This is a genomic window from Streptomyces sp. UF-297 (assembly GCF_058245575.1).
In genome coordinates, this window is record NZ_JBSIBZ010000069.1 from 1 (window position 1) to 53,614 (window position 53,614).

At 68.4% G+C, this 53,614-nt stretch carries 62 protein-coding genes and 2 pseudogenes (1 of these 64 cut by a window edge); 27 read left to right on the top strand and 37 right to left on the bottom strand.

All coding sequences use genetic code 11. From position 1 onward, the window contains the following. Positions 1-69: 69 nt before the first annotated feature. The 6 genes from AC4IJH_RS30775 to AC4IJH_RS30800 all read right to left on the bottom strand — a co-directional run bounded on the left by AC4IJH_RS30775 (position 70) and on the right by AC4IJH_RS30800 (position 4,315). Positions 70-585 carry a GNAT family N-acetyltransferase gene (locus AC4IJH_RS30775; RefSeq protein WP_490855198.1) on the bottom strand — a complete coding sequence of 172 codons (516 nt, stop codon included), beginning with the start codon at positions 583-585 and terminating at the stop codon, positions 70-72. A gap of 289 nt (positions 586-874) precedes the next feature. Further along, positions 875-1,060, bottom strand: a complete 186-nt coding sequence (locus AC4IJH_RS30780) for a CsbD family protein (RefSeq protein ID WP_490855199.1) — start codon at positions 1,058-1,060, stop codon at positions 875-877. A 77-nt stretch (positions 1,061-1,137) separates the two neighbouring features. Further along, positions 1,138-2,559, bottom strand: coding sequence for a PP2C family protein-serine/threonine phosphatase (locus AC4IJH_RS30785; protein WP_490855200.1), 1,422 nt, complete (start codon positions 2,557-2,559; stop codon positions 1,138-1,140). Between the two features lie 127 nt (positions 2,560-2,686). After that, positions 2,687-3,073: an STAS domain-containing protein gene (locus tag AC4IJH_RS30790; protein WP_490855201.1), complete on the bottom strand. Its 387-nt coding sequence runs from the start codon at positions 3,071-3,073 to the stop codon at positions 2,687-2,689. A gap of 344 nt (positions 3,074-3,417) precedes the next feature. Beyond that, complete coding sequence (locus AC4IJH_RS30795; protein WP_490855202.1) at positions 3,418-3,711, bottom strand: hypothetical protein; 294 nt, start codon at positions 3,709-3,711, stop codon at positions 3,418-3,420. Position 3,712: 1 nt separating this feature from the next. After that, positions 3,713-4,315, bottom strand: coding sequence for a DUF5994 family protein (locus tag AC4IJH_RS30800; protein ID WP_490855203.1), 603 nt, complete (start codon positions 4,313-4,315; stop codon positions 3,713-3,715). Between the two features lie 289 nt (positions 4,316-4,604). Here AC4IJH_RS30800 and AC4IJH_RS30805 point away from each other — a divergent pair, with 289 nt between their 5' ends. Beyond that, a complete protein-coding gene (locus AC4IJH_RS30805; protein WP_490855204.1) occupies positions 4,605-5,060 on the top strand; it encodes a DUF5994 family protein in 456 nt (151 codons plus the stop codon). Between the two features lie 108 nt (positions 5,061-5,168). Here the strand turns inward: AC4IJH_RS30805 and AC4IJH_RS30810 are convergent, their stop codons facing one another. Both AC4IJH_RS30810 and AC4IJH_RS30815 read right to left on the bottom strand, forming a co-directional pair. Beyond that, positions 5,169-5,381, bottom strand: a complete 213-nt coding sequence (locus tag AC4IJH_RS30810; RefSeq protein WP_490855205.1) for a DUF4287 domain-containing protein — start codon at positions 5,379-5,381, stop codon at positions 5,169-5,171. Between the two features lie 68 nt (positions 5,382-5,449). Further along, a complete protein-coding gene (locus AC4IJH_RS30815; protein WP_490855206.1) occupies positions 5,450-6,019 on the bottom strand; it encodes a dihydrofolate reductase family protein in 570 nt (189 codons plus the stop codon). Between the two features lie 144 nt (positions 6,020-6,163). Between AC4IJH_RS30815 and AC4IJH_RS30820 the strand changes: the two genes are divergently transcribed. From AC4IJH_RS30820 to AC4IJH_RS30830, 3 genes are all read left to right on the top strand, one after another. Continuing rightward, a complete protein-coding gene (locus AC4IJH_RS30820; RefSeq protein WP_490855207.1) occupies positions 6,164-6,805 on the top strand; it encodes a TetR/AcrR family transcriptional regulator in 642 nt (213 codons plus the stop codon). Positions 6,806-7,205: 400 nt separating this feature from the next. Further along, entirely contained in the window at positions 7,206-7,553 is a 348-nt protein-coding gene (locus AC4IJH_RS30825; protein ID WP_490855208.1) for an STAS domain-containing protein, read from the top strand. Beyond that, complete coding sequence (locus AC4IJH_RS30830; RefSeq protein ID WP_490855209.1) at positions 7,546-8,517, top strand: anti-sigma factor RsbA family regulatory protein; 972 nt, start codon at positions 7,546-7,548, stop codon at positions 8,515-8,517. Before AC4IJH_RS30825 ends, AC4IJH_RS30830 begins: the two co-directional genes overlap by 8 nt. Positions 8,518-8,606: 89 nt before the next feature. Here AC4IJH_RS30830 and AC4IJH_RS30835 read toward each other — a convergent pair whose 3' ends face one another. The 4 genes from AC4IJH_RS30835 to AC4IJH_RS30850 all read right to left on the bottom strand — a co-directional run bounded on the left by AC4IJH_RS30835 (position 8,607) and on the right by AC4IJH_RS30850 (position 11,022). Beyond that, positions 8,607-8,837: a hypothetical protein gene (locus tag AC4IJH_RS30835; protein ID WP_490855210.1), complete on the bottom strand. Its 231-nt coding sequence runs from the start codon at positions 8,835-8,837 to the stop codon at positions 8,607-8,609. Between the two features lie 198 nt (positions 8,838-9,035). Then, positions 9,036-9,938: an AraC family transcriptional regulator gene (locus tag AC4IJH_RS30840; protein WP_490855211.1), complete on the bottom strand. Its 903-nt coding sequence runs from the start codon at positions 9,936-9,938 to the stop codon at positions 9,036-9,038. 220 nt (positions 9,939-10,158) lie between these two features. Continuing rightward, a complete protein-coding gene (locus AC4IJH_RS30845; RefSeq protein WP_490855212.1) occupies positions 10,159-10,578 on the bottom strand; it encodes a hypothetical protein in 420 nt (139 codons plus the stop codon). Positions 10,579-10,614: 36 nt separating this feature from the next. After that, positions 10,615-11,022 carry an STAS domain-containing protein gene (locus AC4IJH_RS30850; RefSeq protein ID WP_490855213.1) on the bottom strand — a complete coding sequence of 136 codons (408 nt, stop codon included), beginning with the start codon at positions 11,020-11,022 and terminating at the stop codon, positions 10,615-10,617. 184 nt (positions 11,023-11,206) lie between these two features. Here AC4IJH_RS30850 and AC4IJH_RS30855 point away from each other — a divergent pair. Both AC4IJH_RS30855 and AC4IJH_RS30860 read left to right on the top strand, forming a co-directional pair. Beyond that, positions 11,207-11,323: pseudogene (locus tag AC4IJH_RS30855) on the top strand (TetR/AcrR family transcriptional regulator); the annotation flags it as partial. Positions 11,324-11,450: 127 nt separating this feature from the next. Beyond that, positions 11,451-11,918 carry a Pycsar system effector family protein gene (locus AC4IJH_RS30860; protein WP_490855214.1) on the top strand — a complete coding sequence of 156 codons (468 nt, stop codon included), beginning with the start codon at positions 11,451-11,453 and terminating at the stop codon, positions 11,916-11,918. 97 nt (positions 11,919-12,015) lie between these two features. Here the strand turns inward: AC4IJH_RS30860 and AC4IJH_RS30865 are convergent, their stop codons facing one another. Beyond that, the gene (locus tag AC4IJH_RS30865; protein ID WP_490855215.1) at positions 12,016-12,597 is read right to left on the bottom strand and encodes a hypothetical protein; all 582 of its coding nucleotides are present in this window, start codon (positions 12,595-12,597) and stop codon (positions 12,016-12,018) included. 142 nt (positions 12,598-12,739) lie between these two features. Here AC4IJH_RS30865 and AC4IJH_RS30870 point away from each other — a divergent pair, with 142 nt between their 5' ends. Further along, positions 12,740-14,164, top strand: a complete 1,425-nt coding sequence (locus AC4IJH_RS30870; protein ID WP_490855216.1) for an MFS transporter — start codon at positions 12,740-12,742, stop codon at positions 14,162-14,164. Between the two features lie 39 nt (positions 14,165-14,203). Here the strand turns inward: AC4IJH_RS30870 and AC4IJH_RS30875 are convergent, their stop codons facing one another. Continuing rightward, positions 14,204-15,370, bottom strand: a complete 1,167-nt coding sequence (locus AC4IJH_RS30875) for a cytochrome P450 family protein (RefSeq protein WP_490855217.1) — start codon at positions 15,368-15,370, stop codon at positions 14,204-14,206. A gap of 174 nt (positions 15,371-15,544) precedes the next feature. Between AC4IJH_RS30875 and AC4IJH_RS30880 the strand changes: the two genes are divergently transcribed. Further along, on the top strand, positions 15,545-16,033 hold the full coding sequence (locus AC4IJH_RS30880; protein ID WP_490855254.1) for a MarR family winged helix-turn-helix transcriptional regulator: 489 nt from the start codon (positions 15,545-15,547) through the stop codon (positions 16,031-16,033). A gap of 102 nt (positions 16,034-16,135) precedes the next feature. Here AC4IJH_RS30880 and AC4IJH_RS30885 read toward each other — a convergent pair whose 3' ends face one another. Then, a complete protein-coding gene (locus AC4IJH_RS30885; protein WP_490855218.1) occupies positions 16,136-16,597 on the bottom strand; it encodes a DUF6196 family protein in 462 nt (153 codons plus the stop codon). Positions 16,598-16,689: 92 nt separating this feature from the next. Beyond that, a complete protein-coding gene (locus AC4IJH_RS30890) occupies positions 16,690-17,238 on the bottom strand; it encodes a hypothetical protein (RefSeq protein WP_490855219.1) in 549 nt (182 codons plus the stop codon). A gap of 278 nt (positions 17,239-17,516) precedes the next feature. Here AC4IJH_RS30890 and AC4IJH_RS30895 point away from each other — a divergent pair, with 278 nt between their 5' ends. The 3 genes from AC4IJH_RS30895 (at position 17,517) to AC4IJH_RS30905 (ending at position 19,843) form a co-directional block, all read left to right on the top strand. After that, on the top strand, positions 17,517-17,705 hold the full coding sequence (locus AC4IJH_RS30895; protein ID WP_490855220.1) for a hypothetical protein: 189 nt from the start codon (positions 17,517-17,519) through the stop codon (positions 17,703-17,705). A 123-nt stretch (positions 17,706-17,828) separates the two neighbouring features. Then, positions 17,829-18,197 (top strand): VOC family protein, encoded by a 369-nt coding sequence (locus AC4IJH_RS30900; RefSeq protein WP_490855221.1) that lies wholly within the window; start codon positions 17,829-17,831, stop codon positions 18,195-18,197. 338 nt (positions 18,198-18,535) lie between these two features. Beyond that, entirely contained in the window at positions 18,536-19,843 is a 1,308-nt protein-coding gene (locus AC4IJH_RS30905; protein ID WP_490855222.1) for an erythromycin esterase family protein, read from the top strand. Positions 19,844-19,896: 53 nt separating this feature from the next. On the opposite strand, the gene AC4IJH_RS30910 is transcribed toward AC4IJH_RS30905, so the two are convergent. Both AC4IJH_RS30910 and AC4IJH_RS30915 read right to left on the bottom strand, forming a co-directional pair. Beyond that, positions 19,897-20,964 carry an alkene reductase gene (locus AC4IJH_RS30910; protein WP_490855223.1) on the bottom strand — a complete coding sequence of 356 codons (1,068 nt, stop codon included), beginning with the start codon at positions 20,962-20,964 and terminating at the stop codon, positions 19,897-19,899. Between the two features lie 117 nt (positions 20,965-21,081). Further along, positions 21,082-21,516: a MarR family winged helix-turn-helix transcriptional regulator gene (locus tag AC4IJH_RS30915; protein WP_490855224.1), complete on the bottom strand. Its 435-nt coding sequence runs from the start codon at positions 21,514-21,516 to the stop codon at positions 21,082-21,084. Between the two features lie 849 nt (positions 21,517-22,365). Between AC4IJH_RS30915 and AC4IJH_RS30920 the strand changes: the two genes are divergently transcribed. Next, positions 22,366-22,794: an acyl-CoA dehydrogenase family protein gene (locus tag AC4IJH_RS30920; protein WP_490855255.1), complete on the top strand. Its 429-nt coding sequence runs from the start codon at positions 22,366-22,368 to the stop codon at positions 22,792-22,794. A gap of 32 nt (positions 22,795-22,826) precedes the next feature. After that, a complete protein-coding gene (locus AC4IJH_RS30925) occupies positions 22,827-23,582 on the top strand; it encodes a class I SAM-dependent methyltransferase (RefSeq protein ID WP_490855225.1) in 756 nt (251 codons plus the stop codon). A gap of 760 nt (positions 23,583-24,342) precedes the next feature. Here the strand turns inward: AC4IJH_RS30925 and AC4IJH_RS30930 are convergent. Together AC4IJH_RS30930 and AC4IJH_RS30935 are read right to left on the bottom strand one after the other, a co-directional pair. Next, positions 24,343-25,329, bottom strand: a complete 987-nt coding sequence (locus AC4IJH_RS30930) for an alpha/beta fold hydrolase (RefSeq protein WP_490855226.1) — start codon at positions 25,327-25,329, stop codon at positions 24,343-24,345. 300 nt (positions 25,330-25,629) lie between these two features. Beyond that, positions 25,630-26,553 (bottom strand): alpha/beta fold hydrolase, encoded by a 924-nt coding sequence (locus tag AC4IJH_RS30935; RefSeq protein WP_490855227.1) that lies wholly within the window; start codon positions 26,551-26,553, stop codon positions 25,630-25,632. 103 nt (positions 26,554-26,656) lie between these two features. Between AC4IJH_RS30935 and AC4IJH_RS30940 the strand changes: the two genes are divergently transcribed. After that, entirely contained in the window at positions 26,657-27,202 is a 546-nt protein-coding gene (locus AC4IJH_RS30940; protein WP_490855228.1) for a helix-turn-helix domain-containing protein, read from the top strand. An 85-nt stretch (positions 27,203-27,287) separates the two neighbouring features. On the opposite strand, the gene AC4IJH_RS30945 is transcribed toward AC4IJH_RS30940, so the two are convergent. From AC4IJH_RS30945 to AC4IJH_RS30955, 3 genes are all read right to left on the bottom strand, one after another. Further along, positions 27,288-28,580, bottom strand: coding sequence for an LAETG motif-containing sortase-dependent surface protein (locus AC4IJH_RS30945; protein WP_490855229.1), 1,293 nt, complete (start codon positions 28,578-28,580; stop codon positions 27,288-27,290). A gap of 601 nt (positions 28,581-29,181) precedes the next feature. Beyond that, positions 29,182-29,745 (bottom strand): hypothetical protein, encoded by a 564-nt coding sequence (locus AC4IJH_RS30950; protein ID WP_490855230.1) that lies wholly within the window; start codon positions 29,743-29,745, stop codon positions 29,182-29,184. Positions 29,746-30,053: 308 nt separating this feature from the next. Further along, complete coding sequence (locus AC4IJH_RS30955; RefSeq protein WP_490855231.1) at positions 30,054-30,434, bottom strand: HGxxPAAW family protein; 381 nt, start codon at positions 30,432-30,434, stop codon at positions 30,054-30,056. A 119-nt stretch (positions 30,435-30,553) separates the two neighbouring features. Between AC4IJH_RS30955 and AC4IJH_RS30960 the strand changes: the two genes are divergently transcribed. Beyond that, entirely contained in the window at positions 30,554-31,027 is a 474-nt protein-coding gene (locus tag AC4IJH_RS30960) for a MarR family winged helix-turn-helix transcriptional regulator (RefSeq protein WP_490855232.1), read from the top strand. 197 nt (positions 31,028-31,224) lie between these two features. Here AC4IJH_RS30960 and AC4IJH_RS30965 read toward each other — a convergent pair whose 3' ends face one another. Together AC4IJH_RS30965 and AC4IJH_RS30970 are read right to left on the bottom strand one after the other, a co-directional pair. After that, the gene (locus tag AC4IJH_RS30965; RefSeq protein WP_490855233.1) at positions 31,225-31,659 is read right to left on the bottom strand and encodes a hypothetical protein; all 435 of its coding nucleotides are present in this window, start codon (positions 31,657-31,659) and stop codon (positions 31,225-31,227) included. Between the two features lie 488 nt (positions 31,660-32,147). Further along, on the bottom strand, positions 32,148-32,978 hold the full coding sequence (locus AC4IJH_RS30970; protein WP_490855234.1) for a class I SAM-dependent methyltransferase: 831 nt from the start codon (positions 32,976-32,978) through the stop codon (positions 32,148-32,150). Positions 32,979-33,048: 70 nt separating this feature from the next. Here AC4IJH_RS30970 and AC4IJH_RS30975 point away from each other — a divergent pair, with 70 nt between their 5' ends. Beyond that, the gene (locus AC4IJH_RS30975; RefSeq protein ID WP_490855235.1) at positions 33,049-33,651 is read left to right on the top strand and encodes a TetR/AcrR family transcriptional regulator; all 603 of its coding nucleotides are present in this window, start codon (positions 33,049-33,051) and stop codon (positions 33,649-33,651) included. A 397-nt stretch (positions 33,652-34,048) separates the two neighbouring features. Here the strand turns inward: AC4IJH_RS30975 and AC4IJH_RS30980 are convergent, their stop codons facing one another. Continuing rightward, positions 34,049-35,494, bottom strand: a complete 1,446-nt coding sequence (locus tag AC4IJH_RS30980; protein ID WP_490855236.1) for a glyceraldehyde-3-phosphate dehydrogenase — start codon at positions 35,492-35,494, stop codon at positions 34,049-34,051. Between the two features lie 413 nt (positions 35,495-35,907). Between AC4IJH_RS30980 and AC4IJH_RS30985 the strand changes: the two genes are divergently transcribed. Further along, positions 35,908-36,180 (top strand): DUF6355 family natural product biosynthesis protein, encoded by a 273-nt coding sequence (locus tag AC4IJH_RS30985; RefSeq protein ID WP_490855256.1) that lies wholly within the window; start codon positions 35,908-35,910, stop codon positions 36,178-36,180. A 232-nt stretch (positions 36,181-36,412) separates the two neighbouring features. Next, positions 36,413-36,961, top strand: a complete 549-nt coding sequence (locus AC4IJH_RS30990; protein ID WP_490855237.1) for an EF-Tu/IF-2/RF-3 family GTPase — start codon at positions 36,413-36,415, stop codon at positions 36,959-36,961. Between the two features lie 481 nt (positions 36,962-37,442). Here the strand turns inward: AC4IJH_RS30990 and AC4IJH_RS30995 are convergent, their stop codons facing one another. Further along, entirely contained in the window at positions 37,443-37,991 is a 549-nt protein-coding gene (locus AC4IJH_RS30995; protein ID WP_490855238.1) for a CchlQ, read from the bottom strand. A 142-nt stretch (positions 37,992-38,133) separates the two neighbouring features. Here AC4IJH_RS30995 and AC4IJH_RS31000 point away from each other — a divergent pair, with 142 nt between their 5' ends. After that, entirely contained in the window at positions 38,134-39,033 is a 900-nt protein-coding gene (locus AC4IJH_RS31000; protein WP_490855239.1) for an aminoglycoside phosphotransferase family protein, read from the top strand. 120 nt (positions 39,034-39,153) lie between these two features. On the opposite strand, the gene AC4IJH_RS31005 is transcribed toward AC4IJH_RS31000, so the two are convergent. Then, positions 39,154-39,594, bottom strand: a complete 441-nt coding sequence (locus AC4IJH_RS31005; RefSeq protein WP_490855257.1) for an SRPBCC family protein — start codon at positions 39,592-39,594, stop codon at positions 39,154-39,156. A gap of 670 nt (positions 39,595-40,264) precedes the next feature. On the opposite strand from AC4IJH_RS31005, the gene AC4IJH_RS31010 reads away from it, so the two are divergent. Then, entirely contained in the window at positions 40,265-40,720 is a 456-nt protein-coding gene (locus tag AC4IJH_RS31010; protein WP_490855258.1) for a GNAT family N-acetyltransferase, read from the top strand. Between the two features lie 35 nt (positions 40,721-40,755). On the opposite strand, the gene AC4IJH_RS31015 is transcribed toward AC4IJH_RS31010, so the two are convergent. Further along, positions 40,756-41,034: a hypothetical protein gene (locus tag AC4IJH_RS31015; RefSeq protein ID WP_490855240.1), complete on the bottom strand. Its 279-nt coding sequence runs from the start codon at positions 41,032-41,034 to the stop codon at positions 40,756-40,758. Between the two features lie 185 nt (positions 41,035-41,219). Then, positions 41,220-41,375: a DUF4253 domain-containing protein gene (locus AC4IJH_RS31020; RefSeq protein WP_490855259.1), complete on the bottom strand. Its 156-nt coding sequence runs from the start codon at positions 41,373-41,375 to the stop codon at positions 41,220-41,222. Between the two features lie 517 nt (positions 41,376-41,892). Here AC4IJH_RS31020 and AC4IJH_RS31025 point away from each other — a divergent pair. Both AC4IJH_RS31025 and AC4IJH_RS31030 read left to right on the top strand, forming a co-directional pair. Then, positions 41,893-42,660, top strand: a complete 768-nt coding sequence (locus AC4IJH_RS31025) for a hypothetical protein (protein ID WP_490855241.1) — start codon at positions 41,893-41,895, stop codon at positions 42,658-42,660. A 151-nt stretch (positions 42,661-42,811) separates the two neighbouring features. Next, positions 42,812-43,414 carry a hypothetical protein gene (locus AC4IJH_RS31030; RefSeq protein WP_490855242.1) on the top strand — a complete coding sequence of 201 codons (603 nt, stop codon included), beginning with the start codon at positions 42,812-42,814 and terminating at the stop codon, positions 43,412-43,414. A gap of 67 nt (positions 43,415-43,481) precedes the next feature. Here AC4IJH_RS31030 and AC4IJH_RS31035 read toward each other — a convergent pair. Beyond that, positions 43,482-43,746, bottom strand: a pseudogene (locus tag AC4IJH_RS31035) (IS1380 family transposase); the annotation flags it as partial. 109 nt (positions 43,747-43,855) lie between these two features. Here AC4IJH_RS31035 and AC4IJH_RS31040 point away from each other — a divergent pair. Next, on the top strand, positions 43,856-44,635 hold the full coding sequence (locus AC4IJH_RS31040; RefSeq protein ID WP_490855243.1) for a class I SAM-dependent methyltransferase: 780 nt from the start codon (positions 43,856-43,858) through the stop codon (positions 44,633-44,635). Positions 44,636-45,222: 587 nt separating this feature from the next. Here AC4IJH_RS31040 and AC4IJH_RS31045 read toward each other — a convergent pair. Further along, positions 45,223-45,519 (bottom strand): hypothetical protein, encoded by a 297-nt coding sequence (locus tag AC4IJH_RS31045; protein WP_490855244.1) that lies wholly within the window; start codon positions 45,517-45,519, stop codon positions 45,223-45,225. Positions 45,520-45,969: 450 nt separating this feature from the next. Next, on the bottom strand, positions 45,970-46,578 hold the full coding sequence (locus AC4IJH_RS31050) for a TetR family transcriptional regulator (RefSeq protein WP_490855245.1): 609 nt from the start codon (positions 46,576-46,578) through the stop codon (positions 45,970-45,972). Between the two features lie 709 nt (positions 46,579-47,287). Between AC4IJH_RS31050 and AC4IJH_RS31055 the strand changes: the two genes are divergently transcribed. Further along, the gene (locus AC4IJH_RS31055; protein WP_490855246.1) at positions 47,288-47,671 is read left to right on the top strand and encodes a hypothetical protein; all 384 of its coding nucleotides are present in this window, start codon (positions 47,288-47,290) and stop codon (positions 47,669-47,671) included. 342 nt (positions 47,672-48,013) lie between these two features. On the opposite strand, the gene AC4IJH_RS31060 is transcribed toward AC4IJH_RS31055, so the two are convergent. Further along, positions 48,014-48,463, bottom strand: coding sequence for a pentapeptide repeat-containing protein (locus tag AC4IJH_RS31060; RefSeq protein WP_490855247.1), 450 nt, complete (start codon positions 48,461-48,463; stop codon positions 48,014-48,016). Positions 48,464-49,092: 629 nt separating this feature from the next. On the opposite strand from AC4IJH_RS31060, the gene AC4IJH_RS31065 reads away from it, so the two are divergent. Then, positions 49,093-49,620, top strand: a complete 528-nt coding sequence (locus tag AC4IJH_RS31065; RefSeq protein ID WP_490855248.1) for a GNAT family N-acetyltransferase — start codon at positions 49,093-49,095, stop codon at positions 49,618-49,620. A 524-nt stretch (positions 49,621-50,144) separates the two neighbouring features. Here AC4IJH_RS31065 and AC4IJH_RS31070 read toward each other — a convergent pair. Further along, entirely contained in the window at positions 50,145-50,951 is an 807-nt protein-coding gene (locus tag AC4IJH_RS31070; protein ID WP_490855249.1) for a potassium channel family protein, read from the bottom strand. A 194-nt stretch (positions 50,952-51,145) separates the two neighbouring features. Between AC4IJH_RS31070 and AC4IJH_RS31075 the strand changes: the two genes are divergently transcribed. Beyond that, on the top strand, positions 51,146-52,246 hold the full coding sequence (locus tag AC4IJH_RS31075; RefSeq protein WP_490855260.1) for a M20 family metallopeptidase: 1,101 nt from the start codon (positions 51,146-51,148) through the stop codon (positions 52,244-52,246). A gap of 65 nt (positions 52,247-52,311) precedes the next feature. Next, positions 52,312-52,677 carry an iron chaperone gene (locus AC4IJH_RS31080; protein WP_490855250.1) on the top strand — a complete coding sequence of 122 codons (366 nt, stop codon included), beginning with the start codon at positions 52,312-52,314 and terminating at the stop codon, positions 52,675-52,677. Positions 52,678-52,810: 133 nt separating this feature from the next. Here AC4IJH_RS31080 and AC4IJH_RS31085 read toward each other — a convergent pair whose 3' ends face one another. Together AC4IJH_RS31085 and AC4IJH_RS31090 are read right to left on the bottom strand one after the other, a co-directional pair. Next, a complete protein-coding gene (locus AC4IJH_RS31085) occupies positions 52,811-52,963 on the bottom strand; it encodes a hypothetical protein (protein ID WP_490855251.1) in 153 nt (50 codons plus the stop codon). A gap of 395 nt (positions 52,964-53,358) precedes the next feature. Continuing rightward, positions 53,359-53,614, bottom strand: partial view of a M12 family metallopeptidase gene (locus tag AC4IJH_RS31090; protein ID WP_490855252.1) — the 3' portion only. 614 nt of this gene lie beyond the right edge of the window; only the last 256 of its 870 coding nucleotides appear in the window; its start codon lies beyond the right edge, outside the window; the stop codon is at positions 53,359-53,361.

A 53,614-nucleotide genomic window follows, 5' to 3' on the forward strand; every position in this document is an offset into this window, starting at 1 on the left:
CCCCCCCCCCCCCCCCCCCCCCCCCCCCCCCCCACAGCCGATCAGACGGTGAGATCTGGAGAGCTACACCTAGATCCCGAAAGGAGCCGCGTAGCGAACGGTGCCGCTCGGCAGCGGGTGGTTCTCGTCCAGGGCCATGGCCATCATGGCCTCGTCCGGGACGTCGAAGGTCAGGCCGATGCCGTGCGTGGAAGCACGGGTGAAGCCGAACCGCGGGTAGTACGCCGGGTGTCCGAGCACGGTGACGTACCGCTCGCCCATGTCCGTGGCCGCCTCCAGGGCAGCGCGGATAGCGGCGGAACCGGCGCCGGTCTTCTGAAACTCGGGCCGGACGGCGACGGGAGCCAGACACAGGGCCGGGGTGTCACCGATGTGGCAGCGGGTCAGCAGCGCGTGGCCGATGACCTCACCGCCCTCGTCGGTGCTGACGATGGACAGACCCTCGATCCAGGAGGAGTCGGCGCGCAGCGCGTCGACGAGATCGGCCTCCAGCGGCGTCTCGAAGGCCGCCAGGGTGATCTCACGGATGGCGGGGATGTCGGCGCCGGTCTCGGCGCGCGTGATCCAGTTGCTGTGTGTACGCATGACGGGAAGAAATTCCGTTTCATGGTGGGATTCGTGCGGGGAAGACCTCGCGAGCTCACGCTCCCAGCGAGGCAGGGACGACTGAGTCAGACCGTCGCCCGGGACGTGAGGGCGATCCGGGCGCTGCGCACAGCAGTGGCCTTGAGCGCGGTCATCAACCCCACCTCCCTCTCATCCTCAATCCCAACCAAAACGAACCCCAAAAACGTACCACACCAGCCCCGATGCCTCGAACACACAGCCGCCCCAGGCCGAGCCACGGGCTCCTTCTGGGGCGGTGCTGTATCCGTCAGCGCCTGAAGGCATTCCTGGCCTTGGAGGCGGCCTGTTTCAGGTTTCCCCGTGTGCGGTCCGTCCTGCCTTCGCGTTCCAACTGCCGGTCGCGGGAGGCTCGTCCGACGGTCTCCTTGAGCCTGCCCTTGGCTGTCTGTGCTTTGTTCCTGAGGGACTGTGCCATGTTCATCGCGGTCCTCATCTCGTGTCGTGGGGCTGTTGCACGGGGATCGTGGGTGTGCGGGTGTCCGCAAGGCGGTGTTCCACTCCCTGTCGGGGTCAGGTCGCGCCGCCGCGGATGCGGAAGGGGACGCTGGTGTGGGTGGTGCCTGATGTGCCGGTGGGTGTTCCGTCGGGTTTCAAGGGCGTGGCGCTGAGGGCGAGGAGGGCCACGTCGTCCGCCGGGCCGTCAGGGAAGGTGGCCAGCAGGACGGTGAGGTCGTCGATGATCGCGGCCGCACCGGGCGCCGCGCTGGTGGCCGCGTGGTGGGTGAGGTGTGCGGCCAGGCTCTGCTCGTCGAACCGGGCGCCGTGGGACGTACGGGAGGCGATGAGGCCGTCGCTGTAGAGCAGGAGCGCCTCACCGGGCGCGAGGCGCAGCGTCCGGGAGACGAACGGCGCCTCGGCGAGTGCGCCCAGGATCATGCCGCCGGTCAGCTCCATCGCTTCAGCACGCGGGTGCCGTCCGCGGCGGGCCGGGCGCAGGCGGTACGCGGGCGGGTGGCCGCCCCCGGTCAGGGTGATGGTGAACCCGCCCGCGGGATCGGGATCCAAAGTGCCGAAGACCAGCGTGCACAGGCGGACGTCGTCGGCCGGGTCCGACAGCAGGGCCGTGTTCAGCGTCACCAGTACGGTGCGCGGGTCGGGCTCCAGCGGTGCCGTGGAGCGCAGGGTGTGGCGGATCAGCGAGGTGAGCGCGGCCGCCGCCGTACCTCTGCCGCTCACATCCCCGAGGCAGAACGCCCACCGGTCGCCGCCCAGGGGGAAGACGTCGTAGAAGTCGCCGCCGACGTCATGGACGGAGGCGGTGGTGTAGTGGCAGGCCGCCTGCAGGCCCGGCACCTGTGGCAGAGCCGGCGGCAGCAGGGTGCTCTGCAGGGCCGCGGCGAACGCCGCGATCCGGGCCCGGTCCTGCTCGGCCCGGTCGCGCGCCGCGTGCTCGGCCTCCAGCAGTTCGCGTTCCCTGCGCAGCATGCGCAGCGCGGACAGCCGTAGCTCCAGTTGGTCCATGACCAGAGCGGCCAGGTCGGTCAGCGCGGCGGTCCGCTCGGGCGTGATCCGTCGCGGCCGGGTGTCCAGGACGTCGACGGCGCCGAGCCGGTGGCCGTCGGGGGTGGTGATCGGGGCGGCGGCGTAGAAACGGACGCCGGTCGGACCGGCCACCATCGGATGCGTGCGGGCGAGGGGGTCGTGGAGCGTGTCAGGGATGACCACCGGGGCGTCGGAGAGAATCACCGAGGTGCTCAGACACGCGTCCCGGCCGGTCTGGGTGACCCCTTCCAGCCCGTACGCGGCCTTGAACCAGACCCGGTCGGTGTCGACGATCGTCACCGTCGCCATCGGGGCGCCGAAAAGGCGCGCGGCCAGCGCGGCGATCCGGTCGAACGCCCCGTCCGGCGGCATGCCGAGGATGTCGTAGCGGCGTACCGCCTCGATGCGCCGCGCTTCGCGTACCTGATTCCGTTCGGGGGGCGACTCCATGCTTCCCGTCCTGCTCGTCGTCCGACATGCTCCCCGTCTGGTCGTGGCTACTCGGGCCGCTGTGTACGGGGGTTGTGCGCGAGGCCGGGCCGCCAGGTCCCGTCGCGCGGTGCGGGGGCGGCGGCCGTCATCGTGCGCCCGCCTGCAGAGGCGTCGGCCGTGGGGCCGGCGCGCCCACGGTGGGGCCCGTAGGGAGGCCGCTCGGCAGGAGGTCGCAGTCGGTGAGGGAGAGCATGCGCCGTGGCGCGGGCGGTGGGTGTGGGTGGTGCGGTCGCAGGGCTCTACCGGTCTTCGCGGCCTGCTCGGAAGAGCGCAGGAAGGAGTTGAGCCCGCTCGTGCCGCAGGAGGTGACGGCGGCCGGGCCGGCATCGATCGTGCGCACACCGCCGTACAGGCACTCCGGCAGGGACGCGCTGGCCAACGGCACCGTCGGCAGGTCGATCTCACCGGCCAGGGTGATCAGTGCCTGGCTTCGCTCGTCGTGCCGGTAGACGTTCAGACGGAGCAGGGACATGGCGCCTCCGGTTCCGGGCGGCCGGCCGGGGCGGGAGCCGGCGGTGCAGGCTGAGGTCCCGGCAGAAAAGTGTGCTCAGCAGCAACGCGCCGTCGGGGTCTGGAACGTCGACGTCCTGATGTGAGGGTAGTCCTGGATTCGGCGGGCCGGGAGACGGGGGAGACCTCAAAGCCCGTACCCGCGACAGGAGTTCAGGTGTGCCGAGCTCGGGTGAGGGCCTCGGCGTGGCCGTCGGCTCGCGGGCGAGCGCCATCACCCGGCTCGGTGACCGATGCCGATCGTGCAGGGCTCATCGCCGCTCCTGTGAGGAGGGGACGGCGGGCCCGGTCGGGCCCGCCGCCGCGTCACACCCTTCGGCTCTTCGCGGCTCCGGTGGTCCTGCGCCGCGGGCGGAGCCGTCCGCGACCTCCGTCCCTGTGGTCGCGACGGTCGCGGACCGCGGACGGAGCGGCGGTGACCGGATGCGGCCGTGCGGGGCTGCCCGGGCTGTGAGCGCCGCGGCTGCCGGGAACGCGGCGGCTGTAGTGACGCAACGCGATCCGGTCGGCGTGCTGGCCGTTGAGGAGATGGATCACGAAGGCTCCCAGGGCGATCATCGCGAGTATGACGGCGAGGGTGATGCCGGTATCCATGGCCATGTCACTTCCTGCCGGCTGTGGGAGCCGATGCGGTCATGGCGCCGCCCTCTGCCTCCCATGCTTCTGCCTGTGTACGGCCCGGCGGGTCTGCTTCTGCCGGGGCGGAGAGGTGGCGTTCCGCCTCTGCCGGGGCGGAGAGGTGGCGTCCCGCCTCGGCCGCCATGAGCGCGCTGCTCGTACGGACGGTCTGCGGGTCGCAGGCAGCGGCCATGAGCCGTCCGGCGGCGGCCTCATCGGTCTCCGGAGGGACGATCAGCAGGTCCCAGCGTCCTACGCGGTAGGACAGCAGCAGGAGTTGGTGCGGATCCTGCTCTTCTTTGAACCAGCCCACCTTGACCACATGGCCGTCGACGGCGATCTTTCGTGGCACGACCGGCCAGTACGTCGGGTTCACCGTGATGCGCGTGATGCGACCCCACAGCGGGTCCAACAGGGCGGTCAGTGCGGGCAGTTCCTGCGTGAGGTCCCGGGAACGCGGCCACCAGGCGCCGTCGAGCAGCCCGGACTGCGGGCCCGGGGGCTTGAGGGAGAGTCGGACCGGCGGGTCGCCGGAGGGCTTGGTGGTGAGTGTGGTTGGCGGGGCTCGTTCGGTGATCACCGTCATGGTGTCGACCTGTCCCCGGACCTGGTGTGCCCGGCCCGGTGCTATCTGCCCGAGAGAGATACCGACATGGAAGCCGGTCAAGAAATGCTCTCGGTACTTCCAGCGTACTCCTGCGGAAGCTCCGACCACGACTGCCTGAGCAAGTCCTGACGGGCAGGCCGTTCCTGATCGGAAGGGCAGCGGCCGGGCGTAGGCTGGGATCACCGAGAGCTCTTCGTACGCCGGCCCCGATGCCCGTGTCGTTCTCGGCGAGTCACCACACCGGGCCTGCCCGGGGCGAGGTCAGATCATGAGCACGATAATGCTGCTGGCGGACACCCGTACTCAACAGGTGGTCCCCGGCGCGGCCGTACTGCGGATGGAGACGACGCCCCGCCGTGACGGGACCTTCGACGGCGCGTGGTGGCCGCGGTCCCGGGACCTCGAAACCCAGTTGCCCGGCTTGGTACGCGCGCTGACCGCGCGGCTGGGGCCTCTCGCGCGGGTCGGCCTCGACGCGAGCGCCTGGGACGTGCACACGCACCACATGGTCGTCGACGGCCACATGATCCGCATCGACTGGTCCGCCGTCGACGACAGCACGATGCTCATCACCCGTGGACGGCAGGACATCTTCTCCTTCCTGATGCTCCCGCCGCAGACCGACGCATCCGCCGCGCGTGCCGCCATGGCCATGGCCGTACAGGACGGCAATAGCGCATCGGCCGCGGAGATTCTCGCTGCCACCGGAATCACTTCCGCTTGAGGGACGTTCGGGAGGGGCCCGGAGCCTCTGTAAACGGCCCCGTGCGGGAGCTGGGGTTTCACTACCCTTCACGCCCGCCACTGCAACTTCAGTGACGGGCGCGGCAATTCACTGCCCCGAGTCCTCGGCAAGGGTGTGGGCGACGAGCGCGTTGGCGTGGCCGTGGCCCAGGCCGTGCTCGGTCTTGAGCCAGGCGACGAGTTCCATGTGCTTGGTCAGGGGAGAGGAGCGGATGAGGTCCTTCCATTCCGCTGTCGGGCGGCCGTACTTCTTCTCGATGGAGGGGAAGTAGCTGGCGGGGCCTTTCACCGGGGCGGTCATGTCGAAGAGCTCCATTCTGGTGCGGGTTTTCGGGGGAGAGGCTGCGGTTGGTGTACGGACCGGTGGATTCAAAAGGTCCGGTCGGGCAGTTGGTGGCGGAGCAGGACGACCCGGGAGTCGAAGGTGCGGGATTCGGTGAGGGTGAGGTTGAGCTGTTGCCGGGGAGAGCGGAAGACGGGCTTGCCTCCGCCGAGCACGACGGGGTGGACGAAGATCTGGTACTCGTCGATGAGGTGGTGCTCGGTGAGGAAGGCGGCGAGCGTGGAGCCGCCGAACAGGAGCAGATGGGTGCCGCTCTCCTTCAGAGCGGTGAGCTCTTGGACGACATCGGTCTTGATGACGCGGGTGTTCCAGTCGGCCTTGTCCAGCGTCGAGGAGACGACGACCTTGGGCGTCCTGCGCCATACGGGGGCGAAGGCGAGGTCGTGTTCGTGGGTGGAGTGTTCCTCGGCGCGCGGCCAGTAGCCGGACATCATGTCCCACACCGCGCGCCCGTAGAGGAAGGTGTCGGCGCTGTCGGTGAGGGCCTGGGAGTAGGCGGAGAGTTCGCTGTCCATGACGGGCCAGTCGAATTCGCCGTTCGGGCCCTCGATGAAGCCGTCCAGCGACTGGTGCACACAGTGGGTGATCTTCCCCATGAGATGGCTCCCCCTTGACGGCGGGCACGGAAATGCCCTTGTGTACGATGTCCACATTCGAGGGGTGCGGCGATCCATGCCCCCCGACCGATCGTGCGGAAGCCTAGACGGGCTAAGTGGATGCTGTCCACATTGGAGCGGGTGATGACACCGGACGCCGGCAAGCCGAAGCGGAGCACCTACCGCCACGGCGACCTCCGCAATGCGCTGATCAAGGCCGGAGTCGAACTGGCCCGCGAGGGCGGCCCGGAGGCCGTGGTACTGCGGGCCGCCACCCGCCACGCGGGCGTCGTACCCAACGCCGCCTACCGCCACTTCGCCGACCGCGGCGCCCTCCTGCACGCCGTCTCCCAGGCCGCCATGGCCCAGGTCGCCCGCACCATGGAAGCCGAACTGGCGGCGCTGCCGCCGGCCACGGACGAACAGGCCGCGGCCCGCGCCCGTTTCCGCGCGGTCGGCACCGGCTACCTCCGCTTCGCCGAGAAGGAGCCCGGCCTGTTCCGTATCGCCTTCCACGTCCCCGGCGACATGACGCACGCCGCCGCCGACGACGCTGCGGGAGCCGGTGGCAAGACCCCCTTCGAAATCCTCGGAGCCGCCCTCGACGACCTCGTGGAGACCGGCATCCTGCCCGAAGACCGGCGCCCCGGCGCCGAGTTCCTCGCCTGGTCGGCCGTCCACGGCCTTGCCGTCCTCCTCATCGACGGCCCGCTGCGCGGCCTGCACCCCACCCAGGCCCACGAGGCGGGCCGGCACCTCATCGACATGATCGAGCGCGGCATCTGACTGTGAATCACTTCCGGCGAGGCCCGGCGGCACCCTCGATCCGCCGGCCAGGCCGTGCGGTGGCGGGGCTCGGCTGTGCGTCCTGAGCGCCGTGGTGTTCGCGGATGCTTGACGAGGAGAGATCCGTACGGCCCGAGTCCGCTATGTGCCGACACACCGGCGTAGGCTCAAAGGGAATCCGTGGATGCCTCCACCGGTGCGAACGCTGTTCTGATGCGGGTATTCGGCGGCTCCGTCGAGGGGAGGCGCCATGCCGCCAGCGGACACTCTCCCGATCCCGAGCGGTCGGTCAAGAGCCACACCCCGCACCGGCCTTGGACGCCGGAGGGTCACGGGCGGCCGATGCCCGCTGCGGCGCGTCCCGGAGCTCGACGTGGTGTGCGCAGGGAAGAGGTCCAGCGTGCGTCCCCCTGTCTACGCCGACGCCCTGTTACGGGTCTGGCATACCGCCGACCCGCCGGGCCTGCGGCTTGCCGGTCAGGTCGACCTGACCAACCAGACCGCGCTGATGTGCCACCTCCTGTCCGTGGACGGAGCGCCGGCCGACATCACCGTGGATCTTCGCGAGGTGACGTTCCTGAACTTCCCCTCCCTGCACGCGCTGGTCTCCTTCGCCCAACTGCTGGAGCCCGGACGGCACCTGATCCTGCACACCCGGACGCCGGTGATCGCCGCCATGCTGCTGGCCTGCGGCTGGGACCGGCCCGAGCTGCCGCTGACCCTCGTGGAGGAGATCCCCGATGAGTGACCCGCGCGTGTCGTCCCGGCCGGGGGCGACACCCCACGCGCACCATCTGCTGCTGTACGGCGGTGACGAGCAGTTCCTGGCTGCCGCCCTGCCTTTCGCCCGCGATGGGCTGGCGGCCGGGGAGCCGGTCTTCATCGCCACCAGCCGCCACAACACCGCCTTGCTGCGACGCCATCTGGGAGCACGGGCCGACGAGATCGTCTTCGCCCCCGCGCACTGGTACCGCACCCCTGCCCAGGTTCTGCTGGCCTACCACGACAAGGCCCACACCACCGCGGGCCCCTCCCGGGTCCTGGGTGAGGCTCCCTGGGCGGGGCTCACCCCCGACCAGGCCCGCGAGTGGACCCGGTACGAGTCCCTGCTCACCCTCGCTCTGGCCTCGACCGGCGCCTGGCACCTGTGTCCGTACGACACCCGCATCCTGCCCGCCGGCGTCTTGCGCACCGCCCAGCTCACCCACCCGGCACTGACCACCGGCGCGACCCACCGGTCCAACCCCGCCCACGTAGACCCGGCGGAGTTCAGTGCGGCCTGCGACACCGCACCGCTGCCCGAACCATCCGAGAAGTGCGAGGAGTTCCGCTTCGAAAGCTCCCGGCAGATCGTCGAACTCCGCGAGTTCACCGCCCGCCTCGCCCGCCGCGCACAGCTGCCTCCCGACCGGGTCGACAGCCTGCTGGTCTGCGTGGACGAGGCCGCTGCCAACGCCGTACGGCACGGCGGGGGAAGCGGCCGCTGCCGGATCTGGACCACGGCCAGCGAAGTGTTCTGCGAGATCATCGACCCGAAGGGCACCCTGGACGCCGCACTGGCCGGCTACCTGCCGCCCAGCACCTCGCACCTCGACGGCCGCGGACTGTGGATCATCCGCCGCCTCAGCGACGCCGCCGACATACGCAGCACCCACCACGGCACGACCATCCGCATCCGCATGAGCCGCCGCCGCTCGGCAACGCCCTCGTAGCCGGGCGGGCAGGAGGCCGCCCGCCTTTCGGGTGCTGACGCGGTGCGGGGGCGCCAGGACATCCTGGAGCCCCCGCAGGTGCGCTGTCGTCACCACTCCTCGATGGCCTCGGCTACTTTCCCGGCCAGGATGGTTCCGATGATGTATCCCGCAATGCCACCGGCGAAGGTGCCGAGAGGGCCCGCGACTGTGGTGCCTACCGCCGCTCCGTGAGCGGCGGCCTGATGCGCGGTAATGGCCTGAGTCACTGCCATACCGGCTACCGCTCCGGCGCCGGCACCGGCGGTTTTGACGACGTGTGAACTCGCTGAATCACTCATGTGCGCTCCTTGGTGCGAACACGCGTGGATCGGAGAAGAGGGAAGCTGCCGACGTCTGTCGCGGTGAAACACAGCGGATCCGGTATTCCACTCCGAATTGCCATACGGCCGGCGCGCTTTAAGCGTCTCGCGGCCCGCCCGGCGCGACTATCCGCTCACGCTCCGGCTCGCTGCCTTTTCTGGACAGTCCGGGAGCCGCTATCCCCTGGAGCGCAGCGTCTCGGACGGCTTCTCGCCGTACTCCTGGCGGTAGATGCGGGCGAAGCGGCCGAGGTGGGTGAAGCTCCACCGCAGGGCCACGTCCGTGACCGTCCCCGTGCCGCGGCCGTCGGCGATCGCCAGCAGCTCGCGGTGGACCAGGTCGAGCCGGACCCGGCGCAGGTACGCGAGCGGGGTCGTCTCCAGATGCGTACGGAACCCGGCTCGCAGGCTGCGGATGCTCACCCGCGCCGCCCGTGCCATGTCGGCGACGGTGATCGGCCTGTGGGCGTGCTCGGCGCAGAACTCCGTCGCCCGCCGCACGGCGCTGGGAAGGACCGCGGGGCCGCGGCCGGTCACCGCCTCGCTCAGCCGGTGCGGCTGGGCGTCCAGCAGCCCGTGCACCAGTACCTGCTCCCAGTGCGCCGTTCCCAGCGGGCTGCGGGCCGCCAGCTCCGAGGACGCGAACGACGCGAACTCCCGCTCCAGCCGCAGCCAGATCGCGACCGGCCCGGCGCGCGGGTCGAGGACCGAGGTGAACGACAGCGGTGCCGAAGGGGCGTCCCCGAGCCGTGCCGCCAGCGCCTGGTCGACGCTCGCCCTCGGGATGTTCAGGACGTGGTTCAGGCACTGCCCGTTCCACCGCATGGCCACCCGCTGTCCGGGGCCGACCAGGCACAGCGCGGACGGCTGCGTCACGCCGTCCGTGGTGATGGCCCCGTCACCGGACAGCGGGATGTGGATGTTGTAGAAGTCGGGCAGCTCGCCGGGGACGACGTCCACCTCTGCGCCGTAGCCCAGTTCGTACAGCCCCAGCTCTGCCGCGTGCAGGCACCGGAACCGCCCGTCCATGGGATGCCCGCCGCGCACCGACATCCGGTGCGGCGCGAAGCGCCGGCTCACCAGATCGTGCAGTTCCTCGACATCACTGCCCCGGAAGAGCAGCCCCCGCGGTGTGCCGTCCCGACCTCGTGCTCTCGCATCCCCGTGCATGACACCCCCCGGTGCGCGCCCGTGTGCTCTTCCTCCTCCCGGATTGTCGGGGCGCGCGCCCGCCCGCGGAGCAGGATCCCGGCCATCGTGACGGGACCGTGCCCGGCACGTCGCTGGCTCTGATTCCTTACTACGAAGGCCCGCTGTCTGCCTCGTCCGTGATCCAGGTGGCCATGCGCAGACAGATGGTGGGAAGTTCCGGGGCGTTGCGGATCCAGTCCTCGGTGTCGATGCCCGTCACCACGCCCGCTGTCCACAGGGTCGCCAGCAGGCGGGCGGCGAGGTCGCGCTGCAGGCGCGTGGCCGCGGGGGCCTGGCGCCGGACGAAGACCGTGGCTCGCTCGATCAGGGACGGTTCCAGCAACCAGCGGATGCCGGCCCCGGCCTCCACCAGGAAGCCGGAGTAGACGGCCAAGAAGACGCGCGCCGAGTCGGACCCCCTCACCAGGCCGGCCTGGGCCTGCTCGGTGAACTGGGCAATCAGCCCCAGGTGTTCGTCCAGATGGCCCGACGGGGTTCCGTGGCTCGGCCGCTGCTCACCGTTGGCCATGTCCGCCCCTCCCTCAAGTCCCTTCGATCCTCGTCTTCAGGGTGTTCTGCCGATCTCGGGACGACCCCGGCCCTCGCCCCGCGCTTCGCCCCCGGCCAGGGCCTGGTCCACGGTGTCATGAATCGGCATCGCGACGTTGAGGCCCACGATGCGCAGGACTGCGCGGGGCAACCTGCCGCAGGCCACCAGCCGCACCGGAACGCCGAGCTCGTCTGCCATCCTCCGGAAGTCATCCAGCACCGCGACCCCGGCCATGGTCAGAAACCGCGCGGCTGCCCAGTCCACGATCACTGCGGGTGTCCTGCCACGGGAAGCAGGGCCGAGCCGGGTGCGGCACAACTCACGCAACTCTCGCCGCAGTGGTTCAGCATTGCTCATATCCACTTCTGGGGGCATCTCTACGATGAGACAGCCCTGCCTGACGGATGTGTGAAGTAGCATCATCCGGACCGCCTCCCTGTACGGCCAACGCGACTTCAGATGAGGCCTCTTCAAGGCACGGCAGCAGTATGCCCCTGACCCGCCCCGAGTTCAGCAGGTACTTGACGCGGCGGCATGAACGCTCCCTCGCTTCCGGAACCGCGCGATGAGCCGTCCGTGACAGCGCAGCGGTACCTGACGGCGGTACCTGCGTGGAAGGACCGCGCTGCTGAAGGCGGACGAGAAGACCATCCGTATCGCGGAGGCTGACCGCCTGGCGGGCAAGGACGCGCTGGTCGCCTTCGCGAACGCCTGGCGGGAGTACTGACTACGGCATGCCGCGCGGCCTCCTGCCGGACATCCACTGAACCGGTTGCGGCCGGCGTTTCGGGGCTGTTGAGTCGGCCCCGAGCGCCGTGAATTCGATCGGCGGAGCGGAAGAGGGCACATCGATGGCAACCACTACACCTGAGCCTCGGCAGGACGAGTCGCAAGCGCGTATCGCCGCGACGGTCGTTTCGCTGCAGAGCGACTTGGCCCGTTCCGAAGGCAAGGCGAGTTTGCTGTTGGCTCTGACCGGGGCCGCACTGGTGGCGCTGGTCTCGATAGCCGCAGGTCTGCACCCGACCCCTTCCGCTGCGGTGTCCGGGGCCCTCGGTGCCGCTGCGCTGCTGGCCGCGACGGTGGTTCTGCTGCTCGCGGTACGTCCGGACCTCGGCGGCGCAGGCTGGACGAGCTGGACCCGCTTGAGCACCGAGGAACTGCGCGAACACCTGTCATCCGGCTACCAGGTGGAGCACGTGAGATTCATGGCCGAACTCGCCACCCGGAAATTTCGGCTCATCCGGGCAGCAGTCGACTGCATACTCGTCGGGCTCGGACTGCTGGCCGTCGCGGCCGTTCTCCTCGCGACGGCTTGAGCGAACCCGTCCGCTGAGGGGGGCGAACTCACTCTCTATCAGGTCGAGTTCGAGCATCGCACGGTGAGCTGAAGGCAGACCCGCGTGCGCATACAGGTCACGAACTCATCGAAGGGAAGGTGAAGCCCAGACGTTCATGGAGTGCATGCGCCTGCTCGGGCGTGGCGAGAACCATGATGCTGTCGTACCCGGCGTACTGCTCGCGTTCGAAGTCGAGCAGGAGCCAGGAGCGGGGGTCGGCCTCATCGGCGGTCACGCTGATGGCTTCGCAGGCCGCCTCGTGGTCGTAGTAGTCGTCCGCGAAATGCTCGGCGTGGAGGGATACGGGCTTACCGTTCCGCTTGAACTCCAGGCGGTCGAATCGACCGCCCTCCAATTCGCCCTCTCCCTCGACGATCCGGACGTCGGTGATGGAGACTTTGCCCCCGGCGACCTCGACCGCCAATTCCAGCAGGCTCGCGTAGTCGTAGTAGATGGAGTCGATGTCGTCCGCGTGGACCGAGACCGCCACGCCGAACTCCTCAAGGGCGCAGGCCGCCTCGTAGTGGTGGCCCACCGGGCTGTTCGCATAGTCGGCGGCGTCTTCGAGGACGCTGCGCATCTTCTCCTCGGACACCATGCCGAGCTCGTGAAGGGTCGCGCCTATCCGCGTGTACGTAATCGATGAAACGTTCGACATGGTGAGGATCTTGCCATACGGGCGGCCTCCGCGTTTCCCGATCGGCAAGGAAGCGCCGAACACTTCAACAGACTGTCCTCGATGGGGTGTTGTGGGTGTTTGGCTCCCTGGGTGAGGTGTCGTTGTACCTGCGGAACCAGCCATGGCGGTCTCCCGGGACAGCGAGCGGACGGCTCCGGCGGGTCGCCCGCCGCGCCCGCCGGAGCAGTCCGAAATCTCCGAGGCATTGTTCTCCGGACCGCACGCTGCCGCCACCGCCTGTTTTGCCGCGGTGATGTTCCTGACCGGGCTCGCCGCACTGGCCGTGGTCCCCACACTGCCGACGGCCGCACGGGACCTGGACGGGCTGTCGCTCTACCCTCTGGTCGCCGGATGCTTCGTGGCCGCGAGCCTGCTCGGCGGGGTACTGGGCGGACAGTGGGCGGACCGCTCCGGGGCACAGCGTCCGCTGGCGGCGGGTATGGCGCTCGCCGTGGCCACCCTGCTGGTCTCCGGCGCCAGCACCTCGATCTGGCAACTGGCGGCCGGGCGCTTTCTGGACGGGCTGGCGGGCGGAATGGTCGCGGTGTCCATCAACGCCGCCATCGGCCGGGCCTACCCCGACCGTCTGCGGCCGCGCGTACTGGCGTTGATGAGCACGTGCTGGATCATCCCGTCGCTCATCGGCCCTCCACTGGCGGGGCTCGTGGCCGAGTGGTGGTCCTGGCGCGCGGTGTTCTTCGGGCTGGCCGCACTCACGGTGCTGCCCGCGCTCGTGGTGGTGGCCGTACTGCGCGGCCCTTCATGGGCTGCCGCCCCCGCGCCGTCGACAGGCAAGCTGCCGCGTCCCGCGCTGATGGCGGCGTCAGCGGTAAGCCTCGGCGCGGCGTTGGGGCAGTACGGCGTCTCGGGCTGGGATGTGCGCCATCTGCTGTTCGCGGCGGGTGGGTTCGCCCTGCTGGCCGCGTTCGCGGCACGGCTGTTGCCGTCGGGCACCTGGCGCGCCGCGCGAGGCCTGTCGGCCACAGTGTTGCTGTGCGGCCTGGGCTCAGGGGTGTTCTTCACCCTGGAGGCCTATGTGCCCCTGCTGCTGGTCACCGAACGCGGCGCGCCCCCTTGGGTGATCGGCCTGGCCTTCACGGGCACTGCTGTGGCCTGGGCCGGCTCCTCCTGGGTGCAGGGCCGTCTGCTGGAAGGCCGCCCCCGCCACCGCCTGGTCGTGGCCGGAGCACTGGTACAGGCGGCAGCGGTCGCGCTCGCGATCGTCGGTACGTTCCCCACGGTGCCCTCGTACACCGCCGCGTCGGCCACGGTCGTCGCCGCGGTCGGCATGGGTATGTACGCCCCTTCCCTCACCGCGCTGTCGCTCACCCACAGCCCGCCCGGCCGACAGGGCTACGCCAGCAGCGCGATGCAGACCACCCAAAACCTTGGCCAGACAGCGGTGTTGGGGATCTCCTCCGCCTTGTTCAACGCCTGCCTGGGCCTCGGCGCGACCGACGCCGTCGGCTACGGCGCTGCTTTCGCGCTGCTTCTCGCGCCCTGCATCCTGGCCGCCCTGCTCGCCACCCGCGCGCGCAGCGCGTAGCCGTAGACATGTGAGGGTCAATCAGCGCTGAGGTCGCTCTCAGCCGTGCAGTGATACGGGAAGCGTGACCAGCCGGCTCCCCTGTATACCGCCCATGCCGGCCAGCCGGAGTTCGCGGAAGGGGACGGTGAGGCGGGCCCCGGGAAAGTCGGTGCGCAATACCCTTGCCACCGCCCGGAGTTCGAGTTGCGCGAGTTGCGCGCCGATGCAGAAGTGCGGACCGGCGCCGAAGGCGAGGTCCGGTCCGGGGGTGCGGGCGGGGTCGGTGTTGATTCCCTGGATGTCGATGAGTATCGGTGCCCGGGCGGGCAGTTTCGTTCCGGCGAGTTCGAGCTCTGCGGTGGTGAAGCGCCAGAGGGTGAAGGGAGCCGGCGGGTGCTGCCTCAGCGTCTCGCGTACGAGTGCATCGGCCTGCTCTTCGTCCAACGGGGTCTGACAAGGGCGGTCCGCGAGGACGTACGCGATCAGGGAGCCGAGGGCGGCGTCGGTGGTGAGCTGTCCGGCGAATATCAATCCGAAGAGGTGGTACTGGAGTTGGCCGCGAGTGGTGTGGGCTGGGACCCGGTCCCGTAGTTCCGCGGCGAGTCCTTTGCAGCCTTCGTCCAGCCCTGCGGAGGCGAGCTGGGCGAGCGCGCCGATCGCCCTGCCCTGCGCGCCGGGCTCGTCGCTGGACATCTGCCTGCAGGCGTCGGCGGCCTCGTCGACGTGGTTGAGCGGTATTCCGAGCAGGTCGAGCAGCACGGTGAGCGGAAAGCGCGTGGTGAAGCCGTCCATCAGGTCGACCGCTGTCCGCTCGGCGGCCAGGTCGGTGAGCAGCTTGCGGGCGATGGCTTGGACCCGGCCGGACTGCTCGCGGATGCGTGCGGCGTTGAGGAGCGGGGCGTGGGCGCGCCGCAGGTCGGCGTGTTCGGGGCCGTCGAGGGTGGTGAGGGAGGGCTGCTCGGCGGCGGTCTGCTCTAGGCCGGCGGTGAGCCGGTCCCAGCCGGGAGGCGCGTACGCGGGGTCCTTGGCGATCCGGGGATCGGTGAGCACCGCGCGCGCCAGGGCATCGTCGGTCACGATCCAGGCCCGCCCGTCGGCCGGGGCGTCCACCTGGACGATGGGTCCGGCGCTACGCAGGACCGCGCGCATGGGATCGGGCTCAGCGAAGCTGCGGACGGTCGCCGCGAACGGGTCGATGCCGTCGAGGTAGGGGGCGTGGCGCATCGGGACTCCAGGAGATGGGAGGGAGGAGCGGTGATCCAGCACACCTTCACCACAAAGAAACTTCATGATGAAGTGATTTCATGGGGAAGGTAAGCTGGCCGACGGCAGCGCGTCAACGCGCCCTGCCGACGTGAACCATCGGCAGGGCGGCGGAAGTTGGAGGGCTCAGTGGCAGTGGAAGAGGCGGCGCCCGGCGTCGTAGCAGCGCAGCGCGAGCGGCTGGCGGAGGGGCTCAGGGCGTACGGCGCGACCTTCACCGAACTGGGCCGTCGCTTCGCCGCCCGGATCGGAGTGCACTCCACCGACGCTTTCGCCCTGCTGGAAATCGCCTCCGCGGAAGAGCGGGGCACTCCGCTGTCCCCGGCCCTGCTCAGCAGGCGCATCCAGCTGTCCTCGGGAGCCATGACGGCCCTGCTGAACCGCCTGGAAGAGGCCGGGTACGTCACCCGCACCCGCGAGCACACGGACCGGCGGATCGTCACGCTGCACAGCGCCCCGCAGGTCAAGCAGCTCGCCGAGGAGTTCTTCGGCTCCGTCAACGAACGCCAGGACGCCGTACTGTCCCAGTACCCGCCCGAACTGCTCCAGCAGTTCGAGACCGTCCTGGCTCAACTGCGCTCCGCTATGGATGCCCAGCCCTCAGCACCGGGCGAGGGCGGATAGCGGGCCGCAGACCGTTGTGGCACGTCGCCGTGGTGCGGGCGCCGCGGCGGGGGCAACAAAGGAGGCAGTGAAGAGAGCGGCGTAGGGGGCAGATGTACGCGATCACGTCGTCGAGCGCAGGTCGCCGACGGCGGCGACGGCATCGGACAGCAGATCGTACGGACAGCCCCAGTAGTCGTAGATCCCCCCACGGCTGCGATTGCTGCCGCAGACCACGAACACACCGGTGCCCAGCGAGCGCTTGAGGTGGGTGGCCAGCCAGCCCACGAAACCGCTGTTGTCCGCTCCGTCGGGAAAGTGGAAAGAGAAGAGACCGAAGCACTCGATATCTCGGGTCTCTTCGTCTGAAGTCTCTTCTGTCGCTTCGATGACGGGGACGAGCGCGCTCCAGGATTCGGTGTCGCGTACCACCGCCAACGTGTCAGCGGTCAGTGGCGGGGGAGCGGACAGCGGCGTTTCCCGGAAGTGCCACACACCCTCGTGCACCACCATCTGGGCCTTCGCCAGCACACGCCGTAGGCGCTCCTCGGTCTGCTCCGGGGTCTCCCGGCTCACATCCACCATGAGCGCACTCTAGATCCACTCGAACATCGACCGCCTCCGGATTTCCAGCAGGCACTTGGCCGAGCGCACGGGCCCGGGGATGCGCTGCGCGGTCAGGCAGCCGCTTGTCGCGGCACGACCTTGAATACGTCCCCGCTCGCGGCGTACACCACGTGTACGTCCTCACCCGAGGCCCGTAGCGCCTCGACCACCGCATCCAGCACCGGTAACGACCGGGGGCTGCCGGCAGGCAGCTGGCGGGGCAGGGCCATGGGTGAAACGCGGAGCGGCTCGTGAACTGTGGTCATTTCAGGTTCCCATCTCAGGGTTGAGTTCTCCCGGCCAGCGGGAGAACGCCCCGCTGCTTTCCTGTCCGGCCGCAGTTGTTCTCGACCGCTTCGTCGGCCTCGGATCACCGCGACGACGGCAGAGCCAGCATGCCCCGCGGCGATGAACGGCAACTCAACGGCCTGCTCAATGCCCCTGCGGGGCGAGGTCTTCGGTACGCCGATCAGGGCGCGGGCGACGTCCTCGCCCAGCTGCTCATCGTGCCGGGCCTGCCAGTGCGCGGCCCAGGTGGCGTACAGCGAGGCGCAGGCCAGCCCGAGGATGCGCGTCAGGGTGTCGGCGCCGGTGAGCCGGAGCCACCCGGTGGTCGGCACCCCGCGCCCCCTCTCCTTCTGCTCCCCAGGTACAACAGCCCGCCTACACCTATCAGCCACGTACGACGCCATCGGCGACTGTACGTATCGGAACGGAACTGACCGCTTCGGTAGCTCACACCGACCGACAAGGGCGCCAAGTCGCCCACTCCAGGCCTCTGTTGACACTCGGACCGGCTCCGGCCAGGGGAAACGTTCTTACAGCAGAGTTACGGACAAAGCGTGAAGACCCCCGGCAACTCCGGCCATGACCTACGGATCCCGGCTACGTTCGGCGCGTGCCTTTGAGCCGCACCGTTTCTGCAGACGTCACCCGCATCTTGATCGCCCGCATCGTCGCCTGCGTACGCCAGGGGGACGACGCCGCCGTCAACACACTGGTCGGAGCCTTCGCCCGGCACGCCGACCTCCACGACCTCTTCGCCCTGCGCACGGCCCTCAACGGGGCGTCACCGCCTGGTCGTTGACCATCTACGAGCCATGGACCATGAGTCTTGAGCTGCACAGCCAACCGTCCCTGAGCGCAGATCGCCCGTGCGCGTAAGCGCAGCAATGCCCCCCCCAGCCGCTTTCGCTGCTTGAATCGGCACATGCTGAAAATTGGATCTGTTGTGCTGGGAGTTTCGGATGTGCCGCGTGCGGTGGAGTTCTGGACCAAGGCGCTGGGATACGTCCCAAGAGAGGAGCCGGAGGCCGACTGGGCGGTGCTGATTCCGGCGGGAGGAACCGGAACACAGCTCTCGCTCGGCCTCAGCGAGACTCCGGTACAGGAGCACCCGCGGATTCACCTGGACCTGTACGCCGGTGACGCGGCCGACCAGGCCGCCGAGGTGGAGAGGCTGGTATCCCTCGGAGCCCGGCACGTCGACTGGGACCGGTATCCGCAGGACGCCGATTTCATCGTCCTCGCGGACCCGGACGGAAACCGCTTCTGCGTCATCGACACCAGTCGCGGCTGACGGCTGTCCCAGCCATGGAGGCGACTCCGGGGCTTCGCGGCACCAATCCGTGGCTCAGCCCTGTGGTTACCCATTCCCCGAAACCTTCGTATGCCGCGGTTGTCCGCGCACCCCACGCACTCCGCACCTTCGCGGCAGCCCTGGTGGGCCGCCTCTCTTGCGGGATCGTCTTCATCTTTCACTGACCGTGGCACTGATGGAAGCGACCGGCTCCTGCGCGTGGGCCGGCGCGGCCGCGCATGGGTGTTTTCCTCAGCACTGAGGGTGGGGTTTCCTCCGTGTGGAAACGGGGGCTGGCTCCATGGTCGTCGTGCAGGGCCGGACGGCACGCTTGATCCATGAACCTGCGTACACGACATCGTCTGCCGTTGCTCGGCCTGCTCGCCGCCCTCTGTCTGGGCACGGTGGCCCCGGTGGCGCGGGCCGGCCCCCGTACGGCTGACCCGGCCAGTGAACTCGCCCGTACCGCGAAGCCGTTGGATGATCTGCGATCACTGGAGCGGATGGTCGGCGACGCGAAGGTGGTGGGGATCGGCGAGGCGACCCACAGTTCCGCTGAGTTCTTCCAGACCAAGCACCGGATCTTCGAGCACCTCGTCGAGAAGAAGGGGTTCACCACCTTCTCCCTGGAGACCAGTTGGGGTGGCGGGCAGCTGATCGACGCGTACGTACGGACCGGCAAGGGGGATCCGGCGAAGGTCCTGCGGGACGCGGTGGACACCCCGTTCTGGAACAACGAGGAGTATCTGGACCTCATCCGGTGGATGCGGCAGCACAACGTCCGCCACCCCGGCCACCAGGTGCACTTCATGGGCAATGACATGGGCTTCGCGGGGCCCGAGCTCTTCGACAAGGTCACCGGATACGTGGCGGAGCGGTACCCGCGGCTGCTCCCGCGCTTCGAGGAGCTGTACCGGTCGTCCAGGCCGACCACCGGCACCGACGCCTGGATGAAGGCGTACCTGGCCAAGCCGCGCGCGGAGAGGCAGCGGATGGCGGACGACGTGAACCGGGCCCTCGCGCTGCTGGAACGGCAGAAGCCAGGAAAGGACCGTACGGAGCACACCTGGATGGTTCAGAACGCGCGGGCCATCGCCCAGGTGGGGACGTTGTACGCGTACGACCTCGAGGGCGATGTCGCCGGGGCCATGCGCTACCGCGACCGGACCATGGCCGAGAACACGGTGTGGTGGCAGCGGCAGACCGGGGACCGGGTGGTCCTGTCGGCGCACAACGGCCACATCGGCTACGAGACGACCGACCCGGCGCATTACCCGAAGCTGCAGGGCGCCTTCATGCGGGACCTGCTGGGCAAGGCGTACATCAACATCGGCACCACCTTCGGGCAGGGCTCGTTCAACGCCAACGACACCGAGCAACCCGGCGAGCCGATGCGGAAGTTCACGCTCGGACCGCTGCCCGCGAGCAGCAACGAGCACACCCTGAACCGTGTCGCGCAGCGCGACTACTACATCGATCTGCGCACCGCGACCGGGCCCGCGCGGCAGTGGCTGGACAAGGCCCGCCCGACCAGGTCCATAGGTACGGCCTACCCCTGGCCCAACTCCGAGGCCCCGAACCGGCTCGGCGCCTCGTACGACATCCTCATCCACTTCAACCGGGTCTCGGCAGCACACCTGCGCTGACCTGTGTCCCCCCAGCGAGCAGTGCCCGGCGCGGTCGGCTGCCGTCGCATCGGCTAACCGTTGAGGGCGGGGTAGTCCAGGTAGCCTTCCGCGCCGCCGCCGTAAATACCGCTCTCGCGGGGCGGGTTGAGCGGGGCGTCAGCGGCGATGCGCTGGGGCAGGTCCGGATTGGCGAGGAAGGAGCGTCCGAAGGCGTAGATGTCGGCGAGGCCGGCGTCCAGTGCCTTCTCGGCCTGCGCACGGGTGCCGGGACCGGGGCCGAGTGCGTCGTAGGTGGCCATGAGGGTGCCGCTCCAGCGGGGGCGCAGGTCTTCCAGGGCGGGGTAAGCGCCGGACTGCACCACGTTCAGGTACGCCAGGCCCATGGTGTTGAGGGCGTCGAGAAGGCGGTGGTAGCGCGCGGAGGGGTCGGTCTCGACGATGTCGTTGAGGGGGTTGCCGGGGGAGATGCGCAGCGCGGTCCGCTCCGGTCCGATCGCGGCGGCGACGGCTTCGACGGTCTCGATCGGGAATCGGACGTGGTCGGAGTAGCCGTCGGTGCGCACGTTGGCGTTGTCGGAGAGGAATTGGGCGGCGAGGTAGCCGTAGGCAGCGCTGATCTCGACGCCGTCGAAGCCGGCGTCGATGGCGTTGCGGGCGGCCGTGGCGTGGGACTCGATCGTTTCGGCGACCTCGGCCGTGGAGAGTGCGCGCGGGACGACGTAGTCCTTGGGACCAGAGGCGGTGAAGACCTGGCCATGTGAGATCGCGACGGCCGAGGGGGCGACCGGCTGTTCCCCGCCGAGGGTATCGGGGTGGTTGACGCGGCCCACGTGCCACAGCTGGGCGAAGATGCGTCCGCCGGCGGCGTGCACGGCCTGGGTCACCCGGCGCCAGCCTTCGACATGGGCCGGCTCGGTGAGGCCCGGCACGCAGGGGCCTCCCTTGCCCAGGCGGTGCGGCCAGATCCCTTCGCTGACGATGAGGCCTGCGCTGGCGCGCTGCGCGTAGTACTCGGCCATGATCGGGGTGGGGACCCCAGTGGCGTCGTCGGCGCGGGCGCGCGTCATCGGCGCCATGGCCGACCGGTTGGGGAGGTGGAGGGCGGGGCTGCGATACGGGGCGAGCAGCGGGGAGTTCACGGGTCTCCTTGAGGTCACAGTGATGTGCATGCACCTACATTTAATGCAGGTGCATGCAAACAGTAATAGGAGTGCCGGTGCTTTGTCACCGGGGGAGGTGAGGAGGTGGCGTGCAGGTCAGGCTGACGCGCGGAGACGCTTGACCAGTTTGGCCAGCCCCGCGTCGGAGGTGGAGGCGGAGGCCACCTTGTCCAGCGCCTCGCCCAGCGCGGCTTCATAGATCGGGTGTGCCTGCGCCTGGCGCTCGCGTCCGGCGTCGGTGATGCCCAGATATACGCCGCGCCGATCCTCGGGGCAGTGGCAGCGCTCGGCCAGCTCGGCCCGCTCCAGCCGGCCGGCCAGCCGCGACACCGAACTCTGGTTGAGGCCGACCGCATCGGCCAACTCCTGCATCCGCAGTTCGCCCTCGGGTGCATCGGTCAGCAGGCAGAGCGCGCGGTACTCCGACAGCCCCAGTGCGCACCGGCGGTGCAGTACCTCGGCGAGGTGCTGCTCGATGCGCCCGTGCAGCGTCACCAGTTGGGTCCAGCGTTCGCAGTCGCCGTGGGCCATGTCTCAACTCCGCGTCTCGGCTTACCGCCGCATGATATATGCACATGCACACCTTGTATCTGCATGTAATGGGTGATGGGTGCGAGGCCCTTGTGTCAGGGGCCGGTTCCGTTGACGCAAGGGGTTCGCGCGGCAGGTCGACGGCGGGAGGCTGCTGTGGTCGAGACAGTCTGGGGCTGTCTTCAAGGGGCCCGGAAAACGCGGCCGTCCCACCTTCGGGTACTCGGTCCAGGCTTGGGCGCGTTCGGATCATGAGATGGCGATCCTGATCGATGGACTCATGCATGTGTCATCTATTAGCTTGCGAAGGGCTTGGAAATGACCTCGGCGGAGGATTTGTGCGCCGCCTTGCTGGAGGTGCCACCCGTGAGCTCCATGACTCTCAGTTCACTGTCCACCTGGAGGCCAGTGAACGACTCCTGGGCGGCCTCGTATCCGAGGGTGCCGGGCCGCAGGAGCGGCTGCCGGACGAGACCTCGACGGCGGCACTGGCCGTCACCGAACCCTCCGGACTCGGCAGCGATGTGACCTCGCAGGCAACCGACGTCACTGACGAGAGAGGCGAGTTGAGAGTCACCGGCGAGAAGTGGTTCATCAGCGAAAACCCCGCCGACCTGCCCCTCGTTCTCGCCGCCGACCCCCGGACAGGCCACCGGCTCACAGCGCAGCCCCGCCCTGCTGCTGGTCCACGCCGACGCACCTGGCGTACGGATCGCCCCCGTCGACAACTGCGGACTCCACGACCTCGCCGGACACATCACTTTGTCCCCGGCGCCTGTCAGCCGCGTCCTGCCGCCGGCCTGACGCGCCATCACGCGGCTGGGGCGGCACTGGATCCACGAGCGCGTCCTGCTCGCCCTCCGCATGGCGGCGCTGGCCGCAGCCGTACCGGAGCACGCCGCCGAGGGTGCCCGCGAGCGCCACACCTTCGGCACAACACTGATCGGCAACCAACAGGTCCGCTTCACACTCGCCGCCCTGCGCACCGAGACCGAGGAGATACGGGCCGCCGCGCTGCACACCGTACGGCCGCTGACCTCCGGCGGCTGGTCGGCCGACTATGCGGCTGCCTGCAAATACCGCGCCGCCCAGGTCCTGAACCGGGTCGCCGACCTGGCCCTTCAGCCGGCCGGCGCCGACGCGTACGCCACCGGCCCCCGCGTCAACTGGCCACCGGCCACCCGGCCACCCGGCCACCCGGCCACCCCGGTCCCCCGGCCGAGCGGGCGCTGCACGACGGTCAGGGCCTCTCCCCCGCGAGGGGCACCGACGAACTGATGCTCATGCAGACCGAGAGGGGATGAACAGGAATGACCACCTGGAACGCGGAGGCCTACGACGCCAAGTTCGGCTATGTCTCCGCCCTCGCCGGAGGCGTGAGCGAACTGCTGGCGGCCCGGCCCGGCGAGCGGATCCTCGACCTGGGCTGCGGCACCGGCGAAATCGCCGCCGAACTGCGCGACCACGGCTGCGACATGGTGCTCGTGGACGGCGACCCGGAGATGACCGAGGCCGCCTCCCGCCGCACGGGACAGCCCGCCCTCCTCGCCGACGGCCACGCCTTCACCGTCGACCGCCCCGTCGACGCGGTCTTCTCCAACGCCGCCCTGCATTGGATGCTGCGCCCCGCCGAGGTCGTCGCCCGGGTGCGGGCGGCACTGCGGCCCGGCGGGCGGTTCGTCGCCGAGATGGGCGGCGCGGGCAACTGCGTGGGCGTCATCGACGCGCTGCGCGCCGCCCTGGAGGAGCACGGCCTCGCCGAGGGCATGCGCTCGCCCTGGTACTTCCCGACGCCCGAGGAGTACCGGGCGCTACTGGAGGAGCACGGCTTCGAGGTGAAGGTGATGGAGCACTTCCCCCGGCTCACCCCCATGGCCGACGACGCCGACGGTGTGGTCGGCTGGCTGCGGATGTTCGGCACCACGCTGACCGCCCACGTACCGGCGGAGAAGCGGGAGGCCGTCCTGCAGCGGGCGGGGGAGTTGGCCGCGCCGCAGTTGCTGCGCGACGGCGTCTGGTACGTCGACTACTACCGGCTGCGCTTCGCGGCGGTGGCCGGGGCGTGAGGCTCTTCCCGCTGCCGCAGGCGGGGGCATCGGCCGCCACCTTCCGCACCTGGCCCAATGCCCTGGAGGGCGTCGCCGAGGTCGTCCCGGTCGAACTCCCCGGCCGGGGCACCCGTATCGCCGAGCCTGCGTCTGCCTCCCTTCCGGAACTGATCGAGGAACTCGCCGCCGAGTCACCCCGCCGCCGGGCCAGGAGTGGGCCGTGGTCGGGCACAGCATGGGCGCGCTGCTTGGCACGGGCTGGGCAGCGGCGGCGACCGCCGCGGGCCGCCCGCCCGCCTTCGTACTGGTCAGCGCCTCCGCCCTCCTGGCTGCACTCCACAGCAGCCGAACTGGAAGGCGGCGAAGAGGAGTTGTGGCAGCGCGTGGACGCCCTGGGCGGCCTGCCCCCGGCCATCCGCTCGCCCGCTGCCTCTTCGGCCGCGTCCTGCAGGCCGACGTCATGGCCTCCGCCCGCTACCGCCCCAGCGGCCCGCTACCGCCCCAGCGGCCCGGAACCGGTCGCCTGCCCCGTCATCGCCGTACGCGGCACCGATGACATCCTCGTCGCCGACTCCCTCCTGCACGGCTGGTCAGCCCTGACCGAACGCGCCTTCCACACCGCCACCCTGCCCGGCGACACTTCTGCGAACGCGGCAGCGACGACCTGGTCCCCTTGGTACGCACCCTTTGGTACGCACCCTCCTCACCCAGCCGCTCGACCGCCCCTTGACGGTGGCGGCCGAGGGCCGGCGACCGGCGTCGCCGTCCGGCTCCCTCCTCAGGAAGGCAGACCGGCGAGCCAGCCGGTCAGGATCCGGTTGACCTCCTCGCGGCGTTCCTGCTGGATCCAGTGGCCGCAGCCGTCGAGGATGTGCGAGGCGGCAAGGCCGGGCAGGGTGACGGGGAACGCCTCGATCGCGTCCGCCATCCAGGCGGTGGAGGCGTCCAGGGCGCCGCCGATGAACAGGGACGGCTGGAGGACGGGGGCCTTGGTGTAGTCGGCGAGGTCCTCCCAGTCGCGGTCCATGTTCCGGTAGCGGTTGAGCGCACCGGTCATGCCCGTACGCTCGAACTCCTCGGCGTAGACGTCGAGTTCGGCATCGCTGAGCCAGGCGGGCAGCTGCCCGGAGGGGAAGCGGTCGCGCAGCGACCCGCCGCGGCTGACGAAGTGCGGGTCCGGTGCGCCGGGGCCGGGCATGGTGTCGGCGGAGAAGGCGGCGTAGAAGCCCGCGAGCCAGCCACGGACATCCGGTTCGATCTCGGCCTCGGCCCGCCCCGGCTCCTGGAAGTAGGAGACGTAGAACTCCTCCTCCCCGCCCATCTGCGTGAATATCTCACTGGGACGCGGGCCGCCCGGCGGCGCGTAGGGAACGCTCAGCAGTCCGACCGCACTGAAGACATCGGGCCTGAGCAGGGCGGAGTGCGCGGCGATGGCCGAGCCCCAGTCGTGCCCGACGATCACCGCGCTCCGCTCGCCCAGGGCGCGTACCACGGCGACGCTGTCCTCGACCAGATCGAGCATCCGATACGCGGCCGCCTCCTCGGGCCTGGAGGAACGGCCGTAACCGCGAACATCGATGGCCACCGCGCGATACCCGGCTGCGGCCAGCACCGGCATCTGATGGCGCCAGGAGTACCAGGACTCCGGGAAGCCGTGCACCAGCAGGACCAGCGGCCCGGACCCCTGCTCCACCAGATGGATCCGTCCGGCGGGGGAGGGGACCAGACGATGGACGAATTCCGAGGCCTTGGCAGGTTGGGACATGAAAATCCTCCGGGGCTGAGAACGGGCAGGGAACAAGGATCATGCTACGGGCGACTGAGCACTACGAGTCTTGCTGCTGCTTCGGCGAATCGTCTCGCGGTGACAGGCTCCACGGACCGTCAAATCTTCCGCGTCGGCAGGGTCGTTGGGGGTGCGAGTGTGAAAGCCCGGCGCCCACCCGGCAAGCGGCGGCAACCGGGACCGCTGCGTGCGGGGCTGCACGTCGCCCACCACCCCACCCCCACCGCCCCCAGCGTCAGTCCGTACCTTCCGTACCTTCCGTGCCCTCCGCCCCACCCGTCACCGGCCCCCGAGCCGTAGGACGTCCCCGATCGCCTGGAGGACCGCGTCCTGGCGTTCTTCATGGAGCCAGCCGTGGCCGGCGTCCTCCAGGATGCGGTGCTCGCCCCGTGGGGCTGAGGACGCCAACTGGGCGTGCAGTGTCGTCTTGGCGCCGTCGATCTGACGCAGCACTTCTTCCGGCCACAGCTGCGCCTGGGCCGCGTCGCGCCCCAGCGCGGTGAGTACGATCAACGGCACGTCCGGCAGCGCCGATGCTTGCCGGAGTTCACCGGACACCTCGTCGTAGAGATTCCGGTCCTCGTACAGGCCGGCCTTCCACGCCGACGTGATGTGATGCTCGATGAGCGGGTGGCGGACACTGTCCGGCCATCTCGCGAAGAGCGGTGTCACCTGCTCTCGCGCCTGCCGGAGCTGTTCCTGCGTCAGGACTGGTAGCTCCTGGCTGTGCAGCTGCGCCAGCTTCTCCCGGGCGTGCTGAGGCGCGTGGTCGTGGAGGTTTTCATGGAAGGGGTCCAGCAGGAGCAGTCCTGCTGTCTCACCGGGGAAGCGGTGCGCGAACCGGCGCGCGTAGGCCCCTCCCAGCGAGTGGCCCACCAGCACGTACGGGGCGGGCAGCTCGGCGGCGCGCAGCAAGTCGTGGAGTTCCTCGGCGACTTCGGCGGCACTGCGAGGCAGCTCGGCCTCCTCGCTCCAGCCCGTCCCCGCCCGGTCGTACAGCACGCTGGTGGTCATCTCCGCCACCCGGTCGTGGACGTTCAGGTAGTCGAGCCCGACCATTCCGGCGCCCGGCAGGAATACTGCCGTCGGGCCTCCGGTACCGGAGCGGTGCAGCATCAGCCGCCGCCCCTTGACGTCATACAGGCGCCCCAGCGGAGGCTCGCCGGGATCGACAACTGCGGTGTCGGGACTGGACGCAGGCAAGGGGCACGGCATGGCGTACGACCTCATTCTCGATGTCCTCAAGCGCCGCTTCAAGCGCTGTTCTCAACTTTGAGAAAGGTATCGATGATGAGAATATCTGTCCATGGACACGGTTGACCTGCTCCTGCACCCCGTACGGATGCGCCTCGTGCACGCGATGCACGACGGCCGGACACGGACGACCACCGAACTCTGCGCCGCACTGCCCGACGTCTCGAAGGCCACTGTCTACCGGCACGTCGGCCTGCTCGCCGACGGCGGTCTCCTGGCGGTCGAGGACGAACAGCGGGTACGCGGCTCCGTGGAGCGCCGCTACCGGCTGCACCGCGACCGCGCGGTGATCGACGCCGAAACCGCCGCGGCACTGTCACCGGAGGACTACCGGAAGGGCTTCGCCGTGGCCATGGCCACCCTGCTGGCCGAGTTCAACGCCTACGTCGACCGGGACGGCGCCGACCCGGCCGCCGACTCGGTGGGTTTCCGCCAGCACTCCCTCTGGCTCAGCCGTGACGAACTCACCGAAATGATCGACGAGTTGCGTACGGTGATCGCGGCCCGCATGGCCCATGAACCCACCCCGGACCGCACGCGGCACCTGCTCAGCCCGATCCTCTTCCCCGCCGAGCCGCCGCCCCCGCGCGGCGACTGACCGCCGCGCCCGCCCGAGCCGGCGGACAAGGCGAGGGCCCTTATCCGGCACTCGGATAAGGGCCCTCACAGGTACGTCAGTCGGGTCAGTCGGCGCTCTTGGCGGCACGGCGGCGTACGACGAAGACCGCCCCGGCACCGAGCAGCACGGCGGCGCCGCCCGCGAGCGCGAGCTGCGGCAGCGCGGACGACGAGCCAGTCTTGGCGAGATCGCCACCGGTGGCGGTCGGCACCGGCTTGTCGGAGGCGCCGCCGGCGGTGGGTTCGGCGGACTTGCCGCCCTGCCCCGAAGTACCCGGCTTCGGCTTCGGGCGCTCCTTGTCGTCGACCTTGCCGGGCTTGGCCTCGTCGACCTCACCGGGCTTGCTGCCGGCGGGCAGCACCTTGAAGTCGTAACGCTTCATGGGGCCGAGAATGCAAGGGTTGTACTGATCGGAGGCATCTCCGGCGAAGAGGGCGAAGGCCTTGTCGGCCGGGCCCCCTTCCTTGAACGACATGCGCATCTTCACGTCGGTACGGGCGCCGGGCTTCAGGTCCTTGACGGCCGCGATGTGGTGGTTGCCCCGCTGGTCCAGTTCCTTCCAGGTGGAGCCGTCGGCCCACTCCACCTTCATGAAGTGCTGGTCCTTGTGTTCGGCGTCCAGACGGAAGAGCACCAGCGGATCGACGTTCAGCGTGCGGTCGGTGCCGTTGGCGACCGTGAAGGAGAAGTCGACCGTGGTCCCGGCGACGACCTTCGAGGGCAGGCCGTTGGCGAGGACGGTCAGGCCCGAGACGCGTACGCACTCGCGGGCCGCCTTGACCGCCTCGTCGGCCGCTTCCTTGGCCTTGAGGGTCTTTTCCGGGGCGCCCTGGACCAGGCTGTATTCCTGGACTGCCTTGAGCCGGGCGTCGGAGAACGCCTTCCAGGCCGCGTTGCTCTTGCCGTCGGCAGTCGTCTTGGCCTCAGCGGCCTTCTCGGCTTCGGCCTCGGCGGCCTTGAGCACCTTCTGCGCCGCGGCCTTCTCGGCCTCGTCCTTGGCCGCCTCCAGCGCGCCCTTGGCCTCCGTTACGGCCTTGTCGGCGGCTGCCTTTTCGGTAGCGGCCGCCTTGGCCGCCTTCTCCGCGGCGAGGGCTGCTGCCCTGAGCGGGTGGGACTCCTTCTCCATGCCGTTCAGGGTGGCCCTCAGCTTCTTGAGCGCCTCGGCCTGGGTGGTGACCGCCTTCTTGTACGCCTGCTCCGCGTCCTCGGCGGCCTTCTGCAGCTCTGCGTAGGTGAGCTTCTGCTGCGTCTGCGCGGGGGTCTTTGCGTCGGCCCAGGCGGAGCCGGCGGAGAGCAGGAGGACGGGCGCGGTCACGGCGGCGGCGACGGTGGTCGCGAGGGTACGGCGAAGAGTCACTGAGGCATTCCCGGGTCGGAGCAAAGGAGACCCGCCGTGCCGGCACTGCTCGGGCGGCGGGACGCCCGAGATCGTATGTCTGGACCAGGAGCCGAGGACAACGAGAAATTTACTTACGTGAATGTTTTCGCCCTGAGAACGGCGGGTGATTCGGGCAAATCGTCATAGTTGCCCACTTTGTGGCAACTTTCTCTGTGACGTAACCAACGATGGCCTTCTGGTCATTCCTGCACGGTTGACCGCAGGGTGGCCCCTTCGTATCGCGGCGCGGCCACCCTGCGACGTGAGGTCGACGGCGGGAGAACTCGGCTGACGCCGACGGGGTTGACGAAGGTGACCGAGTGCGTGGCGCCTTCCTGATTGAGGATCGAGCCGCCGTACGGCCACTTGAACTGGAAGTGCTGCCTCTCGTCGGGCGGCGGCCGCGCCACTCCGCATCGAGGACTCGGGGTGTGCGCCGACCAGTTCCCCACTTGGGCTCGTGAGTCGGTGCGCCACTCGACTGCGTACCGATCGACGAAGCGGCCCATCGGATCGCGGCAATGCGCGATCCGATGGGCCGGGTGACAGAAGGGAATGACCGAAGAGGTTGCCGAAGGGCTCAGGCGCGGGGGCGGTTGAACCAGTCGGCGGCGTCCTTCTTCGCGCAGTTGATGACGACGATCAGCGCCAGGGCGAGGGTGCCCAAGCTCAGCTTCTGCCCCGCGATGAGGCTCAGTACGCCGTTGAAAACGACGATTCCGGCGACGACGAGGGCGCCGATGCGTACGCCGTTGCCGCCGCGGCCGAACTTGGCCGCGAGGACGATCGCAGTGACAGCCATGGCGAGTGAGAGCGCGCCGGTGACGTACAGCCAGCCGCTGGAAAAGTCGTCGAAATCGGCGGTCGACACGGTTCCGCTGTCGAAGGCCGCGGCGGCGACGAGCAGCAGCAAGCCGAGAATGACATTGACTCCGCCGACGACGAACAGTACGACGCGTGCGGTCTTGACCCCGCTGGGCATCGGCATCGGCATCACGGGGTAACCGCCACCGGGATAGGGCGCGTATTCACCGTAGGGTGCCGGCTGTCCGTACGGCGCGGGCTGTCCGTAAGGCATGGGCTGTCCGTAAGGCTGCGCGGGCCCGGGCTGCTGGTTGTGAAAGTTCGATTCCGGCGTGCTCATCAGCGCTCTTCACCTGCTCGTCATGCGTTGGTACGTGGCATCGGCGGGGCGACGAGGCTTCGCCGCACACCGACATCGAGACGAGAGCTTCGGCCTCAACACCGGCATTCCTGCCGGAAATCGGAACCCAATCCGCTCTCATCCCCGCTTGGCCACATCATTTCTCGCGAGAGCGCGTATACACATTGCCAGAACCCGGCAATCTTTACGCATGCTTAATGCGGTCCGTACCATGCCGGGGAGCGGCGCTCTTTGCTCGGCGCGCAAGACCCCGATGAAGCCGAACGCGGCGGCCTGCACGGCATCTGTCAGGACGACAGGCCGGCCGGCGAATCCGTGCGAGCGGCGGTGGCGGTGGTGGGCTCGGGGGTGGTGACGGGCCGTACCGTGACGCCGCGCCGACCGGCCAGCCGGCACCCGAGGCAGCCCACATGCCCCGCACGCGCGGCCTGGTCGCGGACCCGGAGGCCCCACTGGTCGGCAGGCCGCGGACCGGGCGACTTGCCCCAGCCCGCGAGGTGGAGCACCCATGTCACCACTACAGCGGCCACCATGACGCCAAGTCCCAGCCAGATCCCCGGATTCCAGCTGATGATGCCAACGGCGGTGACTGCGGCTCCGACCACGGCGATGGCGCAGCCGGCCCATCCGGCGATGGTGTGGCCCTCGTCGTGCTGATGTCCGCTCATGTGCATGCCTCCTCGTACCCGCCGGGCCGTGTCATGGCATGCCGCAGCCACGCCTTCGGCGCCGGACCTATAATGCCTTAGCAAGTGAGGAATTTATCTTACGCACTAAGGGAAGTTCAATGGAGGGCAAGCCCCGCCCCGCAGCCACGGCTCCGGACGCGATCCGCGCGATGGACGGACTCATCGCGACGAGCATCGTCGGCCAGCAGGAGTTCGCACGGAGCCTGGGTCTGAGCGTCGCGGACCTCATCTGCTTCGCGCACGTCCTGGACGCCGGGGACGCCCCGGTCACCGCCGGCGACCTGGCCGACCGCGCGCACGTCACGACGGGGGCGGTGACCGGCATCCTCAACCGCCTGGAGCGCGGCGGCTTCGTCACCCGCCGTCCGGACCCGGCCGACCGCCGCCGCGTACTCGTCACCGCCGTCCCCGCCGCCTCTGAACGCGTACGAGCCGTCTACGAGCCGTACTACGCACTCCTCGCCCAACTCTTCGCGGACTACACACCGGACGAAGTCGCCGTACTCACCGACTGGTTCACGCGCGCGGGCACGATGGCGCGCACGTACCTCGAGGAATCCTGCGAGAGCTGAACTTCTGTCAGTTGGGGAGGCGAGGGGGAGCGGGCCATCCCCATACCCGACCTGCCCGCCCTCGATGGGCGGGGGCGACTCCACTGGCAGGTTCTGCGGGACCGCCGCCTACTGAAGGGCGACGGTGTCCACTGGCCATCAGTGGCGTTGCCCTTCGCCCCTCAGCCGGGCCTGATCACAGCGTCACGAGACGGCCTTCAGGGGCGTTCGGGCTGCGAATAGTAGAGGCCGTGTGGGGGCCAGCTGCAGCTGCCCTTCTCCGGCTTATCCGCGAAGAATTTCTTCAGGAAGTGCGCGTTGTTCTCCCCTAGATAGAACCGGAATATGCGAACACGCTTCGGGTCATCGCCTGCCGCATCCTCCTTCAGTACCTGCACTTCGCGGTACACGTCGCCGTCACCGTTGGGCTGTGGTGCTGACCAGCTGAAGGTGAGCCCGTTAATCGTGAAGCTCTCGCAATCTGACCGAATCTCCTGATCCTCAGTCACGCAGGCACTGCGGAAGAGGCGAATGATCTGCTGCCGGGATTTGCGCTCTTCGTTCCAGTTCTTGCAGAGCTCTACGGCGAGGCCCGCCAGCACGCCGGTAGCTGTGCCGCCGAATACTGAAGATTCCGGGTCGGGTGTAGTCATAACGTCCCCCGATTTTTTGCTGCCACTGTCCCAGGCGGCCGACGTCCTCGTCAATGGAGAGCTGGCTTACGGTTTGGGTCAGACTGGAGGAGAATCGCTTCTCCAACTCCGCAGCATCGGCAACTTGATCCCCGGGATTCCGCCCTCTTCCCACGCGACCAAACCCTCCTCAGTGGCCACCTTGCCGACGCACTTCAGGTGGCCTGCGCAACGCACCCCCGATCCGGTGTTGCGCGATGGACTTCGGCTTGGGCGCGATCCTATTCTGCCCATGCGGTGAGGTCGCCCACCGGACGCGGCAGACGCCCTTCGAGCCAGTCGGCACAGCTTCCTGGGCGGAAGCCCGGATCGCGCGTCTCGATACGTGGTTCGTGACTGAGGATGCTGCGAGTCCGCGCAATTCCAATTCGCTGATCCTATGGCCAACAGCCCTGGATCAGAAGTTGTTACGTCCCCCGCCGAGCCAGGTCGTACGAGCCCTTCGTGCGTCAGGCGGCGACAGTTCGCGTTGCTGTCACCGCCACCGTCGCGTATCGCATCGTGAAGCTGCCGCCCATCGCGTCGATCGCGGCACCGACGTCCTTCAGCACCTCCGCCAACTTGTCCGGGGGTAGTTGGGTGAGGTTGCCGAAGGTGGGCATTTGATCCAGCCATGCGCCGCGGGTGTAGAGCCACTCCCAGTCGAATCGCCATTGCTCCGGATCACTGAAGCCGCCCGCCTCAAGTATCCCTTCGGTGGCCTTGGCGAACAGTCCCTGGTATCCCTCGAAGGTTCGCTGCGTCATCGCCTGGAGGTTGAACGGCGAGTCAGGCATTACCCGTTGGCAAGCTGCAGTGAAGACTTCTGCCACGTCGTCCGGAAGCTGGAATACGTTCGAGAATGCTGCCAATCGACCACCGGGGCGCAGTACCTGCTTGGCCTTGGCCGCCCCCGCAAGGGGATCCACCCAGTGCCAGGACTGACCGGCGACGACCGCGTCGAATTCGCGGCCATTCGGAGCCCAGGCCTCGAATGTCGCTTCATCGACTTCGACGCCGAACTGCCGTGCCAGAGCGGCCATTCGCGCATCGGGCTCGACCCCGAGCACTCGGCAGCCGGCTGTTCGGAACTGGCGGGCGGCGATGCCGGTACCGCAGCCGACGTCGAGGACGTCGGTGCCCGGGCTGCCGGTGACGATGCGTTCCACCAGGGCGTCTGGATAGCGGGGCCGGGACCGGTCGTAGCGCTCGGCGTCCGTGCCGAACGACTCGGCGGTCTCCCGACGTTGGTGAAGCTCACTCCAGGCAGGGCGCGATCGTTCCGGCGGTATAGTGGGCATGCGCCCACTATGGTGGGCGCATGCCCACTCGTCAACGAGTGGGGGCGGTGAGGACGGAGGGGTACGCGGTATGCCGACAGGGGTTGCCATGCGCGACGCGCGGGAGCAGCTGTTCGACGCCGCCGAGCGAGTCCTGCTCCGGGACGGGCCGAACGCGCTGACCAGCCGGGCGGTCACCACGGAGGCGGGCTGCGCCAAGGGCGTACTGCACCGCCACTTCGCCGACTTCGACGCCTTCCTCGCCGAGCTCGTGCTGGACCGCATCGGCCGGATCGACGGCCAGGCCGCCGCCCTGCGCGAGTCCGCCGGGACCGGCACCGTCGCCGGCAACCTCACCGGCGCGCTGATGGACCTGTACGGGTCGGTCGCGGTGGCGATCGTCGGCCTTGTCACTTCAAGGGACGAACTGCGCGCCCGACTGCGCCGGACCACGCCGACCGGCGTCCCGGTCCTGACGGAGGCCACGGCCATGCTTGCCTCGTACTTGACCGCCGAGCGCGAACTGGGCCGCATCGCAGCCGACACCGACGTGGACACGCTCGCACCCACGCTGATCGGTACCGGACATCTGCTCTTCGCCGACCGGAAGGGCACTCCGCCGGAGGCCGAAGCGGTCCGCAAGGTCGTAACTTCCGTCATCGCAGAGGCCGTACGAGGCGCGTCGTCACGTTAGGCGGCAGTGCGATGCGGACAGTGAAGTAGGTGAAGTAGGTGCGGTCGCGCGGAAGTTGGCGCCGTTGATGCGACGTTCAGGCGTGCCGCACCGGCGGTAGGTCGTAGCGTCGCCAGGAGGAACGGCGTGATCGGCGCTCAACCCGAGTACACGGTGACGGCCGCGTACGGGGACGGGGCGAAGCACCCCTGCCGCTCAACGGCTCCGCCGAACACCGCAGCAGAACGGAAGGCTCGGGGATATTGCGGGGAGCAACCGGACCATCGCCCCCCCCGCCAACAGCAGTGGCCGACGAGCGACCATGGGAGAGCAACCGAATCTCGTACGAGACCGATTGCCACCCAATGCCGCCCGCCGGCCATTACGCCGAGCAGGAAGTCCGGTCAGTCCGCCGAGATCAGACCACCGGTGCCGGGTACGTCGGGTACTCCACGCCGGAGACGTGCTGGACGACGCGGATGACCTGGCAGGAGTAGCCGAACTCGTTGTCGTACCAGAGGTAGAGGATCGCGTTGTCGCCCTCGACCTTGGTGGCGCCAGCGTCGACGATCGAGGCGTGGCGCGAGCCGATGAAGTCGCTGGAGACCGCGTCGGGGGCGCTGATGAAGTCGATCTGGCGCTTGAGCGGGGAAGTCAGCGACACATTGCGCAGGTAGTCGAGGACCTCCTCGCGGTCGGTCTCGCGCGCGAGCTGCAGGTTGAGGATCGCGATCGAGACGTCCGGCACCGGGACGCGGATCGAGCTGCCGGTGATCTTCGCCTGGAGATCGGGCAGCGCCTTGGCGACGGCGGAGGCGGCACCGGTCTCGGTGATGACCATGTTGAGCGGCGCCGAGCGGCCGCGACGGTCCGAGCTGTGGTAATTGTCCAGCAGGTTCTGGTCGTTGGTGAACGAGTGGACGGTCTCCACGTGACCGCGCAGCACGCCGTACTCGTCCGCCATCGCCTTCAGCGGCGGGACGATCGCGTTGGTGGTGCAGGACGCGCAGGAGATGACCTGCTCGTCCGGCTTGATCATGTCGTGGTTGACGCCGTGGACGATGTTGGGGACATCGCCCTTGCCCGGCGCGGTGAGCACGACCTTGTCGATGCCGGGGCGCAGGTGCTTGGACAGGCCCTCGCGGTCGCGCCACTTGCCGGTGTTGTCGATGAGGATGGCGTCCTTGATGCCGTACGCCGTGTAGTCGACCTCGGACGGGTCGCCGGCGTAGATCACCTTGATCGCGTTGCCGTTGGCGATGATCGTGCTGTTCGCCTCGTCGACGGTGATCGTGCCCTGGAACTGGCCGTGGATGGAGTCACGGCGCAGCAGCGAGGCGCGCTTGACGATGTCCTGGTCACCACCCTGGCGGACGACGATGGCGCGCAGTCGCAGTCCGTTGCCGGAACCGGACTTCTCGATGAGCAGGCGGGCGACGAGGCGGCCGATACGACCGAAGCCGTACAGGACGACGTCGCGTCCCTCGCCGCGCTCGATCTTGTTGGCGCCGGTGGCTCCGGCGACGGCCTCGGCGGTGAACTGCTCCACCGTCAGGCCGCGTTCGTCGGTCTTGTAGGTCGCGGCGAGCATGCCTATGTCGATCTGGGAAGGGCCGAGATCGAGCGTGGTGAGGGCCTGCAGGAACGGGAGCGTGTCGGTGACAGAGAGTTCCTCTCCGGCGATCTGCCGGGCGAATCGATGAGTCTTGAGGATGCTGACCACCGACTTGTTCACCAGGGAGCGGCTGTGAAGCAGGACGGTGACGTCCCGCTCCCGGTGCAGCTTCCCGATGATCGGGATCATCGATTCCGCGATCTCCTCGCGGCTCTTCCAGTCAGTGAACGAGTCTTCGTTGACAGTCACAGATCTATCTTTCGAGCTAGGCGGCGCTCATATGCTAACCCCCCTTCTTTTTGATCGTTCAAGGGGTGCCGTTTGGGAGGGGTGCGGCGCGTTGGACCACGGCGGCGCGTGGGCGGGGGTGAGGTTCCATGGGGAAGAGATGACCCCTTTTATGGGGATTTGCCGCACCCTTGCCGCCCTGCAGAGACCAATGCCGACGGGTTGGGTGGGAGAACCGGGCAAGATCATCTGATCGGCGTAGAGGTAAACGATTCGCCAGGTGAACGATGCGGCATTCGATCACCGAGCACGAGGTGGCACTGCGATCCTCAGGCCGCGGTGCCCAACCGGCTCGGTAGGCATCGCTAGGCACAAGCTCTCCCGAGCTCGTAACCCCTCTGACCAAGGAGTTTGCTTTGCGTGTCCGTCGTATGGTGACCAGCGCCCTCGGTTCCGCTGCCCTCGTGCTGACCTCTCTGGGCGCGGTGACCGCCACCGCGAGCCCCGCGGCCGCCGACCCGTGCGGTTTCTACGAGACCAGCGCCGACGCCTTCTACAACCACTGCACCTCCGACGGCTCCAGGGTCGTCATCAAGGTCGAGGTCGCGTTGGCTCCCGACTACGAGCGCTGTGTCGCTCCCGGCAAGACCTGGCTGGGCTCCGCCAGCAAGATCCAGGGCGCTCACTACGTGAACCGCACCTGCTGACTGGCGAGCCCCCTGTAGGACTCTGTGGGGCGGGGCACGGGCGGTGGCGCCTGTGCCCCGCCCTTGTGTTTGCGTTACCTGCTGCCGAATGGCCGCCGGACACGCCGACCGACGAGCGTTGTTAGCCTCAAACCTCCGTTCGTGGCAGCCGCGTGCGGACAGCAAGGGGGAGTTGGGACCCATGGGTGGGGGCAAAGGCCGTCCGGTGAGTGCCGCGAGGGAATCGTTTCTGATGCCGGTGGAAGATGTCTTCAGTCGGAACCAGGGCAGAGTGGTCATGGCGACGGGCCGGATCGAACGCGGCCGAGTACGTAAAGGCGACCTGCTGGCGGTCGTCGGCTTTGGCGGACACGACATTGCCGTCGTCGCGGACATCATTGATCTGCACAGGGCTTCCATCGACGAGGCAGGTGCGGCCATGAACGTGGGCCTGGTGCTGCGCGGCGTGGCGGCAGATGCGCTGCAGCGGGGGCAGGTGCTCGCGACTCCCGGCTTGGTGGGCCCGCGCGTCGGCTTTACGGCGGATATCGCCTTGCTGTTCGAAGAGGAGAACAGCACGCCGGTACTCTCCGGTGAGCGGTTTTGCTTCTACACCCGCGCTGCTGACGTCTGGGGCGTCATCACGCTGCCCCATGGCATCGATTCGGTGCAGCCACCGGGCGAGGTCGCGTTGACGGTCGTGCTCGACCAGCCCATCGCCCTTGAGGAAGGCCAGTTCTTCGCCTTTAGCCGCCGCGGTCGTGCCGCCGGCACCGGTACTGTGAGCGGGCTTCTTCGCTGAATTGCACGAGTTCTGACGACTTGTTGGCCACTCTGGTGTTACGGCAACACCAGCCTCTGCCACGGCCGGGCCGACTTGCTGCACATCGCCGACGTACTCACCCACGCATCCGGCGCCTCCATCTCGCCGCACACCGCGACCATCTCGCCGCCCGCGTCCTGGACGTCTGCGACGCACAACTGCCCTTCGGCTTCCGTGCCGACCGACGACACCGGAGAGTCCCGGAACCGGTGACTGTGCCGGATTTCTCTCGGGCGCCGCGGACATCGTGCTGGCCCGGTACGGCTGTGCGCCGGACACCCCGCCTGTTACGGGATCGGAAGTGGAGTTGATTGGCTGCCCAGTCCGCATTCGGCGGTTGAACAGCCTTTGCCGCTCCGGTCGTTCGTATGGCTGGGCAAGGCCTGTCGGTTTCAGGTACGGGCCCCTGTACGGCCCCAGAAGCGGTACGCGGTTCGGCCTGAGCAGGCCCCGCCCGCGCTCACGCCCCCGAAGCGGCCGTACTCCGGCACAGCGGACACCGGTCCGTCCCGTCCCACTTGTCCCATCCGAACGCCTCGGGGGACAGGGAGAGTCCCTCCAACTCCTCGCGTACGGCGACCCGGTAGGCCCAGACCGTGGCGAGGTAGGGGTGATAGGCGTCGTGGAAGGCGGGCGATGCGGGCTCGGCACCTGCCGCGACCGCGCGTTGCAGAGCGCGGAGTCGCTCGAACATCGCCTGTCCAGTACTGGCGATGGCGGTGGTCGCGTCGATGAACAGCCGCTCGCGCGCTTCGTAGATGGCGGCGTCGCTGAGCGCCGCGCGGGTTGCCGCGTTCAAGTCGGCTTCGGCATCCGGGGCCTGGGCGATCTGCCGCAACCGGGCGTGACAGGCCTCAGCCGCAGTGATGAACTCGATGTACGCGGCCCGCCGCCGGTCCCCGGCACCGCGGTCCTTCTCGTGGCGATGGCGCAGATGGTCGGCCAGAACGGTGCCGGTAATGGCGATGGAACCACCGCTGACCGTCGCGACGATCGTCCCCCAGTCCACGTCTGCCCCCAGCAGTGATCACGACGTCGAGACCTGGAATCTACGCGCGGCCCGCCCCGAAGAACAGGGGTCAGGCGTACCCGGAGCGCACCTGCCCTGTGGGTACCGGAAGTGCCTTCCGGACAAGACGTAGGCTTCCAACGTGATCGAGATTCCCGAGGTATTCGCGCAGAGCACATCAGCCAGGGAGGGCGATCGCGGCCGCGACTGGATCGCCGCCCTTCCCGGCCTGGTCGACGAACTGCTCCAATGCTGGAACTGCACGCCAGTTGGCCCCACTCTGCACGGCCAGGTAGGCATCGTCATCCCCGTACGGCGCGACGATTTGCCACCCGCGGTCCTGAAGGTCTCCTTCCCCCACCCGGGCAACGTCCATGAACCGCATGCATTCGCGGTCTGGGGCGGACGCGGTGCCGTACGCCTCTACGAGCGCGACGACGCGCGCTTCGCCATGCTGCTGGAACGGGCCGAGCCCGGCACACTGGCCGATATCGCAGACATCGACGAGGCCGTGACGGTGGCCGGCCGCCTGGCCCGGCGCCTGGCCGTACCGGCGCCAATCGACTTGCCCCGGCTGCGAGATGAGATCGACCAGCGGCAGAAGACCCTCCGCGCAGACGCCGCACGTCTCTCTTCCCCCTTGCCTCAGTACGTCATGGACGCGGCGCTCGCCACGCTCCGAGAACTCGGCCCCGACCAGCCGGACACACTCATCCACGGCGATCTGCACTACACCAACATCCTGAGTGCCGAACGCGAACCCTGGCTCGCCATCGACCCCAAGGGCTACGTCGGCGACCCGGCCTATGACTCCATCACCCTGCTGCGCGGGCGCTACGAAGACCTGCTCGCCGCCACCGATCCGAAGTCCGCCCTGCTGCGCCGCCTTGCCGTGTTCGCGGACGCAGCCGAGATAGACCCTTCCCGCGCCCGCCGTTGGGCACAGGCGCGCGCAGTGGAAGCCGCCCTCTGGGGCCGCCAGCACGGAGATCCGGCATGGGTGATCCAGGCAACCGACCAGCTGGCCGCACTGCTCGCCTGAACCGAAACGGCGCGCCGCTGCGAAGCCGGACGAGTGCGAGTGGGCGCCGCGCCGCCCCGTACCCCCCTCTTCGCCGCCGAGCAAGGGCCCCTCAGCGTCCGGATTCCCCCCATGCACGATTCACTCACGGCGCAACAACGCGTCCACCGCCCGCCCGAAAACCCGCGAGGCCACCCGCCCCACCACAGGGTCGAAAGCCCGCGGAATCCCTCGCACCCGCAATTCCTCCCGCCACACCACCCGAGAGCCCCCACCACTCTCCGGGCGCACGTGGATCTCCGCCCACCCCCTGACGAACGACCCACGCTTGACCAATCGGCACACCCCGAGCTCGACCTCTTCCGGCGGCTGCCAGACAACAACCTCCATCGGGTCATCGAACGCCAGCGGCCCAACTCCCGACCGCGCCACGAACACAGTCCCCTCACCGGCGCGCTGCGCACCGGACACGACGATCCGTGTCAATGGCACCACATCCCCGTGCCGTTCCCAGGCGGTCAATCGCCGCCAGGCAACGACAGGATCAATCGGGGTTACACGTTCCACGTGAAAGAGAGCCATGGCACGACCGTAATCAGCCGCAGCCGTTTCGAACGAGCGGCACACGCTGATGGCCGTCGAGCAGAGCCTTGCCGCATGCCGGGTCCGCGCTGAGCAGTCTGCGGGCAGCCATTCGCCGATGCCGTTCCAGGCACCGTGGTGTGCGGTGAGGAGGTGCGCCGCTTCGCGCAGGGTGGCGTCGGCCAGGGACAGCTGTTCATACCGGTCGGCCGGTGGGGTATCGATCAGATCGTCCATGAAACAGGTGAGGAGATAGCGGCCTCGCTCCCACTCGGTGGGGGTGAGTTGGATGGGGCCGGCCGCGAGGGTGTGCATGAAGAGTTCGGCCAAGCGGCCCCCGTAGCGGATGATTTCGCGGCGGCTGGTATCCGAGTCCGGAAGCAGGGCGGCTATGTCCAGGTCGCTGCTTGGAGCTACGCGGCCCTGAGCGGATGAGCCACCGAGTACGGCGCCGAGAGCGCGGGGGCAGCGGCGCGTGATGAGGCAGAGAGCCTCGCCTGCTGCGTCGTCTTGATCCGTCATGGGTGTTGATCGTGTCAGCCGTAGAGAGCGAACTCCACCCAGACCGAAGGCCTTTGAACCTTCGGGCGCTGGCTCCTCACAGCTAGATCAACATAGTCTCGGTGCACGGCACACTCCTCGGCCGCAGGAGCGATGAAAGGTGAGCACGTTGAAGATCGCGGTAGATGACCTCTCCGGCCCGGAGATCGCCGAGTTCCTCGAAGAGCACGTCCAGCAGATGCGATCCCTCACACCGCTGGAGAGCAAGCACGCGCTCGACCTCAACAGCCTCCGAAAGCCGGACATAACCTTCTGGTCGGCCTCGGACGGCGACATCCTGGTGGGCTGCTGTGCAATCAAGAGGCTGGACGCGCGCCACGCGGAACTGAAGTCGATGCGCACCAGGCCGACGCGGCAGCGGAGCGGAGTTGCGTCCCAACTGCTGAAGCACATCATCACCGAGGCCGAATGCATGGGCTTCACGCGCCTGAGTCTGGAGACCGGCGCTGCCGAGTTCTTCCTCCCCGCCAGAAAGCTGTACGAGAAGTTTGGGTTCGCGTACTGCGAACCGTTCGCCGACTACCGGCCCGACCCGAACAGCGCCTTCATGACAAGGAAACTCTGAGGGAACACCTGGATCTACGATCCCGCAGATCCGAACTAATTCGTCTCGCCGCGGTGCAAGAAAAGACGAATGTCGTCGATCCCGTCGAGAGCTCGTCCATCAACATCCGATGGGTCGAGCTCCGCCCGAGCTGCCAGGGCCTCTGCCAGTGCGACGGCTTGCTCGCCGATGTATCGGAAACGGCGGGCCGCATGCCCCAGGCACAGACCGGCCAGGCCGAGCAGCTGGCTTCCGGGAGTAGCCCGTGCTCCCACCTCCAGACAGCATCGCTCGATGAACTCCCGGTCATCGTCGTTGAGCGCGATGCCGACCAAGGCTTCCTGCGCGGAGAATTATTTCGAACGGTCAAGTAGCGCACTGTCCAGGATCTCGAGGACTACATCATGCGGCAGCGCATCGGGGTTATGGAACCGGAGGTGAGAATGTGACACACGGCAAGGCTATGCACCATGGCTGAAGGGTTGCAACCAGCCTCTTCCCGTCCCGCTCGTGCTCAGTCTCACCAGAATTTCCAGGAGTTCGTGTTGACGACAGGTTCGGTAAAGGCAGTCAGGGAGTGAGGGTGGGTGCCCTGCCAGACACGGTCGGGGCAGAAGGCGAAATGTTCGGCGGCGACGAGGAAGGCGCCTTCCTTGTTCGTGGGACCAGTGTCCAGGCGTACTGGACTGCCTGCGTGTCAGGTACCGCAGCGCGGCTCTGCCGGGCGCGAGGCTCGACCAGGATGATGCGTAGGAGGCGGTAGCCGTAGCGCCTGGCCGGTACGCCGGTTTCGTACCGGTCGTCATGCCCCCCCGAGGCGTGATCGGAGAGAGGCAGCGGTAGGTACGCTGTGTAGCTCGCTGTCCGTCAACCCGAAAAGCCGAGAAGAGTCAGACTGGGAGTGCTGCATGAGCGTGCGTTATCGCGCCGACCGGGCCGTCGTACGCTGCGATCAGTGTCCGGGGCAGCCGGTTTTGGCCACTCACCGGGAAGAGACCGATACGCGCCGGTGCGTGCGCTGTCAGGGCGAGCAACGGTGGTTGCCTCAGCCGCACCCTGAGGATCATCTGTGCAAGGTGTGCCGTCGCGAGTGCCCCAATTGCCAGGCGCTCACCCCTGACGGTGGGCGTTGCCGTACCTGCCGGGGGCAGTGCCGGACCTGTTCGGCTCCGCTGCCGGACCGTGGCGATCCGGTGGACGGCATCGTTCATGTCGAGCCGGAACAGCGCAAGGATCGGCACCGGAAATGGGTGCGTACCTATTTCCCCCGTACCTGGGACTGGGATCAGTGCGACCGGTGCCAGGAGGCTGCCACTGCGGCCGACCCCGTGCGCGCCGTTCTGGCCGCTCTACCGGGCAAGGTCATCAGTGCCTGCGGCGGCAACGTACCGCCCAGAGTGATCGAGACGATTCAGAGCGAGTTGTGCCAGCACTCCGTGTCCCGCCTCGCGGGGCGCATTGAGCGCCGCTGGTGGGCGAGTTGGGCGAACCGTCCCTTGTCCCGCAATGCAGATGAACGGCAGGACGGATACCGCCCCGACGACGTCGCGGTGTGGCTGCTGGCCGCGACGGTGTGCGCGGGCCGGTGTGAGGACGGGTGGATCCTGGCCCCGCCCGAACGCCCCGATCAGGACGACGTGCCGTGCAAGGCCTGCCGTGGAGGACGTCTGCTGACCGTCCCGCGTGACGATGAAGGCGATGGACTCGTGGAGCGGAGCAGTCCACCCGGGCTGGCGGCATCGGCGGCGGATCGTACGCCCGCCGAGGCGGTGTCCTATCGGCCACCGATGCTGGAGTGCTCGGGACGGAACGGAGCGTGCGGTGTTCCGGTCGCAGCCCCGTATCTACAGTGTCCGGCCTGCCTGGATTGGCCCTGGTGCGATTGCCGACGCCGCCGCTATGACCCCGACCAGGCCACTTCATGCCGGGCGTGCGCGACCGTCGACAAGCGTTCACCGTAGGTTTCCTGACGCGGTACGTAACGCGGGCTGCGCAGTACTTGCTCATGAATGGGACGGGAGTGATGCGGTCGCTGCGGGCCGCGAGGAATTGCGGCGAAGTGCTGGGGAAGAAGTACTGACGTCGCGGTGAGATGGAGTGGGTTGGGGAGTGATGGCGCTGAATCACCACGAAATCCGGCAGCGCGTTGCCGGTGAGGACGATGGCGGGCAACCTATGCCGGCTGCCGTCGCCATAGGTCAGATGTGCCTCCGCGCGGCCGACCGCGCTTGTGGCTGGCCCCTGACCGGTCCCTCGCACATCATCCAGACCGCCCTCGACGCACTCCTCGCCGGTGTCGACTCCCCGTCCCTGCCCCTCTTGGCTGGTCTCGGACGCAATGAGCAGGGCGAGGCCGGTGAGCTGTTCGACATGGTGATGGACGAGCTCGGGCTGGTGCCGCTGACCCCGGAGAATCTCGCGGCGGCGCGTTGGACCATGGCACGTTGGTGGGCCGGGCGGATCGTTGCGGGAAGTCTTGACCCGGTCGATGGCGCCGACCTCATTTGGCAGGAGGCGGCATGTGAGCTCGGTCATCCCGCCGAACTTCAGACGTTCGTCCGTGTCTCACGGGAATTGGTGGACGATCTCGGCGATGTGCTGCCTGCCGGCCAGGAACAGCTGGACGAAATCCTCGCGGCGGCCCGTCAGCTCCTCGAACTCCCTCACGGAGAACCGGAACACCCGCACCGCGATTCCGTCGACCAATTGGGATAGCCCAGCGCGCGGTGCGTTCTGCGTCGGCACCTCCGAGCACTGGCCTCGATCGTTCACGAGTCCCCGTCACCTGACCATCGGCAGCCGGAGCGCCGGCCCCGGCCAACTCCCAGACGTCGCCGCGTACTTCGGTACGGTTTGAGCGGACCGCGGTGAGCGGCTTCGGGCCGGTCGCGGCCAGAGCGCCGAAGCGGCAGGAGACGGTCGGATCGGAGGCAACTGGGCGGAACACCTCGGGCCCGGCCCGCAGCATCGCCACGTCCGCCAGGTCCCCCCGCCTTGAGCGACCACGAGCGCGACATCCACCTGACCTTGCCCGGGTCGTGCACGGCCGACGCATCGTCCGAGGTCAGGGGCGTTCCTCAGCGCGCTATCGGGTGGCCGTCGCCGGAGCGGTGACGTGGGGTATCCGACCGCCAGCAGCCCCAATAGGGTAGCCGAATGGATCAGGGTGAACGGCTGCTTCATTCCTCGTCGTTCGGCGCGGCGGCGGCCGCATACGCCGAGCACCGTCCCAACTACGCGCAGGCCGCGGCGCAGTGGGCGCTTGAGCCCGCGTCCGGCCCGCGCGTACTCGACCTCGGCGCCGGAACCGGCAAGCTGACCGCCACACTGGTCGAGCTGGGTGCCGAAGCCATTGCAGTCGAGCCCGATTCGGCGATGCTGACCGAGCTGCGCCGCTCGCTGCCTGCAGTCCGTGCCCTGTCGGGCAGCGCCGAGGCGATACCGCTGCCGGACGCGTCCGTCGATGCCGTGCTGGCCGGCAACGCCATGCATTGGTTCGACATGGGTGTCGCGGGACCGGAGATCGCCAGGGTCCTCGTACCCGGCGGCATCCTGGCCGGTCTGTGGAACGTCATGGACGACGGGGTCGAGTGGGTTTCCGGGCTCGCGCGGGTCAGCGGGAGCGCGGCCATCGGCCCGCGTGACACGCCAGCCAGCTGGCGCGCCGAGACGGCCGACATGCACCTTCCAAAGACCGGTGTGGCCGCCCGGTTCGGCTCACCGGAGCAGGCCGAGTTCCCGCATGGGCAGCGGCGCACCGCCGACTCTCTCGTCGCGACCATCGCGACGCGCGCGGGGGTGCTGGTCATGCCAGAACAGGAACAAGAGGCCACGTTGGGCCGGATCCGCGCTTTCCTCGCGAGCCGACCGGAGACAGCCCGCGGCGAGTTCACTCTCCCGATGCTGACCGGCGTGCTGCGCGTCCGGCGGCTGTGAGGCATCACGCCAACACCCAGGCCTGACCGGCTTGCTCACCCGAGAGGTGCCTCCGGCTGGTGCGGGAACGACGGCCTCGACAATCCTCATTCTCGCTGGGCCGACCGCCTGCCGGACAGCCGGTTTCATGCAGTCGCGAGGCCAGGAGATGTCGGCCTCTCTTGGGACGATCCGGCGGAGAAGCAGCGCGGCGTACGACGTGACCTGACCCTGCGGACCTTCGGCACCGGCACCCGCGCCCACACTCCTCGCGCTTGCCGCCAGGCTCATCGCGCATGGGGACGGGGCGTTGTGGAGGAGCCGGGCACCGCTGATGACGCGACGATGGCAGCGGGCGAAGAAAACAACCAACTGACCATCGATGTAAGGCCGTTTCGTTGCTGACAAAGCCTCGCGTGCCTTTGGAGGAGCAGTGGCCGGGGTGCGCCGGCCCTGCCGAGCTCTGATCCCTTGCCGTGGAGGGGGCGTACCCTTTCCAAGGCCAGTTCGACGAGGCGCCGCAGCAGCGGGAAGTGCCCTGGGTCCGTACGGCCCGCGCGTGGCCTGTAGACAGGCACCTTGCACCGGCAGGGCGGGGTCTTCGCGCTTTAACGGCGCTGATAGCTGGCTGCCATTGCATGGAACGCCTTCTTCGGTTCCCAGCGGGTGTTATCGAGCATCCGGACAATGCCGTAGGAGCTGAGGTCCCGGCTCCCGGGTCTGCCGAAACCCGCGAAGGTGAACCAGAGCGCGGTGTCCACGCCTTCCTCCTCGAAGATGTCCTGCAATTCGGTGAAGTGCCGCACCTGCTCGTCCTCGTCGGGTACGGCGTCCGGCGGGACCTGCCACGCCATGCCACCGCGTTCCCCCGCGCCCTGGTACGCGCAGGTTCCGTACTCGGTCACCGCGACGGGTTTACCGTGGGCGAAGTGCCCGCGCAGCTCATCCCGGAAGCTGTCCGTGTTGTGGGCATCCCGGTAGGCGTCGATGCCGACGAGGTCGAACGGGCCCCAGTCGACGGACTCCCAAGGGGCGGAGGCGCACGTGACGCGCCCTCCGAAATGTGCGCGTACAGCGGTGGCGACCTCGGCGAGAGAACGGGAGCAACTGCTCAGGAGAAAGATCTACGGGGAAGGGGGAGAACCAGACTTCGAGACCCGCGTCCGCGGCGTGCCGGGCGGCGATGCTCAGTCGCTCGGGATCCCGCCCGGAAATGCGGACGGCATCGCAGTGGAGATCACTGGAGATCACTGCCATTTCATGTCGGACCGTCTCGGAGCTGAAGTTCTTACGGGAGAGGTCTTGCCCGGGGAGGAACCCGGTGTCGTAATTGATGCCCCGTGCGCGCACGTCACTCACTGTCCCTTCGTGTCGCCGATGCCATGTTCAAGCAGGTCAAAGGCGAGCTCGGTGTCCTCGGCCAGTGTCCGGGCCGCTTCCTGCGGCGATGCGCCGCTCACCAGAAGATGAAAGAACGACTCCTGGAGAGTGAGGAGAGTCGCGGCGATCTGAGCCGCCATCAGCACGGCTGCCGTGTCTCCGTATTCCTCGGCCAGCACTTCGGCCAGTGCCCGCCGCTGCTGGTAGAGCAGAGAATTCGCGGCCCCGCTGAGCGCAGAGCTGTCAAGAATCACCCGCATACGGGTTACCACTTCGTCGCTGTCCACGGCCGCCATCTGCCCGGCCGCGAACGCCCGATAGTGAGCCCTCAGTGCTGCGAGAGGAGACTGCCCCTCCGGCCGCCGCGCGACGACCCCGGCCAGATCGTCCTGTCCCACGCCCTCCAGCACGAGCGACTCTTTACTGGGGAAGTACGCGAAGAGCGTGGCCTTGGCGACCTCGGCCCCCTCGGCGATCTTACTCACCGTCACATCATCGAAACCACGCTCGCTGAACAGCCTCAACGCCACCGCGGCGATCCGCTGCTTCGTCTGTTCCTTCTTACGCTCCCGAAGCCCCGCCATGCGAAGATAGTATCCATACTCGGTCTAGAAATGAACCCAGTATGAAATGTTGGATGCGGGGTGACGCGGCCCCACCTGTGGCAGGAGGGCGCACGTCGACCGCTCGCGGAAGGAGGGCTGAACGGGGTCAGTGGCGTAACAACGGGCTTGAAGGCGCAGGACAGCCGTACCGACACATGAATCTCGTCGTCGCCGGAATTGCGTGGATCCTGCCCAGCGGACCGTTGACGGAGGCGATGACGTCGTTGACGAAGCAGTTCGTCGCTGCGGAGCTCGCATCGACGGGTGCTGCCAAGACGGCGTAGGCGAACGCGGGTGTCGCCATCACGGCTGCGAGCCGGGCCGTCCAGCGGGCGGCCGTACGGACCCGGCGCCCGTTTCCGTTATCCATGACGCGAGCATCAACCCGAGACGTCGCGCTGCCGGCGGTTAAGGGATCCGCCGTCACGTTCACGCGTTGTCGATTCACCTCAAGGGTGATGGCTCTTTCCGAGCTGCTGTGGCGCGAGGAAGTGCTGTACACCCCGAAGCTGCGCACCGTTGCGGCCGTCGCGGGTGGACGCTCAACACCTCGAAGTATAGGAAGAGTTGTCCGCTCTTCGAACTGGCGCTGTTGTATGTGCGTGCTTTGCCGTCTGCGCGCGAGTGGCGCTGCGTCGATTCCATTGATCGGCTGCGTCGTGCTGAACCCCGCTACTACCGTGAGGGCATGAGCGCCGAGGACACCAACCCCGAGGACCAGTGGCCGCTGCCGCCGGCCTGGATGTGGGACTGCGACGAATGTGTTCGCCTTTACGCAGTGATGAAACGCGTCCAGGCGGCCGCGGACGAACGGTGGCTCACCGGTAAGCGCGGTGTGGACTGGGACCCCATGGACAGTGCAGTGGGTGCCGAGATCAACCTCGCTCGGCATCTGTCCGCCGCACATGAAGAAAACCTGCCCGACTGGGACCCCGAGTGCGCGACCTGTGAGTACCACACGAGCGCCCTTGCCCAGGCCACGGCGGCGTCCAGCACTGGAGCCGCGATGGTGGCCGCGGAACACAGGGCCCGCCATCTCTTCGTTCCGCTGCGCAGTGTCGGTCTCATGTAGGTGGCAGTGGGCGGTGCGGAAGTGCTGAATTCGCTCGCGGAAAGGGCCTGTTAGGCATCCCGAAGAGCTACGCGCGCTGCGGCGTAGCTTCACCTGACAATGGCCCTGATGAGAGCTGACTCAAGTCTGGATAGTTGATGGCCCGTCAGCTGGCCGCCCCATGCCGGACGATGGCTCGCCTCTCGGCCACTGGTGCTGGAGTTGCACTTCTTTCGCGACGATACGAGCGGTGACGGGCGCTGACATTGAGGTGGTGTTGGGCACACCTCGGGGAGTGCCTGGAGAGCAGCGGGTGCGACCTATTCGGTCGTTCGCGAGCCAATGGCGGCGGGGCCCCGGACCCTAGGCGTTGGGCTCGCCGAGAGGTTGGGGGAACTCTTTGAGGGCTTCCCGTATGTGTGGGTCCTTCGCGATGCCGGGCGGCAGCCGTGTAGCGCCATCGAGCAGCGCCGAGTTCAGCTGTTCTGCCGTGCAGGTGTGGGCCGTTGACAGGGCGGCCTCATGCAGGTTCGCGCCCTGGAGATGGGCGCCTTGCGCGCAGGCACCGCGCAGGTCGGCTGTCCGTAGATACGCCTCTTGCATGTGGGCCCGGACCAGCCATGCTCTGGTCAGACGGCATTCGGGCAGCCACGCCCGCTCCAGATGGGCCTCCGCCAGGTCTGCCCCATCCAACTGGGCACCGGCCAGACGTACGCGCTCCAGTCGGGCCCTTTTGAGGTCCGCGCCGCGCAGCTCGGTGCGCCGCAGATCGATGCGGAAGGGTTCCGGCCGCACCGGCCGCCGCCCCAGCACCGTGAGGGCGGCTTGGACATGCTCCCCGGCCGCGGTGAGGACCCGTCTGACTGGGGCTCAGCCTCGATGGAATCCGGCGCGGGGCCAGACACCGCTGTGTGCTCCCGGATGAACGCGCCCAGGACCTCGATCATGCTGAGGTGGTCCTTGGGGGAGTCGCGCATGATGCGCTCCAGCGCGTACAGGCCGCCCAGCCGCTCCACCGTCCGGTCGGACGCGAGGAGTTTGATGGCCTCGACGTACCGGTCGGTGACCTGCCCTTCGCGGGCCAGTTCCGCCTGCTCGCGGTCCCGGTCCCGGGTATGCCGCAAGGTGCGGTCGGTGTAGTACAGACCGGCAGCGGCGGCCGCTCCGGCGCCCAGTGCGACCAGCATGGTGCGCACACCCGTAATCACTACGCCGTCGGCCGGCTGCAGACCCCGCTCCCTCAGCCGCCCGCCGTCCAACCACCACGGCCCCTGCCACAACAACAGCGCATAGCCGACAGAGGGCAGGGCGAGCACCCCCAGCACCACAGCACGCTTCCAGCCCGGCCTCTTCGGTCGTGGTCCGGCGTTCGCCCAAGTTCCGCTCTCTGAGGCCCATTAAATCGTTGGTCCCCCAAACTTGCCGCTGGCCATACTGCAGCCATGGATCCCGTGACTTTGGAGACGGCCCGCCTGCTGCTCAGGCCCTTCACCCCCTCCGACGCCGACGCGGTATACGCAGCCTGTCAGGATGCCGACATCCAGCACTACACACCGGTGCCCGTACCGTTCCAGCGCGAAGACGCCGAGAAATACGTCACGAAGACCGCGCCGCAGGGCTGGGACACCGACCGTGACCACATCCTCGGCGCATTTCGCGCCGACAACGGCGCCTTGGTGGGCTCCTTCTGTCTGACCAAAATTTCCCAGGGCGTCTACGAACTCGGGTACTGGGCAGTCAAGGAGCAGCGCGGCCAGGGCTACTCCGCAGAGGCCGCACGCGCGCTCTGCGACTGGGGATTCACCGCCCTCGATGCCCACCGGCTCGAATGGTGGGCGATGGTGGGGAACACGGCTTCGCGCGCACTCGCCGAAAAACTCGGCTTCACGCTCGAAGGCACCCTCCACCAGCGCAGCATGGTCAACGGCACACCTCACGACTGGTGGGTGGGCGGGCTGCTGAAGCCCTAACACCGCCTGGGCAATGGTGTTTTGCGACTGTCGGGTTCCCGGCGAGGCGGCCGCTGCGGAGGGGATTGCACGGCGCGAGAGCCAGCTGCGTACGGTCCGCGGGCAGGTATCCGCCGGAGGCGAGGTCGCTGGCCGACTCTTCGGGCTAGATCGCTGCTTCGGCCTTACTTGGAAGCCCAGGAGTCCAGTCGTATCGCCGAATGCCGCAGTTCCGCTTTGAGAGCCGAGACGATGCGTGGAGATCGATGGCCCGATCATGGAGTCCCGCGTTCCGACAGTGAGCGCTGCGGACTTCGTCATGGTGCGCGCCCAGCACCACTTCGGCATCCGCAGACGTGACGGGCAGCAGGGCACGAGGATGTAGGGGTTCCCGTCTGCCTCAAGAGGTCCAGCGCGTCTCGGGCTCCACCGCAGGTGCCGTGCTGAATCGGCGGGCCTGGCCTGGGGCGGGTTCAAGAATACCTGCGACGGCAGTGGCAGCTTCGGAGGGGTGTCTGCCCAAATCAACGACGCCTCAAGAAAATTCACGATCCCGGAGCGCTGACCGAAGGGGCGACGGTCGGCGATGGGGCGGGGGCTGGTCGGGGCGGTGGGACTGGTTCGCGTACTGCTGTTGCCAGTTCGGTTACCTGCTCGCGTAGTGCGCGTACCTCCAGTGTCAGTGCGTTGAGTGCCGACAGCAGGTGGCGTTCCTCGATGTCGTCGCGCTCGAAGCGGGAGATGAACCATGCGGCGATGTTCGCGGTGACCACGCCGAGGAGGGCGATGCCCGCCAGCATCAGGCCCACCGCGAGGATCCGTCCCACGCCGGTCGTGGGGGAGTGGTCGCCGTAGCCGACCGTGGTCATGGTCGTGAAGGACCACCACAGGGCATCGCCGAGGGTCTTGATGTTCGCGCCGGGTGCGTCTCGTTCGACTTCCAGTACGGCGAGCGAGCCGAACATGAGCAGCCCGCCGACCGACCCGGCCACGTAGGTCGTCAGCCGTACCTGTGCTGCCATGCGGGCCCGCTGGCCGGCCAGGAGCAGCATGGATACCAGCCGCAGTAGCCGCAGTGGTTGGAGCAGGGGCAGCAGTACGGCGATCAGGGCCAGCGGCTGGCTGCGTACGAAGCGCTTGCGGTCGGGGCTCACCCACAGCCGTACGGCGTAGTCGACGGCGAACAGCCCCCACACCAGCCACTCGATGACCCGGCACACCAGGTGCAGCAGGGGATCGGAGCCGGGAGCCACGATGGGTACGGCGTAGACGACGCCGAACAGCACCGCGAACCACAGAAGCGGCTGTCGTGTGTGCTGCTCCCAGCGCTTTTCTGCTTCAGCTCCCCGCATGCGGTCATCGTAAGGAGCCGCGGGGCCCGACATCCGAGCCGTGAATCCCTTGGAGGGACAAGGGCGGGCTTCGGCCACATCGCGGCCGGTATTCCGCTCCCGCCGGTCCGAGGCCCGTGCACCTCGGCGATACGGGCCAGCGACCGGCCTGACCTCGGCGGATGTACCGCTCCTAGTACCCTTGCGGCGTGATGATGCACAAGAGCGTTGATGTGAGTGTTGACGCGATGATCGAGGATCTCCGGACACTCGTCGAAGTCGAGTCTCCGTCGCGCGATCTCGACGCTTTGGCGGCATCGGCCAGGGCTGTCGCCGGTGTCATCGAGAGCCGGCTTGGCGGGCAGGCCGTGCTCATTGAGAGTGAAGCCGGGCCGCACGTGCACTGGTCGGGCGGCGGCGATCCCCAGGTGCTCATTCTGGGGCACCACGACACGGTGTTTCCGCTGGGCACCCTTGAACGCCGCCCGTTCGCGGTCGAGAACGGGCGGGCGACCGGGCCCGGGGTCTTCGACATGCTGGGCGGTCTGGTGCAGGCCATTCATGGTGTGGCGGCGCTCGATGACCGGTCGGGTGTCGAGATTCTGGTGACCGCCGACGAAGAGGTCGGCTCCCATTCCTCTCGCGCTCTCATCGAAGAACGCGCCCTCGCCTGCGGCGCTGTTCTCGTATTCGAGGGCGCTGCTGAGGGTGGAGGTCTGAAGACCGGCCGTAAGGGCTGCGGGACGTTCCAGGTCTCCATCAAGGGCCGGGCGTCGCACGCTGGTCTTGAGCCCGCGGCCGGGGTCAACGCTCTGATCGAAGCGTCGCACCAGGTGCTGGACATCGCGGCGTTCGGGCGGCCTGACATCGGTACGACCGTAACGCCGACCGTCGCGTCCGCGGGGACGCTGGACAACGTCGTTCCTGCGGAGGCGACCCTCATCGTCGACGTTCGGGTCGAGTCGGCCGACGAAAAAGAGCGCGTCGAATCGGCGTTCGCGGCGCTGACTCCGCATCTCGACGAGGCGGAGATTTCGGTTCAGGGAGCTGTCGGCCGTCCTCCGATGCCCGAGTCGGCAGCGGTCGGGCTTTTCGCGGTGGCACAGCGGCTGCTGCCCGGTATCGAAGGCAAGGCCGTCGGCGGCGGGAGCGACGGCAATTTCACGGCCGCGCTGGGAGTGCCCACGCTCGATGGCCTGGGCGCAGTCGGGGGCGGTGCTCACGCCGACCACGAGTATCTGGTGGTCGGCGCAATGGCCGAGCGGGCGATGCTTGCTGCCGGACTGGTGAAGGCGATCCAGAACGGAGAGGTGTAGGGGTGCGTGCGCATGCCAGCCTCCGCGAGAGGACCGGCGCCACACGTTCCGCATAGGCTTGCCGCATGGTGCAGAGCAAGGCGGTGGATGTCGACGGTTACCTCGCCGAGGTTCCCGAAGAGCGAAGAGACGCGTTGGCTGAACTGCTGCGGATGTGCCGGGACGAACTCAAAGGGTTCGACGAGGTGATGGCGTACGGTATGCCCGCCTACCAGCGTGACGGCACAGCCGAGATCGCCTTCGCCAGCCAGAAGCAATACATCTCCTTGTACCTCATGCGCAGCGATGTCCGCGACGCATTCGAGGACCGGCTGGCCGGGCAGGACATGGGCAAGGGCTGCCTGCGGTTCCGTAAGCCGGAGCACATCGACTTCGATCTGGTGCGAGATCTCTTGAGGGCTACGGCGGCCGGACCGGGCAAGGTCTGCTGACGCCGCCGGTGCAGGTGATGTGGGAATCCAGGGCGGTGGATGGTGGCGATCTGGGGTGCGCACCGTGGGAGGGAGTCCCCCTTGGCGCGCACCTCAGGAATTCTGCCCGGGCCTTGGGCCGTGAGGGGCGGGATCAGTCGCTGTCCGCTCCGGTGGCGAAACGGCGGGCCTCGCGTCGGCCTGCGTAGCGTTCCCTGCGGTTGCCGGCCTTGACGTACTCCTGCCATTCCTTGACGCAGGAGCGCTCATTGCATCCCGAGCAGCAGGTGTGGCCGAACAGCAGCATGCCGGGGTGTTCCCATCGGCAGCGGGTGTGCGAGTCCTCCCGTGTCGGGTTCGGCGGCAGATCGCAGGCGCCGTGGCGGTGATCGTGAACCGGCCGAGGGTGGTGTTCCGCGTGGCGTACCCACAGTGGCTTTGTCTTGTCCGTACGGGACATCTCGTTCCTTTCGGAACCGCCGCCCGGACTCCCGGACTTTCCGGGCGGGCGGCTAGGTTCGCCACTTCACGGCGTCACACCCCTTTCTGCGTCTGTGGCACCTGCCGAGTGGATTCCAGCACGCGTCGTGCGGGAGAGGCCCGGCGAGTGCATAAAGGCTCGTAGGCCTGGTGCGGACGGCACTTTAGGCCACCAGGCAGGGGGGTGGAAAGCGCTTTTCGGGAAGGCGTGGGGGCCGTGGCTCAGACCGGTACGGGCCCCTGCCAGTCGCCCGTGCCCACCACCCAGGCCACGCGCATGCGCCGGTCGTCGCCGACGAAGACGGCGGTGAGCTGGCTGTCGGTCTGCTTCTCCAGGGCGACGCCGGCTCCCGGTGGGGCGGTGACTCCGCCGATGCTGACCGGGGCGTGCCAGGCGCCGGTGCCCTCGACCCAGGCCACGTGCAGGGTCCGGTCCGTACCGATGAACACCGTGGTGAGGAGGTTGTCGGTCTGATGG

Excerpts from the sequence above, each read along its gene's own strand:
- AC4IJH_RS30975 (WP_490855235.1), top strand. The coding sequence starts at position 33,049 with ATGCCGACAGGGGTTGCCATGCGCGACGCGCGGGAGCAGCTGTTCGAC.
- AC4IJH_RS30940 (WP_490855228.1), top strand. The coding sequence starts at position 26,657 with ATGGACACGGTTGACCTGCTCCTGCACCCCGTACGGATGCGCCTCGTG.
- AC4IJH_RS30950 (WP_490855230.1), bottom strand. The coding sequence starts at position 29,745 with ATGAGCACGCCGGAATCGAACTTTCACAACCAGCAGCCCGGGCCCGCG.
- AC4IJH_RS30965 (WP_490855233.1), bottom strand. The coding sequence starts at position 31,659 with ATGACTACACCCGACCCGGAATCTTCAGTATTCGGCGGCACAGCTACC.
- AC4IJH_RS30830 (WP_490855209.1), top strand. The coding sequence starts at position 7,546 with ATGAGTGACCCGCGCGTGTCGTCCCGGCCGGGGGCGACACCCCACGCG.
- AC4IJH_RS30885 (WP_490855218.1), bottom strand. The coding sequence starts at position 16,597 with ATGGTGGATGTGAGCCGGGAGACCCCGGAGCAGACCGAGGAGCGCCTA.
- AC4IJH_RS30795 (WP_490855202.1), bottom strand. The coding sequence starts at position 3,711 with ATGGCCATGGATACCGGCATCACCCTCGCCGTCATACTCGCGATGATC.
- AC4IJH_RS30820 (WP_490855207.1), top strand. The coding sequence starts at position 6,164 with ATGACACCGGACGCCGGCAAGCCGAAGCGGAGCACCTACCGCCACGGC.
- AC4IJH_RS30860 (WP_490855214.1), top strand. The coding sequence starts at position 11,451 with ATGGCAACCACTACACCTGAGCCTCGGCAGGACGAGTCGCAAGCGCGT.
- AC4IJH_RS30990 (WP_490855237.1), top strand. The coding sequence starts at position 36,413 with ATGCCGGTGGAAGATGTCTTCAGTCGGAACCAGGGCAGAGTGGTCATG.
- AC4IJH_RS31085 (WP_490855251.1), bottom strand. The coding sequence starts at position 52,963 with ATGCTGCTGTTCGGCCACACCTGCTGCTCGGGATGCAATGAGCGCTCC.
- AC4IJH_RS31070 (WP_490855249.1), bottom strand. The coding sequence starts at position 50,951 with ATGCGGGGAGCTGAAGCAGAAAAGCGCTGGGAGCAGCACACACGACAG.
- AC4IJH_RS31055 (WP_490855246.1), top strand. The coding sequence starts at position 47,288 with ATGAGCGCCGAGGACACCAACCCCGAGGACCAGTGGCCGCTGCCGCCG.
- AC4IJH_RS31050 (WP_490855245.1), bottom strand. The coding sequence starts at position 46,578 with ATGGCGGGGCTTCGGGAGCGTAAGAAGGAACAGACGAAGCAGCGGATC.
- AC4IJH_RS30900 (WP_490855221.1), top strand. The coding sequence starts at position 17,829 with ATGCTGAAAATTGGATCTGTTGTGCTGGGAGTTTCGGATGTGCCGCGT.
- AC4IJH_RS30870 (WP_490855216.1), top strand. The coding sequence starts at position 12,740 with ATGGCGGTCTCCCGGGACAGCGAGCGGACGGCTCCGGCGGGTCGCCCG.
- AC4IJH_RS31040 (WP_490855243.1), top strand. The coding sequence starts at position 43,856 with ATGGATCAGGGTGAACGGCTGCTTCATTCCTCGTCGTTCGGCGCGGCG.
- AC4IJH_RS30970 (WP_490855234.1), bottom strand. The coding sequence starts at position 32,978 with ATGCCCACTATACCGCCGGAACGATCGCGCCCTGCCTGGAGTGAGCTT.
- AC4IJH_RS30810 (WP_490855205.1), bottom strand. The coding sequence starts at position 5,381 with ATGACCGCCCCGGTGAAAGGCCCCGCCAGCTACTTCCCCTCCATCGAG.
- AC4IJH_RS30790 (WP_490855201.1), bottom strand. The coding sequence starts at position 3,073 with ATGTCCCTGCTCCGTCTGAACGTCTACCGGCACGACGAGCGAAGCCAG.
- AC4IJH_RS30815 (WP_490855206.1), bottom strand. The coding sequence starts at position 6,019 with ATGGGGAAGATCACCCACTGTGTGCACCAGTCGCTGGACGGCTTCATC.
- AC4IJH_RS31065 (WP_490855248.1), top strand. The coding sequence starts at position 49,093 with ATGGATCCCGTGACTTTGGAGACGGCCCGCCTGCTGCTCAGGCCCTTC.
- AC4IJH_RS30845 (WP_490855212.1), bottom strand. The coding sequence starts at position 10,578 with ATGGCCAACGGTGAGCAGCGGCCGAGCCACGGAACCCCGTCGGGCCAT.
- AC4IJH_RS30800 (WP_490855203.1), bottom strand. The coding sequence starts at position 4,315 with ATGACGGTGATCACCGAACGAGCCCCGCCAACCACACTCACCACCAAG.
- AC4IJH_RS31075 (WP_490855260.1), top strand. The coding sequence starts at position 51,146 with ATGCACAAGAGCGTTGATGTGAGTGTTGACGCGATGATCGAGGATCTC.
- AC4IJH_RS30775 (WP_490855198.1), bottom strand. The coding sequence starts at position 585 with ATGCGTACACACAGCAACTGGATCACGCGCGCCGAGACCGGCGCCGAC.
- AC4IJH_RS30960 (WP_490855232.1), top strand. The coding sequence starts at position 30,554 with ATGGAGGGCAAGCCCCGCCCCGCAGCCACGGCTCCGGACGCGATCCGC.
- AC4IJH_RS30865 (WP_490855215.1), bottom strand. The coding sequence starts at position 12,597 with ATGTCGAACGTTTCATCGATTACGTACACGCGGATAGGCGCGACCCTT.
- AC4IJH_RS30955 (WP_490855231.1), bottom strand. The coding sequence starts at position 30,434 with ATGAGCGGACATCAGCACGACGAGGGCCACACCATCGCCGGATGGGCC.
- AC4IJH_RS30780 (WP_490855199.1), bottom strand. The coding sequence starts at position 1,060 with ATGAGGACCGCGATGAACATGGCACAGTCCCTCAGGAACAAAGCACAG.
- AC4IJH_RS31005 (WP_490855257.1), bottom strand. The coding sequence starts at position 39,594 with ATGGCTCTCTTTCACGTGGAACGTGTAACCCCGATTGATCCTGTCGTT.
- AC4IJH_RS30915 (WP_490855224.1), bottom strand. The coding sequence starts at position 21,516 with ATGGCCCACGGCGACTGCGAACGCTGGACCCAACTGGTGACGCTGCAC.
- AC4IJH_RS30805 (WP_490855204.1), top strand. The coding sequence starts at position 4,605 with ATGAGCACGATAATGCTGCTGGCGGACACCCGTACTCAACAGGTGGTC.
- AC4IJH_RS31080 (WP_490855250.1), top strand. The coding sequence starts at position 52,312 with ATGGTGCAGAGCAAGGCGGTGGATGTCGACGGTTACCTCGCCGAGGTT.
- AC4IJH_RS30850 (WP_490855213.1), bottom strand. The coding sequence starts at position 11,022 with ATGATGCTACTTCACACATCCGTCAGGCAGGGCTGTCTCATCGTAGAG.
- AC4IJH_RS30925 (WP_490855225.1), top strand. The coding sequence starts at position 22,827 with ATGACCACCTGGAACGCGGAGGCCTACGACGCCAAGTTCGGCTATGTC.
- AC4IJH_RS30905 (WP_490855222.1), top strand. The coding sequence starts at position 18,536 with ATGAACCTGCGTACACGACATCGTCTGCCGTTGCTCGGCCTGCTCGCC.
- AC4IJH_RS30930 (WP_490855226.1), bottom strand. The coding sequence starts at position 25,329 with ATGTCCCAACCTGCCAAGGCCTCGGAATTCGTCCATCGTCTGGTCCCC.
- AC4IJH_RS30835 (WP_490855210.1), bottom strand. The coding sequence starts at position 8,837 with ATGAGTGATTCAGCGAGTTCACACGTCGTCAAAACCGCCGGTGCCGGC.
- AC4IJH_RS30875 (WP_490855217.1), bottom strand. The coding sequence starts at position 15,370 with ATGCGCCACGCCCCCTACCTCGACGGCATCGACCCGTTCGCGGCGACC.
- AC4IJH_RS31030 (WP_490855242.1), top strand. The coding sequence starts at position 42,812 with ATGGCGCTGAATCACCACGAAATCCGGCAGCGCGTTGCCGGTGAGGAC.
- AC4IJH_RS30785 (WP_490855200.1), bottom strand. The coding sequence starts at position 2,559 with ATGGAGTCGCCCCCCGAACGGAATCAGGTACGCGAAGCGCGGCGCATC.